General features: G+C 40.5%; 53 protein-coding genes, 3 pseudogenes and 1 riboswitch (2 of these 57 cut by a window edge). Of the genes and pseudogenes, 41 read left to right on the top strand and 15 right to left on the bottom strand.

Annotation, left to right across the window (positions count from 1 at the left end):
- From O3633_RS04170 to tig, 3 genes are all read left to right on the top strand, one after another.
- On the top strand, window positions 1–612 hold the 3' portion of the coding sequence (locus O3633_RS04170) for an envelope stress sensor histidine kinase LiaS (RefSeq protein WP_371620486.1). Its footprint begins 378 nt before the window's first position; only the last 612 of its 990 coding nucleotides appear in the window; its start codon lies off the left edge, out of view; it ends in the stop codon at window positions 610–612.
- An 18-nt stretch (window positions 613–630) separates the two neighbouring features.
- The gene (locus O3633_RS04165; protein WP_049531079.1) at window positions 631–1263 is read left to right on the top strand and encodes a response regulator transcription factor; all 633 of its coding nucleotides are present in this window, start codon (window positions 631–633) and stop codon (window positions 1261–1263) included.
- A 231-nt stretch (window positions 1264–1494) separates the two neighbouring features.
- Complete coding sequence (gene tig, locus O3633_RS04160) at window positions 1495–2778, top strand: trigger factor (protein ID WP_371620485.1); 1284 nt, start codon at window positions 1495–1497, stop codon at window positions 2776–2778.
- A gap of 47 nt (window positions 2779–2825) precedes the next feature.
- Here the strand turns inward: tig and recD2 are convergent, their stop codons facing one another.
- The 3 genes from recD2 to rnhC form a co-directional block, all read right to left on the bottom strand.
- A complete protein-coding gene (gene recD2, locus O3633_RS04155) occupies window positions 2826–5192 on the bottom strand; it encodes an SF1B family DNA helicase RecD2 (protein ID WP_371620484.1) in 2367 nt (788 codons plus the stop codon).
- 100 nt (window positions 5193–5292) lie between these two features.
- A complete protein-coding gene (lepB, locus tag O3633_RS04150) occupies window positions 5293–5907 on the bottom strand; it encodes a signal peptidase I (RefSeq protein WP_371620483.1) in 615 nt (204 codons plus the stop codon).
- A 3-nt stretch (window positions 5908–5910) separates the two neighbouring features.
- Complete coding sequence (gene rnhC / locus O3633_RS04145) at window positions 5911–6792, bottom strand: ribonuclease HIII (protein ID WP_371620482.1); 882 nt, start codon at window positions 6790–6792, stop codon at window positions 5911–5913.
- Between the two features lie 86 nt (window positions 6793–6878).
- Here rnhC and O3633_RS04140 point away from each other — a divergent pair, with 86 nt between their 5' ends.
- The 8 genes and pseudogenes from O3633_RS04140 to O3633_RS04105 all read left to right on the top strand — a co-directional run bounded on the left by O3633_RS04140 (window position 6879) and on the right by O3633_RS04105 (window position 16400).
- Window positions 6879–7181, top strand: a complete 303-nt coding sequence (locus tag O3633_RS04140) for a cell division protein ZapA (RefSeq protein ID WP_049503020.1) — start codon at window positions 6879–6881, stop codon at window positions 7179–7181.
- Window positions 7178–7726 carry a CvpA family protein gene (locus O3633_RS04135; protein ID WP_371620481.1) on the top strand — a complete coding sequence of 183 codons (549 nt, stop codon included), beginning with the start codon at window positions 7178–7180 and terminating at the stop codon, window positions 7724–7726. The genes O3633_RS04140 and O3633_RS04135 overlap by 4 nt, the downstream gene beginning before the upstream one ends.
- A gap of 262 nt (window positions 7727–7988) precedes the next feature.
- Window positions 7989–10325 (top strand): endonuclease MutS2, encoded by a 2337-nt coding sequence (locus O3633_RS04130; protein WP_371620480.1) that lies wholly within the window; start codon window positions 7989–7991, stop codon window positions 10323–10325.
- A gap of 145 nt (window positions 10326–10470) precedes the next feature.
- Window positions 10471–10559, top strand: a riboswitch (glycine riboswitch).
- A 90-nt stretch (window positions 10560–10649) separates the two neighbouring features.
- Complete coding sequence (locus tag O3633_RS04125) at window positions 10650–11972, top strand: alanine/glycine:cation symporter family protein (RefSeq protein ID WP_371620479.1); 1323 nt, start codon at window positions 10650–10652, stop codon at window positions 11970–11972.
- A gap of 393 nt (window positions 11973–12365) precedes the next feature.
- Complete coding sequence (locus O3633_RS04120; RefSeq protein ID WP_371620478.1) at window positions 12366–13544, top strand: ryptide export MFS transporter; 1179 nt, start codon at window positions 12366–12368, stop codon at window positions 13542–13544.
- 225 nt (window positions 13545–13769) lie between these two features.
- The gene (locus O3633_RS04115; RefSeq protein ID WP_371620477.1) at window positions 13770–14318 is read left to right on the top strand and encodes a carboxymuconolactone decarboxylase family protein; all 549 of its coding nucleotides are present in this window, start codon (window positions 13770–13772) and stop codon (window positions 14316–14318) included.
- Window positions 14311–15395 (top strand): annotated as a pseudogene (locus O3633_RS04110) (acyl-CoA dehydrogenase family protein). The gene O3633_RS04115 and the pseudogene O3633_RS04110 overlap by 8 nt, the downstream one beginning before the upstream one ends.
- Before the next feature lie 108 nt (window positions 15396–15503).
- Window positions 15504–16400 carry a TDT family transporter gene (locus O3633_RS04105; protein ID WP_371620476.1) on the top strand — a complete coding sequence of 299 codons (897 nt, stop codon included), beginning with the start codon at window positions 15504–15506 and terminating at the stop codon, window positions 16398–16400.
- Between the two features lie 84 nt (window positions 16401–16484).
- On the opposite strand, the pseudogene O3633_RS04100 reads toward O3633_RS04105, so the two are convergent.
- The 5 genes and pseudogenes from O3633_RS04100 to O3633_RS04080 form a co-directional block, all read right to left on the bottom strand.
- Window positions 16485–17020 (bottom strand): annotated as a pseudogene (locus O3633_RS04100) (DUF3278 domain-containing protein).
- Window positions 17021–17032: 12 nt separating this feature from the next.
- Window positions 17033–17374, bottom strand: a complete 342-nt coding sequence (locus O3633_RS04095; protein ID WP_371620475.1) for a hypothetical protein — start codon at window positions 17372–17374, stop codon at window positions 17033–17035.
- Between the two features lie 10 nt (window positions 17375–17384).
- A complete protein-coding gene (locus O3633_RS04090) occupies window positions 17385–17927 on the bottom strand; it encodes a DUF3278 domain-containing protein (protein ID WP_371620474.1) in 543 nt (180 codons plus the stop codon).
- Between the two features lie 10 nt (window positions 17928–17937).
- The gene (locus O3633_RS04085; protein ID WP_371620473.1) at window positions 17938–18480 is read right to left on the bottom strand and encodes a DUF3278 domain-containing protein; all 543 of its coding nucleotides are present in this window, start codon (window positions 18478–18480) and stop codon (window positions 17938–17940) included.
- A gap of 14 nt (window positions 18481–18494) precedes the next feature.
- Window positions 18495–18689 (bottom strand): helix-turn-helix transcriptional regulator, encoded by a 195-nt coding sequence (locus O3633_RS04080; protein WP_006152985.1) that lies wholly within the window; start codon window positions 18687–18689, stop codon window positions 18495–18497.
- 218 nt (window positions 18690–18907) lie between these two features.
- Here O3633_RS04080 and O3633_RS04075 point away from each other — a divergent pair, with 218 nt between their 5' ends.
- Complete coding sequence (locus O3633_RS04075) at window positions 18908–19741, top strand: metallophosphoesterase family protein (protein WP_371620472.1); 834 nt, start codon at window positions 18908–18910, stop codon at window positions 19739–19741.
- A gap of 63 nt (window positions 19742–19804) precedes the next feature.
- On the opposite strand, the pseudogene O3633_RS04070 reads toward O3633_RS04075, so the two are convergent.
- Window positions 19805–20023, bottom strand: a pseudogene (locus O3633_RS04070) (amino acid ABC transporter substrate-binding protein); the annotation flags it as partial.
- A gap of 143 nt (window positions 20024–20166) precedes the next feature.
- Here O3633_RS04070 and O3633_RS04065 point away from each other — a divergent pair.
- The 6 genes from O3633_RS04065 to brnQ all read left to right on the top strand — a co-directional run bounded on the left by O3633_RS04065 (window position 20167) and on the right by brnQ (window position 25288).
- Window positions 20167–20667, top strand: coding sequence for a hypothetical protein (locus O3633_RS04065; protein ID WP_371620471.1), 501 nt, complete (start codon window positions 20167–20169; stop codon window positions 20665–20667).
- Window positions 20668–20862: 195 nt separating this feature from the next.
- Window positions 20863–21468: a nitroreductase family protein gene (locus O3633_RS04060; RefSeq protein ID WP_371620470.1), complete on the top strand. Its 606-nt coding sequence runs from the start codon at window positions 20863–20865 to the stop codon at window positions 21466–21468.
- A gap of 9 nt (window positions 21469–21477) precedes the next feature.
- Complete coding sequence (gene pepV / locus O3633_RS04055) at window positions 21478–22878, top strand: dipeptidase PepV (RefSeq protein WP_371620469.1); 1401 nt, start codon at window positions 21478–21480, stop codon at window positions 22876–22878.
- Window positions 22879–22928: 50 nt separating this feature from the next.
- A complete protein-coding gene (locus tag O3633_RS04050) occupies window positions 22929–23519 on the top strand; it encodes a uracil-DNA glycosylase family protein (RefSeq protein ID WP_371620468.1) in 591 nt (196 codons plus the stop codon).
- On the top strand, window positions 23516–23797 hold the full coding sequence (locus O3633_RS04045) for a rhodanese-like domain-containing protein (RefSeq protein WP_371620467.1): 282 nt from the start codon (window positions 23516–23518) through the stop codon (window positions 23795–23797). The genes O3633_RS04050 and O3633_RS04045 overlap by 4 nt, the downstream gene beginning before the upstream one ends.
- A 165-nt stretch (window positions 23798–23962) precedes the next feature.
- A complete protein-coding gene (gene brnQ / locus O3633_RS04040; RefSeq protein WP_371620466.1) occupies window positions 23963–25288 on the top strand; it encodes a branched-chain amino acid transport system II carrier protein in 1326 nt (441 codons plus the stop codon).
- A gap of 47 nt (window positions 25289–25335) precedes the next feature.
- Here the strand turns inward: brnQ and O3633_RS04035 are convergent, their stop codons facing one another.
- Window positions 25336–25872, bottom strand: a complete 537-nt coding sequence (locus tag O3633_RS04035; protein WP_371620465.1) for a DUF1307 domain-containing protein — start codon at window positions 25870–25872, stop codon at window positions 25336–25338.
- Between the two features lie 133 nt (window positions 25873–26005).
- On the opposite strand from O3633_RS04035, the gene O3633_RS04030 reads away from it, so the two are divergent.
- The 13 genes from O3633_RS04030 (at window position 26006) to O3633_RS03970 (ending at window position 41230) form a co-directional block, all read left to right on the top strand.
- On the top strand, window positions 26006–27043 hold the full coding sequence (locus tag O3633_RS04030; protein WP_371620464.1) for a M42 family metallopeptidase: 1038 nt from the start codon (window positions 26006–26008) through the stop codon (window positions 27041–27043).
- Between the two features lies 1 nt (window position 27044).
- The gene (locus O3633_RS04025; RefSeq protein ID WP_371620463.1) at window positions 27045–27506 is read left to right on the top strand and encodes an HIT family protein; all 462 of its coding nucleotides are present in this window, start codon (window positions 27045–27047) and stop codon (window positions 27504–27506) included.
- 11 nt (window positions 27507–27517) lie between these two features.
- Window positions 27518–28234 carry an LD-carboxypeptidase LdcB/DacB gene (ldcB, locus tag O3633_RS04020; protein WP_320693166.1) on the top strand — a complete coding sequence of 239 codons (717 nt, stop codon included), beginning with the start codon at window positions 27518–27520 and terminating at the stop codon, window positions 28232–28234.
- A 277-nt stretch (window positions 28235–28511) separates the two neighbouring features.
- The gene (gene pheS / locus O3633_RS04015) at window positions 28512–29558 is read left to right on the top strand and encodes a phenylalanine--tRNA ligase subunit alpha (protein WP_371620462.1); all 1047 of its coding nucleotides are present in this window, start codon (window positions 28512–28514) and stop codon (window positions 29556–29558) included.
- Complete coding sequence (locus tag O3633_RS04010) at window positions 29558–30067, top strand: GNAT family N-acetyltransferase (RefSeq protein ID WP_371620461.1); 510 nt, start codon at window positions 29558–29560, stop codon at window positions 30065–30067. Before pheS ends, O3633_RS04010 begins: the two co-directional genes overlap by 1 nt.
- 76 nt (window positions 30068–30143) lie before the next feature.
- On the top strand, window positions 30144–32549 hold the full coding sequence (gene pheT, locus O3633_RS04005; protein WP_371620460.1) for a phenylalanine--tRNA ligase subunit beta: 2406 nt from the start codon (window positions 30144–30146) through the stop codon (window positions 32547–32549).
- Window positions 32550–32744: 195 nt separating this feature from the next.
- On the top strand, window positions 32745–33638 hold the full coding sequence (locus O3633_RS04000) for an ABC transporter ATP-binding protein (protein WP_371620459.1): 894 nt from the start codon (window positions 32745–32747) through the stop codon (window positions 33636–33638).
- On the top strand, window positions 33635–34834 hold the full coding sequence (locus tag O3633_RS03995) for an ABC transporter permease (RefSeq protein ID WP_371620458.1): 1200 nt from the start codon (window positions 33635–33637) through the stop codon (window positions 34832–34834). The genes O3633_RS04000 and O3633_RS03995 overlap by 4 nt, the downstream gene beginning before the upstream one ends.
- 292 nt (window positions 34835–35126) lie before the next feature.
- The gene (gene rpoE, locus O3633_RS03990; RefSeq protein ID WP_000418422.1) at window positions 35127–35702 is read left to right on the top strand and encodes a DNA-directed RNA polymerase subunit delta; all 576 of its coding nucleotides are present in this window, start codon (window positions 35127–35129) and stop codon (window positions 35700–35702) included.
- Between the two features lie 317 nt (window positions 35703–36019).
- Window positions 36020–37627, top strand: a complete 1608-nt coding sequence (pyrG, locus tag O3633_RS03985) for a CTP synthase (RefSeq protein ID WP_371620457.1) — start codon at window positions 36020–36022, stop codon at window positions 37625–37627.
- A 118-nt stretch (window positions 37628–37745) separates the two neighbouring features.
- On the top strand, window positions 37746–38933 hold the full coding sequence (locus O3633_RS03980; RefSeq protein ID WP_371620456.1) for a cell wall-binding repeat-containing protein: 1188 nt from the start codon (window positions 37746–37748) through the stop codon (window positions 38931–38933).
- A gap of 103 nt (window positions 38934–39036) precedes the next feature.
- Window positions 39037–39990 carry a class I SAM-dependent methyltransferase gene (locus O3633_RS03975; RefSeq protein WP_371620455.1) on the top strand — a complete coding sequence of 318 codons (954 nt, stop codon included), beginning with the start codon at window positions 39037–39039 and terminating at the stop codon, window positions 39988–39990.
- A gap of 49 nt (window positions 39991–40039) precedes the next feature.
- Window positions 40040–41230 (top strand): acetate kinase, encoded by a 1191-nt coding sequence (locus O3633_RS03970; RefSeq protein ID WP_000167795.1) that lies wholly within the window; start codon window positions 40040–40042, stop codon window positions 41228–41230.
- A gap of 55 nt (window positions 41231–41285) precedes the next feature.
- Here the strand turns inward: O3633_RS03970 and birA are convergent, their stop codons facing one another.
- Window positions 41286–42221 (bottom strand): bifunctional biotin--[acetyl-CoA-carboxylase] ligase/biotin operon repressor BirA, encoded by a 936-nt coding sequence (birA, locus tag O3633_RS03965; RefSeq protein ID WP_371620454.1) that lies wholly within the window; start codon window positions 42219–42221, stop codon window positions 41286–41288.
- Window positions 42222–42431: 210 nt separating this feature from the next.
- Here birA and O3633_RS03960 point away from each other — a divergent pair, with 210 nt between their 5' ends.
- Window positions 42432–43622: an O-antigen ligase family protein gene (locus O3633_RS03960; RefSeq protein WP_371620453.1), complete on the top strand. Its 1191-nt coding sequence runs from the start codon at window positions 42432–42434 to the stop codon at window positions 43620–43622.
- Between the two features lie 50 nt (window positions 43623–43672).
- Here the strand turns inward: O3633_RS03960 and O3633_RS03955 are convergent, their stop codons facing one another.
- Window positions 43673–44221 (bottom strand): NAD(P)H-dependent oxidoreductase, encoded by a 549-nt coding sequence (locus tag O3633_RS03955; RefSeq protein ID WP_371620452.1) that lies wholly within the window; start codon window positions 44219–44221, stop codon window positions 43673–43675.
- A 261-nt stretch (window positions 44222–44482) separates the two neighbouring features.
- On the opposite strand from O3633_RS03955, the gene O3633_RS03950 reads away from it, so the two are divergent.
- The 5 genes from O3633_RS03950 to O3633_RS03930 all read left to right on the top strand — a co-directional run bounded on the left by O3633_RS03950 (window position 44483) and on the right by O3633_RS03930 (window position 49899).
- A complete protein-coding gene (locus tag O3633_RS03950) occupies window positions 44483–44971 on the top strand; it encodes a cell wall elongation regulator TseB-like domain-containing protein (protein WP_371620451.1) in 489 nt (162 codons plus the stop codon).
- Window positions 44968–46146 (top strand): pyridoxal phosphate-dependent aminotransferase, encoded by a 1179-nt coding sequence (locus O3633_RS03945; RefSeq protein WP_371620450.1) that lies wholly within the window; start codon window positions 44968–44970, stop codon window positions 46144–46146. Before O3633_RS03950 ends, O3633_RS03945 begins: the two co-directional genes overlap by 4 nt.
- Window positions 46147–46296: 150 nt before the next feature.
- The gene (gene asnS / locus O3633_RS03940) at window positions 46297–47640 is read left to right on the top strand and encodes an asparagine--tRNA ligase (RefSeq protein ID WP_154858817.1); all 1344 of its coding nucleotides are present in this window, start codon (window positions 46297–46299) and stop codon (window positions 47638–47640) included.
- Between the two features lie 224 nt (window positions 47641–47864).
- Window positions 47865–49064, top strand: a complete 1200-nt coding sequence (locus tag O3633_RS03935) for an MFS transporter (protein WP_371620449.1) — start codon at window positions 47865–47867, stop codon at window positions 49062–49064.
- A 67-nt stretch (window positions 49065–49131) separates the two neighbouring features.
- Window positions 49132–49899: an epoxyqueuosine reductase QueH gene (locus tag O3633_RS03930; RefSeq protein WP_000567559.1), complete on the top strand. Its 768-nt coding sequence runs from the start codon at window positions 49132–49134 to the stop codon at window positions 49897–49899.
- Window positions 49900–49978: 79 nt separating this feature from the next.
- Here O3633_RS03930 and ntdP read toward each other — a convergent pair whose 3' ends face one another.
- The 3 genes from ntdP to O3633_RS03915 all read right to left on the bottom strand — a co-directional run bounded on the left by ntdP (window position 49979) and on the right by O3633_RS03915 (window position 52160).
- Window positions 49979–50512: a nucleoside tri-diphosphate phosphatase gene (ntdP, locus tag O3633_RS03925; protein ID WP_049530236.1), complete on the bottom strand. Its 534-nt coding sequence runs from the start codon at window positions 50510–50512 to the stop codon at window positions 49979–49981.
- 88 nt (window positions 50513–50600) lie between these two features.
- On the bottom strand, window positions 50601–51377 hold the full coding sequence (gene recX, locus O3633_RS03920; protein WP_049530235.1) for a recombination regulator RecX: 777 nt from the start codon (window positions 51375–51377) through the stop codon (window positions 50601–50603).
- Between the two features lie 9 nt (window positions 51378–51386).
- Window positions 51387–52160 carry an aminoglycoside 3'-phosphotransferase gene (locus O3633_RS03915; protein WP_371620448.1) on the bottom strand — a complete coding sequence of 258 codons (774 nt, stop codon included), beginning with the start codon at window positions 52158–52160 and terminating at the stop codon, window positions 51387–51389.
- A 55-nt stretch (window positions 52161–52215) separates the two neighbouring features.
- Here O3633_RS03915 and rlmD point away from each other — a divergent pair, with 55 nt between their 5' ends.
- The 4 genes from rlmD to O3633_RS03895 all read left to right on the top strand — a co-directional run.
- Entirely contained in the window at window positions 52216–53583 is a 1368-nt protein-coding gene (gene rlmD / locus O3633_RS03910; protein ID WP_371620447.1) for a 23S rRNA (uracil(1939)-C(5))-methyltransferase RlmD, read from the top strand.
- Between the two features lie 117 nt (window positions 53584–53700).
- Window positions 53701–54459, top strand: coding sequence for a triose-phosphate isomerase (gene tpiA, locus O3633_RS03905; RefSeq protein WP_049530231.1), 759 nt, complete (start codon window positions 53701–53703; stop codon window positions 54457–54459).
- Window positions 54460–54689: 230 nt separating this feature from the next.
- Window positions 54690–56423: an ABC transporter ATP-binding protein gene (locus O3633_RS03900; RefSeq protein WP_049530230.1), complete on the top strand. Its 1734-nt coding sequence runs from the start codon at window positions 54690–54692 to the stop codon at window positions 56421–56423.
- A gap of 13 nt (window positions 56424–56436) precedes the next feature.
- Window positions 56437–57671, top strand: the 5' portion of a protein-coding gene (locus tag O3633_RS03895) for an ABC transporter ATP-binding protein (protein WP_371620446.1). Its footprint extends 547 nt past the window's final position; 1235 of the gene's 1782 nt are visible here — the first part of the coding sequence; the start codon lies at window positions 56437–56439; its stop codon lies off the right edge, out of view.

The raw sequence follows: 57671 nt of genomic DNA, 5'->3' as shown, positions 1-57671 counted from the left end.
GAAATTGTTGAAAAGGAGCGCAAGCGAATCGCGCGTGACTTGCATGATACAGTTAGCCAAGAAATTTTTGCTGCCCATATGATTTTATCGGGACTCAGTCAACAAGCTTCCAAATTAGACAGAGAGAAGATGCAAACACAACTCCAAAGTGTGACTGCCATTTTAGAGACAGCTCAAAGAGACTTGCGCATTCTTCTTTTGCATTTACGACCAATTGAACTGGAACAAAAAAGCTTGGTGGAGGGTATTCAGCTACTCCTCAAAGAGCTAGAAGAAAAAAGTGAATTGAAGGTAAGCTATAAATATCAGGTAACTGCACTCCCTAAAAAGATTGAAGAACATATTTTTCGGATTGTACAAGAATTGATTAGTAATACACTTCGTCATGCCCAAGCTTCATGTCTAGATGTTTACCTTTATCAAACGGAAACAGGCTTGCAATTAAAGGTAGTAGACAATGGTCGCGGTTTTCAGCTAGATGATGTTGATGAACTAAGCTATGGTCTACGCAATGTCAAAGAACGAGTGGAAGATATGGCTGGGACAGTACAATTGATGACGGCTCCTAAGCAGGGTTTGGCAGTGGATATCCGCATTCCCTTGCTTGAGTGACTAACAAAAGGAAATGAAATGAAACTATTATTAGTAGATGACCACCAAATGGTGCGTCTGGGTTTAAAAAGTTATTTTGAATTACAAGATGATGTAGAGGTTGTAGGAGAAGCAACCAATGGTGCGGAAGGAATTTCTATGGCCTTGGAGCTTCGTCCAGATGTGATTGTCATGGATATTGTCATGCCTGAAGTCAATGGGATTGATGCAACACTAGCTATTCTCAAAGAATGGCCAGAAGCTAAAATATTAATCGTGACCTCTTACCTAGACAATGAAAAAATCATGCCGGTCTTGAATGCTGGAGCTAGAGGTTATATGCTCAAGACGTCCAGTGCAGATGAATTGTTACACGCTGTTCGTAAGGTGGCGGTTGGAGAGCTAGCCATTGAACAAGAGGTAAGTAAGAAGGTAGAATATAACCGCAATCATATTGAATTACATGAAGATCTGACAGCTCGTGAACGAGATGTCCTTCAACTGATCGCTAAGGGCTATGAAAATCAGCGCATTGCTGATGAGCTTTTTATCTCTCTCAAGACAGTCAAGACCCACGTATCCAATATTTTAGCAAAGCTTCAGGTTAGTGACCGCACCCAGGCAGCAGTATATGCCTTTCAGCATCACTTAGTAGGGCATGAGGACTTCTAGATGAATCTTTTGGAGTGAAATCATAATTCTCTGTTCCAAAGGTAATTTTTTCTTTGAAATTAGTTTTTAATACTTTTTCTTGGTAAATTGGATACATTTAGCCATAAAACAGTGATTTAGAATTAGCAAGTATCTCAAGCAGTACTGAAAACTTGGTTCTGACTTGAAAAAAGTTACTAGTATATGATATAATAGACTGTATTTAAAAAAATTTTAAGGAGAAATGACAGAATGTCTGTATCATTTGAAAACAAAGAAACAAACCGTGGTGTCTTGACTTTCACTATCTCTCAAGACCAAATCAAACCAGAATTGGATCGTGTATTTAACTCAGTAAAGAAATCTCTTAACGTTCCTGGTTTCCGTAAAGGTCATCTTCCACGTCCTATCTTCGACCAAAAATTCGGTGAAGAGTCACTTTACCAAGACGTTATGAACGCTCTTTTGCCAAACGCTTATGAAGCAGCTGTAAAAGAAGCTGGTCTTGAAGTAGTTGCACAACCAAAAATTGACGTAACTTCAATGGAAAAAGGTCAAGACTGGGTTGTCACTGCTGAAGTTGTTACAAAACCAGAAGTTAAATTGGGTGACTACAAAAACCTTGAAGTATCAGTTGATGTAGAAAAAGAAGTAACAGATGCTGACGTTGAAGAGCGTATCGAACGCGAACGCAACAACTTGGCTGAATTGGTTATCAAAGAAGCTGCTGCTGAAAACGGTGATACTGTTGTTATTGACTTTGTTGGTTCTATCGACGGTGTTGAATTTGACGGCGGAAAAGGTGAAAACTTCTCACTTGGACTTGGTTCAGGTCAATTCATCCCTGGTTTCGAAGACCAATTGGTAGGTCACTCAGCTGGTGAAACTGTTGATGTTATCGTAACATTCCCAGAAGACTACCAAGCAGAAGACCTTGCAGGTAAAGAAGCTAAATTCGTAACAACTATTCACGAAGTAAAAGCTAAAGAAGTTCCAGCTCTTGACGATGAACTTGCAAAAGACATCGACGAAGAAGTTGAAACTCTTGACGAATTGAAAGAAAAATACCGTAAAGAATTGGCTGCTGCTAAAGAAGAAGCATACAAAGATGCCGTTGAAGGTGCAGCAATCGATAAAGCTGTAGAAAACGCTGAAATCGTTGATCTTCCAGAAGAAATGATCCACGAAGAAGTTCACCGTTCAGTAAATGAATTCCTTGGCAACTTGCAACGTCAAGGTATCAACCCTGATATGTACTTCCAAATCACTGGAACTACTCAAGAAGACCTTCACAAACAACACGAAGCAGAAGCTGAGTCACGTACGAAGACTAACCTTGTTATCGAAGCTGTTGCGAAAGCTGAAGGATTTGACGCTACTGAAGAAGAAATCCAAAAAGAAATCGAGCAATTGGCTGCAGACTACAACATGGAAGTTGCTCAAGTACAAAGCTTGCTTTCAGCTGAAATGTTGAAACACGATATCGCAGTGAAAAAAGCTGTTGAATTGATCACAAGCACTGCAACAGTAAAATAATCTTTACAAGATAAAAGCCCACCGGATTCGGTGGGTTTTCTTATACTTTATTTTCCGAAAATCTCCTGCAGGTCTTCTTCAGTAATCCCAATCATGGCTGGAATATTAGACCAGTTGTCTTCGGTTAGAATGTAGGATTGTTCAGTATCTGTAACTGGTGTAGCTTCAGTAGCTGATTTACTAGTTCCATCAGTTGATTCTATTAAGTCAGCGAAACGTTCAATTAGATAGGTCTTACGAGCCGTTCCGATGTGCTGAGTTGCATAGTCAAAGGACTGTAATTCACCTAGTAAAATGAGCTTACTTTTAGCACGAGTGATGGCAGTGTAGATGAGATTACGCTCTAACATGCGCTTGCTTGCACTGGTGATAGGCAGGATAACAACAGGAAACTCGCTACCCTGAGACTTATGGATACTCATGGCATAGGCTAGGCGAATCTTGTACCATTCATTTCGAGGATAGGAGACCTCATTGCCGTCAAAATCAATCATAATTTCATCTTGCTTAGATTCAGTGTATTTTCCTGGAATCAAGTCTGTGATATAACCTAAGTCTCCGTTAAAGACATTGACCTCTGCATCGTTGACTAGGTGAATGACCTTATCACCTGTTCGATAGTGACACTGAGGTGCTTCAAAGCTAAGCAGGTCTTTTTGTGGAGGATTGAGGAGGTCTTGCATGAGCTGGTTGATGGCATCAATACCAGCAGTTCCACGGTACATAGGGGCAAGAACCTGAATATCGCGAGCAGGGATACCACTTCTGATAGCAGCACCTAGGATTTTTTCAATGCTAGCAGGGATATGGTTACTAGCGATTTCAAAGTAGGAGCGATCTGCTTTTTTCTGGGTAAAATCTGCAGGCAATATTCCCTGACGAATCTGACTTGCAAGAGTGACGATGGTCGATTCTTCACTCTGACGGTAGATTCGTTCCAAACGTGTTTGAGGGATGGTTGGTATCTGAAGTAAATCTGCTAGGACTTGACCAGGACTGACAGAAGGTAACTGGTCACTATCTCCAACGATGAGGATTTTACTGGTAGAGGAGATATTGGAGAAGAGCTGGTTGGCTAACCAAGTATCTACCATAGAAAACTCGTCAACAATGATAAAGTCAGCATCCAGATGATCTTCAAGATGGCTGGTGTCGTCGTCTCCAGTCATACCTAGGTGGCGGTGAATGGTAGCACTAGGTAGACCTGTTAGCTCATTCATGCGACGAGCCGCGCGACCAGTTGGAGCAGCTAGGAGAATGGGCAGATTGCTCTTTTTTTTGAGATCCAGTCCTTCTAAGAGAGCATAGACAGCGATAATGCCGTTGATAACAGTAGTCTTACCTGTACCAGGTCCACCTGTAAGGATAAAGACCTTGTTCTGGATAGCAGCGCAGATGGCCTGTTTTTGAATACTATCATACTCAATCCCCAGTTCTTCCTCAACAGTTGCGATATGTTCTTGAATGGTTTCTAGATCCTGTTTTTTACTCTGCCCTTTTTCGAGGATTCTGATGAGATGGCTGCGAATCCCTTCTTCTGCAAAAAAGAGGCTATTATCAAAGATTTTGGTGTCAATCTGCTGGACTTTATCTTCTTCAATCAGATAAGTAAGTTCTTGAGCAACTTGACTTGGATCTAGTTCGACTGGACGGGAGGATTCTAGAAGGTTGAGGGTTTGCTCCAACAAGTCTCTAGCTTCCATATAGGTATCTCCCGTTTCCATGCAACCTTGAAAGAGACTATGGACGAGACCAGCACGGAAGCGTTCGGGAGCCTGACTCTCAATCCCCAATTCTTGGGCCAATTGGTCAGCGATGGTAAATCCCAAGCCCTTGATATCCTCGACCAGTTGATAGGGATAATTCTCGACAATCTCTAGCGTTTCTTCCTTGTAAAAGTCTTGAATCTGAAAGGCCAGTTTATTTGGGATGCCGTAATTAGCCAGTTTGGCTAAGACCATCTCTGTTCCGTAATTAAGACTAAGAGTTGAGATGAAGGCTTCACGATTTTTAGCAGAGAGTCCAGAGATTGATTGGAGTTTGTCTGGATTTTCTAAGATTTTGTCAATAGTATTCTCCCCGTAGATATCCACAATTTTCTGGGCTGTTTTGAGTCCAATTCCCTTAAAATGGCTGCTGGAGAAATACTTGACCAAGCCCTTACTAGTCGGCTTGGCTCTCTCATAGCGAGTCATTTGTAGCTGTTCCCCATACTTGGAGTGTTGGACAATTTGTCCCCAAAAGGTGTATTCCTCTCCTTCAATGATATCAGCCATAGTACCTGTGACAATGATTTCATAATCATCAAAGTCTTCAGCATTGGTATCCTCAATATCTAGGAGTAAAATACGGAAAAAATTGCTGACATTTTCAAAAATGATGCGTTCAATGGTGCCTGAAAAATAAACTTCCATAAAATTCCTTACAATAGTGTCTGAGAAAATTTATCCCAGATTTAGTCAAAATAGAATGAGAAGAGGCTGAGATGGATAATTCTCGGCCTCTTCCTAGTTTTTAAAATGTTCCGATACGCTTGAGTGGCCAGAAGCGGAATTTGGCTTCTCCGGTGATATCTTTTGCCTTAAAGGTACCAACATGTCGACTGTCGCTAGATACCAGACGGTCATCACCTAGTAGGAGGTATTCACCCTCTGGTACAGTGAAGGTAAAGCTAGTGTTGTAATTAACATCTAGGGTAAAGGCCTGAGCCTTTTGAGCTAAAGTTCTAAAGTATTCTCCCTTTTTACCATCCCAACCAGTTCCAGTATAGGTGCTTTGGAGTTTATCTTCCTTGAAACGCTTTAGGTATTCTGCTAAATAGGGCTCATCAGTTTCTTGACCATTAATATAGAGTCTATCGTTGTCATAACGGATGGTATCTCCTGGCATACCGATAACCCGCTTAACGATATCCTTGTTCCCATCGTCTTCATGAGCAACCACAATATCAAAACGATTGATTGGGAGATGTTTAACCACAAAGAGGATTTCTCCATCTGCCAGGGTAGGATCCATAGAATGTCCTTCTACGCGGACATTGCTCCAGAGAAAGAGACGGCTAAGACCTACTAGTGTGATAAGTAGGAAGATAACTCCCCACTCTTTTAAAAACGATTTTAAATATTTCATAATTTACCTTTCTAGCATTTTTTTTGCTTTTTCAGTATTTTTAAAGTGTAGTTTGGCGCAAAAGTTGAGTCCCTGCATACCATAAGCACGAAGGATTTGGCTAGCTACCTTATCAGAAGCTGTTCCAGCCCCGCTTGGAAGTTGATAACCAAGTTCTCTACCCAGATTTTCGAGATTTTCTAGAAAGAGATCACGCGCAATGATAGAACTTACTGCGACAGCCAAGTACTTACCTTCAGCTTTTTCCTCTAGGCTGACTGGATTAGAAAAATGATTGGCTTCATTTTTTAAGTACTTCTTATAGTTTTGAGCACTAGTAAAAGCATCGATCACAATCTTTTCTGGCTGGACTCCCTTTTGGAGGAGGAGAAAAATCGCTTGATTGTGCAGGGCTACCTTGACGGAAACGGCATTGTAGCGCTCCCCAATGACTTCATTATACTTACTTGGAGAAAGAAGCAGCGCTTGGTGCTGGATTCTCTCCTTAAGCAGGGGGGCAAGCTGACGAATCTTTTGGTCTGTCAGAGTCTTAGAATCCCCTACACCTAATTTTCGTAGGAAGTCATGTTGGTCAGGAGTCACGAAGGATGCTACTACAGCCAGACCACCGAAATAGGAACCATTCCCAACCTCGTCTGTCCCAATCAAGGGGAAATTTTGTCCGCTAGTTCCTTGACTGACCTGATAACCAAAAAAACTGGCATAGTTTTCAGCCATTTCTCCCTGAAGCAAGACTTTTCCAGAAGTGTAGATGGAAACACTTGCCTGTGGAAGCTTGAAAAAGTAGCGAATATATGGGTTTTTACTTGGAGCGAGCTTTTTTTCATGCTTTTGAACAAAGGCTTGGATTTCCTTTTCGCTCGGAGTTAATGTAATACTTGCCATAACTCTTATTGTACCATAAAAGCCGTAGAATTGGTAAAAACTGACAAACTAAGTGAAATTTGGTATAATATCGTGAGGTGAATTTTATGGCAAATTTAAATCGATACAAGTTTACATTCGGAAAAAAAACATTGACCTTAACAACTGAGCATGACAACCTCTTTATGGAGGAAATTGCCAAGGTCGCAACAGAAAAATATGAAGCAATTAAAGAGCAGATGCCTGGGGCGGATGATGAGACAATCGCTATTTTATTAGCAGTCAATAGCTTGTCAACTCAACTCAGTCGTGAGATTGAATTTGATGATAAGGAACAAGAATTAGACGCCCTCCGTCATCAAGTTGTAGCGACTAAACAAGAACAGAGCAAGATTGAGGATTCCCTATGATTTCCGTCCTTCTCTTATTGGTTCTTGCATGGAGCTTTTATATCGGTTATCGTAGAGGTTTGGTTTTACAGATTTACTATTTTGTAGCAACTGTGATTTCAGCTCTTCTTGCAGGAAATTTTTATCAATCTTTAGGGAAACAATTTGATTTGTTGATCCCATATGCAAGTCCACAGGAAGGGCAGGGAACCTTCTTTTTCCCATCCAATCAACTTTTCCAACTGGACAAGGTCTTTTATGCAGGGATTGGTTATCTCTTAGCCTTTACGGTGTTTTACTGCTTCGGTCGATTGCTGGGTCTCTTTCTTAATCTTCTACCGACTAAAAAGCTAGCGGGTCAATATTTCCGTATAGGTGCAGGAGTTTTATCAGTGGCTGTGACCTTATTTGTCCTCCAGATGATACTGACTATTCTTGCAACTGTTCCTTTACAAATTGTTCAAAATTCACTTGAAAACAGTTTTGTAGCTAAACATATTATCCAGAGTGTCCCCATCACTAGTCATGTGATTAAACAACTCTGGGTAACCAAAATAATCGGATAAAAAGGGCGGGAACTATTCCTAGCCTTTTGTTTACAATTTCATACTCTTCGGAAATCTCTTCAAACCACGTCAGCTTCGCCTTGGATTATATATGTGACTGACTTCGTCAGTCTTATCTACAACCTCAAAGCAGTGCTTTGAGCAACCTACGGGTCGCTTCCTAGTTTGCTCTCTGATTTTCATTGAGTATCAATAGTTTAGGAGCCTTTTTGAAAAGAGTGAGATTTTTAAAAATTGTTCGCTCATTACGAAGGAAAAGAAAATGAATAAAAAAATACTAGAAACATTAGAATTTAATAAGGTCAAGGCTTTATTCGAGCCTCATCTTTTGACCGAGCAAGGACTAGAGCAGTTAAAAGAACTTGCTCCGACTGATAAAGGAGACAAGATTAAGCAAGCTTTTGCAGAGATGAAGGAAATGCAAGAACTCTTTGTCGAGCATCCTCATTTCAGCATTTCGGCAACAAAAGATATTGCAGCTACCTGCAAACGTTTGGAAATGGGTGCTGATCTCAACATCGAGGAATTTCTCCTTCTCAAACGTGTCATCTTTGCCAGTCGTGAATTGCAGAATTTTTATGACAATCTTGAAAATGTACGTTTAGATCACCTAGCTAACTGGTTTGAGAAACTTCATGATTTTCCACATTTACAGGGAAATCTACAAGCCATCAACGAAGCTGGATTTATTGAGAACTTTGCTAGTGAGGATTTGGCACGAATCCGTCGAAAAATCCATGATAGTGAAAGTCAAGTCCGTGATGTCCTGCAAGACCTTCTCAAACAAAAAGCTCAGATGCTGACAGAAGGTATCATCGCAAGTAGAAATGGTCGCCAAGTTCTTCCAGTTAAGAATACCTATCGTAATAAGATTGCTGGTGTAGTACATGATATTTCTGCCAGTGGGAACACTGTTTATATCGAACCACGTGAAGTAGTTAAGCTAAGTGAGGAAATTGCTAGTCTTCGTGCAGATGAACGCTATGAGATGATGCGTATCCTTCAAGAAATCTCTGAACGAGTAAGACCGCATGCGGCTGAAATCGCCAATGATGCCTGGATTATTGGACGTTTGGATTTGATTCGCGCCAAGGTGCGTTTTATCCAAGAGACCGGAGCAGTGGTCCCTCAAGTCTCTGAGGAACAGGAAATTCAACTCCTCCATGTTCGCCATCCTTTGGTTAAGAATGCTGTCGCAAATGATGTGCACTTTGGGAAAGATTTGACAGCTATTGTTATCACGGGTCCTAATACAGGTGGTAAGACCATTATGCTCAAGACCTTAGGTTTGACCCAGTTGATGGCCCAGTCTGGTCTACCAATTTTAGCTGATAAGGGTAGTCGTGTAGGGATTTTCGAGGAGATTTTCGCAGATATCGGGGACGAGCAGTCCATTGAGCAAAGTCTCTCAACCTTCTCTAGTCACATGACCAATATCGTTGATATTCTGGGTAAGGTCAACCAAAACTCCCTCTTGCTACTAGATGAGCTTGGAGCAGGAACAGATCCTCAAGAAGGAGCAGCCCTTGCTATGTCTATCTTAGAAGACTTGCGTCTGCGTCAGGTCAAGACTATGGCAACCACTCACTATCCTGAACTCAAGGCCTACGGGATTGAAACGGCCTATGTTCAAAATGCTAGTATGGAGTTTGATACAGCTAGCCTGCGTCCAACCTATCGCTTTATGCAGGGAGTTCCAGGTCGAAGCAATGCCTTTGAAATTGCCAAACGTCTAGGCTTGTCAGATGTCATCGTAGGTGATGCCAGCAAGCAGATTAATCAAGATAATGATGTCAATCGCATCATTGAGCAATTGGAAGAGCAGACACTTGAAAGCCGCAAACGACTTGAGAATATTCGCCAAGTTGAGCAAGAAAACCTCAAGATGAACCGCGCGCTAAAAAAACTCTACAATGAGCTAAATCGTGAGAAGGAAACTGAACTCAATAAGGCGCGTGAGCAAGCTGCTGAGATTGTTTACTTAGCACTAGCTGAGAGTGATGATATACTTAAAAATCTTCACAGTAAATCTCAACTAAAACCACATGAAATTATTGAAGCCAAGGCTAAGCTCAAAAAATTAGCCCCTGAAAAAGTTGACCTTTCTAAAAACAAGGTTCTTCAGAAGGCCAAGAAAAAACGAGCTCCAAAAGTTGGGGATGATATCATCGTTTTAAGCTATGGTCAACGTGGTACCTTGACCAATCAGCTCAAGGATGGTCGTTGGGAAGCCCAAGTTGGCTTAATCAAGATTATGCTTGAGGAGAAAGAGTTTGATTTAGTTCAGGCTCAGCAAGAAGCGCCAGTCAAGAAGAAACAAGTTAACGTCGTTAAACGTGCAGCAGGAAAAGGTCCACAAGCTCGACTAGACCTTCGTGGCAAACGCTACGAGGAGGCTATGGAAGCCTTGGATGCCTTTATCGACCAAGCCCTGCTCAACAATATGGCCCAAGTTGACATCATCCATGGTATCGGTACAGGAGTCATCCGTGAAGGGGTGACTAAGTACCTACAAAGAAATAAACAAGTCAAGAGCTTTGGCTATGCACCACAAAATGCAGGCGGATCTGGCGCAACCATTGTAACCTTTAAGGGATAAAACGAAAGAATGAAAATTATAATAAAATTTTCTGAAAATAATTGACAAGAGCTAAATTTTCTTGTAAAATAAGAAAAAATTAAATACAACACCGAATGAAGTTTAATAGAAGTGGAGAATCAGTTGATGCTCCATGACTGTAAATGGACGGAACTCTGGAGAGACCGTAAAGGCACCGAAGGGGCAAGGCAGGCAACTGCTCAAACTCTCAGGTAAAAGGACAGAGCAATGATAGAGCGCTTTTTGGCATTTATCGATGCATTCCAGAGTACATGTTTCCAACATGTGCTCTTTCTTTTGGAGTTGAATAGATAGGAGAATGGTATGTTAAATTTGCTAAAAGAGCTGGATGCTCTGGTATGGGGCCCACCCCTTTTGATTTTATTGGTTGGTACAGGGATTTACTTGACTCTTCGTTTAGGGCTTTTACAGATCCTGCGTCTCCCTAAGGCCTTCCAGCTTATTTTTGCCAAAGACAAGGGACATGGGGATGTTTCGAGCTTTGCTGCCTTGTGTACAGCCCTCGCAGCAACTGTTGGTACAGGAAATATTATCGGGGTGGCAACAGCTATCAAGGTTGGTGGACCAGGTGCTCTTTTTTGGATGTGGGTGGCTGCTTTCTTTGGAATGGCAACCAAGTATGCAGAAGGACTACTTGCTATTAAATATCGAACCAAGGATGACCATGGTGCGGTAGCAGGAGGACCGATGCATTATATCCTTCTAGGGATGGGCGAAAAATGGCGCCCTCTTGCAATCTTCTTTGCTGTAGCTGGGGTACTAGTTGCACTTTTAGGGATTGGTACTTTTACCCAGGTGAATTCCATTACAGAATCCGTGCAAAATACGGCTAGTATTGATCCGACAATTACTGCACTTGTTTTATCTATTTTCGTAGGGATCGCAGTCTTTGGTGGGCTCAAGTCCATTTCAAAGGTGTCAACTACAGTTGTTCCTTTTATGGCTATTGTCTATATCTTGGGAACCTTGACAGTCATTTTCTTTAATATTGATAAAGTACCGGCAACACTTTCACTGGTACTTACATCAGCTTTTAGTCCCATAGCTGCAGTGGGAGGATTTGCAGGAGCTAGTGTTCGGATGGCTATTCAAAATGGTGTGGCGCGTGGTGTCTTCTCAAACGAGTCTGGATTGGGTTCAGCTCCCATTGCGGCTGCGGCAGCTAAGACCAATGAACCGGTGGAGCAAGGTTTGATTTCCATGACAGGAACCTTTATTGATACCTTGATCATCTGTACCTTGACTGGTTTGACAATCTTAGTGACTGGGGTTTGGAATGGTAATTTAGATGGTGTTGCTCTCACTCAGTCAGCTTTTTCTACAGTATTTTCTTTCTTTGGACCTGCTCTTTTAACGGTCTTCTTGGTACTCTTTGCCTTTACTACGATTTTGGGATGGAACTATTACGGAGAGCGTTGTTTTGAATTTCTCTTTGGCGTTCGCTTTATCTGGCTTTATCGTGTGGTCTTTGTACTCATGGTCTTGCTGGGAGGATTTATCGAGCTGGATATGGTCTGGGTCATTGCGGATATTGTTAATGCCCTCATGGCTCTGCCAAACTTGATTGCACTCTTAGCCTTATCACCAGTCGTTATCGCTGAGACTAAGAAGTATTTTGGTAAATAATGTAAGATTGATATTACCATTTATAGATAAGACTAGTATCTGTTTGTGAGATGCTAGTTTTTTCACTACTAGGGCTAGTCTTTTATTTTATACTCAATGAAAATCAAAGAGCAAACTAGGAAACTAGCCGCAGGTTGCTCAAAGCACTGCTTTGAGGTTGTAGATAAGACTGACGAAGTCAGTAACATATATACGGCAAGGCGACGTTGACGCGGTTTGAAGAGATTTTCGAAGAGTATTATGTCATAAGATGAATGAAATTCAAGAGTACTTCTTTTATGATATTCTTTATTTGCACTTTTATTTATTGTATAATAGTCAACATAAATCTGTTTTTGTTCTGAAATGTCTTTTTTCATCTATGTGCGAAAGAGAAATAAACTGGAGGTGTTTATGTCAAAAGATATTCGAAAATTAGTGATTTCACAGGGACTAGCGAATCTAGCAGATGTCTTTTTTAGAGTCATTGTGATTGCAAATGTGTTTGTCTTATCTGGTTCGGTCATTTCAACCTCCCTAGTACCAATTCTGATAGGTCTATCCTCCTTTTTAGCTAGTTTCTTAGTCCCGTTAGTAACAAAGAGATTAGCTTTAAATCGTGTTCTTTTCTTGACTCAATTTGGTAAGACGATTCTGCTAGCGATTTTGGTTTTTCTATTCAAGCAATCTGAAACTATTTCCCTCCCTCTTTTATATGCTATTGTTACCTTAATCTCCGTTTTGGATGGTTTTGCAGCACCTGTTTCCTATGCGATTGTTCCACGCTATGCGAGAGATTTAGCTAAAGCGAATGCAGCCATTTCTATGAGTGGCGAAAGTGTACAGCTAGTTGGTTGGGGCTTAGGAGGCTTCTTATTTGCGAGTCTGGGAATGAATCCTAGCCTGCTCATTGTGTTAGCCTTGTTTACAATTTCGACGATTTTGATGTTTGGTTTGCCACTAGTCGAAAAAGAAGAGTTGTCCTCTGAAACAAGTCTTGAGACTTTAACAAAAGGTTGGCGATTGGTGGCTAAAGAATCAAGATTAGGCTTTATTGTCCAAGCCAATCTTTTAGAAATTTTAGCTAATGCTATCTGGGTATCTTCTGTTTTACTTGTTTTTGTGACTGAGATTTTACATCGGTCAGAAAGCTATTGGGGCTACGTCAATACATCCTATTCCTTGGGGATTATCTTGGGAGGAGCTATTATCTTCCGTTTAGCAGAGAAAGTTGTTACCTATAAATATCAAACTATGACCTTTTCTTTGTTATCGACAGCACTAGTAACTCTGTTGATAGTGTTATTTCCAAATCCACCTGCTTTTCTATTCCTATCTCTAGTAATTGGTTTCCTATCTCAGATTAAGGAAGTTCCTGAGAGTGTATTATTACAGGAATCGGTTGATGAGAAGGAACTTGTGAATGTTTACTCCGTTATTGAAGTTGTCTCTACATTGGCCTTTTCTGCTTCTGTTTTTCTAATGAGTTTTATCACAGAATATTTTGGAGTATTTACTGGCTTTGGCTTAGCTATCTTCTGCTTGCTGGTAGAATCTATCTTAGTTTTAAGAAACAAGCATCAGATAAATTAACAGTTATGATCATACATCTGGTGTGATTTTTTTGTTTTCATAAAAATTTTTTATCAGTGCAATTTAAAATATATATTATGCAAGGTATAGATTCTGTGTTAGACTTATTGTCAACGAAAAGCTAATGAGTCATCAATCAAGGCAAGGATTTGTTCAATAGGCTGATGAGATTTCGTAAGATTTTCGCAGAAACCATTCAATTACAAAACGAAAAGAGGTCCCCTTATGACAACATTTACTATCCACACAGTAGAATCAGCACCAGCAGAAGTGAAAGAAGTTCTTGAAACGGTACAAAAGGATAACAATGGCTATATCCCAAATCTTATCGGTCTTTTGGCCAATGCCCCTACAGCCCTAGAAGCTTACCGAACTGTTGGAGCTATTAACCGTCGCAATAGTCTAACACCTGTAGAGCGCGAAGTGGTGCAAATCACTGCAGCCGTAACTAATGGTTGCGCCTTCTGCGTCGCTGGCCATACAGCCTTTTCTATCAAGCAAATCCAGATGAATGATGACCTACTTCAAGCCCTTCGCAATCGTACTCCAATCGAAAGCGATCCTAAGCTGGATACCCTAGCTAAGTTTACCTTGGCAGTTATCAATACCAAAGGGCGCGTAGGAGATGAAGCACTTGGAGAATTCCTTGAAGCTGGCTACACGCAAGAAAATGCCTTGGATGTTGTTCTCGGTGTCAGTCTAGCAAGTCTTTGTAACTATGCCAACAATCTAGCTAACACACCGATTAATCCAGAATTACAACCTTATGAATAAGAGGAGGGCAGAGTATGGGATTTTTTCAGAAGAATTTTTAATCTGGTTAGACAAGCACGCCGATGAAATTGACAAAAAATCAAGTCAAGCTGGAGAAGAGCTGATTGAGAAAATTGCTGCAGAAGGTGCTTTTCGTGTAGGAGTACCAAAAGTTCTTGGAGGGCTAGGTGGTAATGACCAAGATGTTATCGATCTCCTTGCTGAACTCGCTCAACATTCCTTAACAGCTTCCTTTATCTCATGGGGGCAACGAACTTTAATAGATAATATTCTACATACTGATAATACTTATTTCAAAGAAGTTTACTTGGAAAAACTCTTATCAGGAGAATATGCAGGTGCTACGGCCTTGTCTAATGCTGTTAAGTATCTATTGACTTAGAGGAACTAAATGTTCGTATCCTTGAAGAAAATGGGAATTATTACCTAAAAGGACGACTTCCTTGGGTAACCAATGCTCGTAGGGATCGCTTCCTCACTATTTTTGTAGCAGGATTTGCAGATGATCCGAGTACAAGTTATGTAGTAGCCGTACCATCGGACGCAGAAAACTTTAGTCGTTCCGAAGATTTGGAATTTGTCTCTCTCCAAGGAGGGAATACAGCAGCCCTGACTTTTAACAAGGTCCCTTTAAAGGAAGAGTGGATTCTATCCAAGGACGCTCATCAATTTTTAGCGCAAAATCGTCCAGCCTTTTTAGGCTACCAATTTGGCCTAGCCTTTGGTTTGGCTGAACGTTCACTCTCAGAAGTCGAAAAAGAATTGGGGAAACGAGGTGTCTTGAAGGAAGAATGGCAGCATCAGGTCGACCAGTTAGATGATATTCGACATTCTCTCTATCAGGGATTATCTGAAGAGTCCTATTTCGTTAGAAATCCGCGTGAGCTATTCCAGTTACGAATTGATATTGTTGATGTTGTTGCCCAAAGTCTCTTATTAGAACTACAAGCTGGTGGCGGTAGAGGATACTTTAGTAAATCGACATCCGGTTTCATACGTCGTTGGAATGAAGGTGCCTTTTTACCAATTGTTTCTCCTAGTGCTGTGCAATTGCGACATATTCTAGCGACAAACTAACAATAAAGAAAATAAAAACGAGGTTTATCTTTTTAAACTTCGTTTTTTAATACTTCATTTAAGCGCTTTTATGCTATACTGATAATAACATGACTATTGGAGGTTCACATGAAAAAACTCCCCTTGGCCTTTTCAGGGTGCTTATTGGGATTGGCTGGAGCAGGCAATCTCATATTGGATACTGTTCCACTATTATCGCACGTCTTTAGTTTGTCAGGCTTAATTTTATGGTTTTATTTTTTATACAGTCATCTTAGTGATTGGCAAGAAAGCCAGCAAGAACTTAAGAAAGCTCCTCTATTATCGGGAATGGCGACCTTTCCCATGGCAGGGATGATTTTATCAACCTACTTACTGCGAATCTTACCTACGAGTATGAGTATCATAGCTCAAGCTCTTTGGTGGTTTGCCTTTCTACTGGATGTAGGGTTAATCATCTACTTCACTAAAAATTATGTACAGACTAAACCAAGAACGAACGCAACGCCAAGTTGGACAGTTCTCTATGTGGGGATTGCAGTAGCAAGCTTGACCTACCCAGTGGTGGGTATAGTCGAGATTGCCTATGGCGCTTGGATTTTTGGCTTTACCTTGACCCTTTACCTTTATCCTCTGATTTATCAAGATTTGAAAAGTAATCCATTGCCACGGGCTATACTGGGGCAAGAAGGAATTTATTGTGCTCCCTTTTCTCTACTGTTGGCAGCACTCGTTCGAATCGGAGGTTCAGGACTTCATGGCTGGATTTTGCTAGTCATGATCCTTGCTTCACAAACTTTCTTTTTCTTTGTCCTCAGTCGTTTGCCAAGGATTTTAAAACAGGGATTTCAACCAGCTTTTTCAGCCCTAACCTTCCCAACTATCATCACAGCAACTTCATTGAAAATGGCCCAAGGCATTCTGCAGTTTCCAGTCCTTAACCTCCTCGTTTGGCTGGAAACTATCATTTGTTTAACAATCCTTGTCTATGTATTAGTAGAATATATGAGGTATTTAAGGAACTAAAAAATCCCCTAGCACTGAGAAGTGTTAGGGGATGTTCTTTCTGTTAGGTTGATAGCTATTATAACCAACAAATCAAGCAGTTTCTTACTTCTCCTTGTGCAACGATAGAAAACTGTAGACCATAGTCCCAAAGATTGCTCCAATACTAAGACCAAAGACAAGTAAGGGGACCATTATCTCTGTTTGGATGATTTTTTCCAAGAAAATTGATAGAGGTATCTGCTGAACGAAGAGTTTATGAAAGAGTAGCAGGGCAAATAAGCCAATCTCAATACTTATAAATACCAACCAACTACGAACTTTTATTTGGTGTTTGCTGTAGGTTTTGTAGATGATTTCTGATTTGTCATCCTTTTCAAGATGAAGCTCTTGGACAGCTCTTTGAGCTTTTATACTCATGAACCAAATGAGTCTAAAATAGATGTAGGGCATAGCCATTCGAACTATCTCTATAAAGCGCCCAAACAACAGATAGAACAGGAAGAGAAGGAAGAGTAAAAGATTTGGACCATGGAACGGGCGCAAGCCTTATAGATGACCTCTTGACGGCATTCATCAAAGGGTCCTTGGATATGAAAGAAATTTCGAACTAAGCGAGTTGTTAAGTCTTCTTTTTTCATGGTAGGGACCTCTTAATAACATTGTTTTTGATTAACTTCTTTAAAGAGTTGATAGAGAGTATAGAAGTAGACTAGACTAAAAACGATACAGATGGTTAGAAATAGTAGATATCTCCAATCCATAGAATTCGTTATCAGCTGTGGGAGAGATACGAGGATAAAGCAGAGAGATGCGTTTAAGAGGCGTCTTTTTTTTGATTTGATTTTCTGAAATCTTTGTCCTTTGTTCAAGACAGGAAGGGCTAAGAGGAAGATGATCAGAAAAGGACGCGTAATTTGGCCATAAACTAGGAAAACTGTCATAAAGATACTGATCAAAATATGGCTGAGAATTAAAGTTACTAGTGATTTCATAAGCTTTCTCCTAATCGTCGTCTTGATCTTCCTTGGCTTTTTGAATCCGAAGTGTTACTACAATATGCACTGTTAATCCGAAAAAGAAAGCTGCAACGATGGTCGACAAGATACTTCTGGTATTCAGAAGAGAGGTAAGATAGCTCTTGCTATCATCCATTAGGATATCGAGAAGTGGCATTCCAAACAACATGACTATTCCATAGACCAGACCAGCTTTAAGACCAGGATTACGTAACTGTTTCTTTTCCTTCTGGCTCAACATATCAGGATCGATAGCAGTAATACCTGTTTTTTTAGTTTGACTAGTGACATAGATAGCACAAACCATGGAAATTAGAAAGATAATGATTGGATATCCAAAAGCGACTACTTTTGGATATTTATAAGCAAGGATAAAGGGAATGAAATTGCCTAAAGTCATGAGGTAAAAGAGAACCATAAAGACTTTATTCCCGATGTGGTCAGCCTCGCGTCGTTTGTGTTCATCAAGTGGCCCTGAAACGCCATAGATACGTTTGATCAGTTTTTCATTGAGGGATTCTTTTTTCATAAGCTTTCTCCTAATCTTTATCCTGCTCTTTTTTAACTCTTGCAATGCGACGGGAGATGAGGAACTGTATGCTCGCTCCGAAGAAGATAGAACCGAAAATGCTTGCTAAACCATTTCTTATAGTGAGAAGAGAATGGAAATAGTCCTGACCTTCACCAGTAAGTATATGGAGAAGAGGGGTTATAAAAAACATCCATAGCCCAAAGAATAAACCAGCTTTAAGACCAGGGTAGTGTAGTTGCTTATTTTCTTTCTCACTCAACATATCTGGTTCAATAGTTGTAATCCCTGTTTTTTGCATTTGGTAGGTGACATAGCCAGCAGCGATGAGGGCAATCACTAAAATCAGAGGAGGATAGACTAGAGCCACTAGTTGAGGATATTTATAGGCTAGAACGAGTGGAATAACATTGCCGAAAATCATCAGATAAAAGAGAATCATAAAGACTTTATTTCCAATGCGGTCAGCCTCACGTCGTTTGTATTCGTCAAGCGGATCAGAAATTCCGTAAGTGCGTTTGATCAGTTTTTCCGTGAAGGTTTCTTTTTTCATTTTTCTTCTCCTTTTTAAAAATCATCCTCCCAAAAGAGACTGTTGAGATCAGTTTGGAGGCTGCGGGCGAGATTGAGACAGAGTTCCAGGGTGGGATTGTACTTGTCGTTTTCAATCATGTTGATAGTTTGCCTCGAGACGCCGATATCCTTGGCAAGTTCGAGTTGGGACTTGCCCAGTTCCTTGCGGAATTCTTTCACACGATTCATGCTTCCTCCTTTTTAGATTGTGTCACATATATTTGACTATAGTATATTCTTTTGAAAATAAAATATCAACTATTTTTGACATATTTTTAAAAGAATGTTGATGAGAATATTGTCAAGTGAGAATCTTCTAGCGATTTTATGCTATAATGAAGAAAAGTACAGAATTATAAGAGTGAATTGGATAGACTGAAAGCTATCCACTAAAGAAAGAGCAGAAAATGAACCATAAGATTGCAATTTTATCAGACATTCATGGCAACACGACAGCCTTGGCTGGAGTGCTTGAAGACGCTAAAAATTTGGGGGCGACTGAATATTGGCTTCTGGGAGATATTTTTCTTCCTGGGCCGGGAGCAAATGACTTGGTGGCTCTTTTGAAAGACCTTCCCATTACAGCATCCGTTCGAGGAAACTGGGATGATTGTGTGTTAGAGGCTTTAGATGGGCAATATGGTTTAGAGGATCCCGAAGAAATTCAGTTTCTCAGGATGACTCAGTATCTGATGGAGCGCATAAACTCCGAGCATATTGATTGGTTGAGAAAGCTACCTATGATAGCCAAGAAAGAAGTCGAAGGCTTGCGCTTCTCACTTTCTCATAATTTGCCTGAGAAAAATTATGGTGGTGATTTGCTGGTTGAAAATAATACCGAAAAATTTGACCAGTTGCTTGATGAGACTACTGATGTAGCCGTCTATGGTCATGTTCACAAGCAGTTGCTTCGTTATGGTAGCCAAGGTCAACAAATCATCAATCCAGGTTCGATTGGTATGCCTTATTTTAACTGGAAAGGGCTGAAAAATCACCGTGCCCAGTATGCCTTACTTGAGATTGAAAATGGTGAATTGGTCAATATCCAATTTCGTAAGGTTGCCTATGACTATGAAGCAGAGTTAGAATCAGCCAAGGAAAAAGGCCTTCCTTTTATCGAAATGTACGAAGAACTACGTCGAGAAGGCAACTATCGGGGACACAATCTAGAACTCTTAGCTAGTCTAATTGAAAAGCATGGATATGTAGAGGATGTCAAGGATTATTTTGATTTTTTGTAAAAGGTGCTTTAACGAACAGATACTAAATAAACGATTGGACTAGCCAATCGTTTTTAATATATCTTATTGTAATTGAGATTGATCTGGTAGGTAAGAACCACCGAGGTAAGTCTTGCTGAGTTTTTCAAGGGTTCCATCTTGGTAGAGTTCTTTGAGAACCTTGTCAAATTGTTCTTTAAATTCTTTTTGGTCGCTTGCAAAGATAATTTAGCTGTTTGGATTATCATTGCTTTCCAAGTCAACTACATTCAAGTTTAAACAACGGTCTTGGATAATTTTTTGAAAATATTCGATAAATTTATTAAAGATTTTATAAATAGTGAACTCAATGAGCTTTTTAGCTTCAATAATTCGGTAAATGTTTGACAATGAAATTATTTTATTTTAAAATACAGGTATCATAAAACTATTTAAAGGAGATAGTCATGAAAAAACTTCTTACTGCGGGCCTTGTGCTCTTATCAGTTGCAACTTTAGCAGCTTGTGGAAATAAATCTTCTGATTCTGCAAGTAAAGCTTCAAGCTCGACTGAACAAACATCAGCTTCATCAAAAACAGATAACTCAAAGACAAACACATCTGAAGTTACTCTTCTAACAGATGAAGAAATTGACAACGCTAAAACAATTGGAGATATGAAAACTCTTTTTGGTAAGTTGATTGACGGCTATAAGAAATATGTTGAAGAAATCGGTGACAAAGTTCCTGAGGCTCAAAAAGATGCTTATAAACAACAAGTAGAGCCTGCCCTTAACTCACTAGAGACTTCAAGAAAAGCGTTTAATGATGGCTTGTCAAGCACAGGTTCTGACGATACAGAAATGCCTGCAGAAGCACGTACTGTCTTTCTCCAACAGTTGAAGACTGCACGTGATGGCATGAAACAAGCGATTGAATCTGCAAGTAAAATTGTATCAGCGCAATAATATGAGTAAAGTAGGCGACTAATCGTCTACTTTTTCTTGTGCAGAAAGTTTTTATTATGGCTTACAACTAAATCGAAAAGCTTGTAATTCCTGATTAAGAGTTGGGATAAAGATCTCTACATTATGAAAAAACTCTGCAAGCTCTTTCAAAATATGGTAAAATGGAAGCAGTAGAAATAGAAAAGGAAATCAATTATGAAATTTCTTGAGTTAAATAAAAAACGTCATGCGACTAAGCATTTTATTGATAAACCGGTTGATCCCAAGGATGTTCGAACAGCTATCGAAATCGCAACCTTGGCACCGAGTGCTCACAACAGTCAGCCTTGGAAGTTTGTTGTGGTTCGTGAGAAAAATGCTGAATTAGCAAAATTGGCTTACGGTTCAAACTTTGAGCAAGTAGCATCTGCCCCTGTAACCATTGCCTTGTTTACAGACACTGACCTAGCTAAACGAGCTCGCAAGATTGCCCGTGTTGGTGGAGCAAAGAACTTCTCAGAAGAACAACTTCAGTACTTTATGAAAAATCTTCCAGCAGAGTTTGCGCGTTACAATGAACAACAAGTCAGTGACTACTTGGCTCTTAATGCTGGGCTTGTAGCTATGAACTTGGTCCTTGCTTTGACTGACCAGGGAATTGGTTCAAACATTATCCTTGGTTTTGACAAATCAAAAGTCAATGAAGTCTTGGAAATCGAAGAACGTTTCCGTCCAGAACTTTTGATCACAGTGGGATATACAGATGAGAAGTTGGAACCAAGTTACCGCTTGCCAGTAGATGAAATTATCGAAAAAAGATAGGAAGAAAAAATGACAGTTATTGATTTTACAGCAGAAGTAGAAAAACGTAAAGAAGACCTCTTGGCTGACTTGTTTAGCCTTTTGGAAATCAACTCAGAACGTGATGACAGCAAGGCAGATGCTGAGCATCCATTTGGACCTGGGCCAGTAAAAGCCTTGGAAAAATTCCTTGAAATCGCAGACCGTGATGGCTACCCAACAAAAAATGTCGACAATTATGCAGGACATTTTGAGTTTGGTGAAGGAGAAGAAGTTCTCGGAATCTTTGCCCACATGGACGTAGTACCAGCTGGTAGCGGTTGGGACACTGCCCCTTACACTCCAACTATCAAAGATGGTCGTCTTTATGCGCGTGGTGCTTCTGACGATAAGGGACCAACTACAGCTTGTTACTATGGTTTGAAAATCATCAAAGAATTGGGACTTCCAACTTCTAAGAAAGTTCGTTTCATCGTGGGAACAGACGAAGAATCAGGTTGGGCAGATATGGACTACTACTTTGAGCATGTAGGACTTGCAAAACCAGACTTTGGTTTCTCTCCAGATGCTGAATTCCCTATCATCAATGGTGAAAAAGGAAACATCACTGAATACCTTCACTTTGCCGGTGAAAATGCAGGTGTTGCTCGTCTTCACAGCTTCACAGGTGGTTTGCGTGAAAACATGGTTCCTGAATCAGCAACAGCAGTCGTTTCAGGTGACTTAGCTGATTTGCAAGGGAAACTAGACGCTTTCGTGGCAGAGCACAAACTCAGAGGAGAAATCCAAGAAGAGAACGGTCAGTACAAGGTGACAGTAATTGGTAAATCAGCTCATGGTGCCATGCCTGCTTCAGGTGTCAATGGTGCGACTTACCTTGCCCTCTTCCTTAGCCAATTTGCTTTTGAAGGACCTGCAAAAGACTATCTTGACATTGCTGGTAAGATTCTTTTGAACGACCACGAAGGGAAGAACTTGAAAGTAGCTCATGTGGATGAAAAGATGGGTGCCCTTTCTATGAATGCGGGTGTTTTCCGCTTCGACGAATCAAGTGCTGACAATACCATTGCCCTCAACTTCCGTTATCCAAAAGGAACAAGCCCAGAGCAAATCAAGTCAGTTCTTGAAAACTTGCCAGTTGATTCTGTCAGCCTTTCTGAGCATGAACATACTCCTCATTATGTTCCAATGGAAGATCCTCTTGTGAAAACTTTGCTCGATGTTTATGAAAAACAAACAGGTCTTAAAGGTCACGAACAAGTTATCGGTGGTGGAACATTTGGTCGTCTCTTAGAGCGTGGTGTAGCCTACGGTGCTATGTTCCCAGATTCTATCGATACTATGCACCAAGCCAATGAATTTATCGCCTTGGATGATCTCTTCCGTGCAGCAGCTATCTACGCTGAAGCTATTTACGAATTGATCAAATAATGCTATAGAAGTCTGAGATTGTATGCTTAGACTTCTTTTTGGAGGAGAAAATGTCTCAAATTGAAAGAATCAAGCAAGCTATCATAGAGGATCCGCAGAATGCCAGCTATACTGAGCAAGGCATCGAGCCACTCTTTGCAGCACCAAAAACAGCTCGTATCAATATCATTGGGCAGGCGCCAGGTCTCAAAACCCAGGAAGCAGGGCTATACTGGAAGGATAAAAGTGGGGACCGCTTGCGAGAATGGTTGGGTGTGGATGAAGACACCTTTTATAACTCAGGTTACTTTGCAGTCATGCCCATGGATTTCTACTTTCCAGGTCATGGGAAATCGGGTGACCTGCCACCTCGTCCAGGTTTTGCAGAAAAATGGCATCCAAAACTCTTGAAGGAGTTACCAGATATTCAATTAACACTCTTGATTGGGCAGTATGCCCAAGCCTACTATCTACATGAGAAAGTTAGTGGTAAGGTGACAGACCGTGTGCATCGGTTCAAGGATTATTTGCCTGATTATTTCCCTCTGGTGCATCCTTCACCCCGTAATCAAATCTGGATGAAAAAAAATCCTTGGTTTGAGGCAGAAGTGGTGCCTGATTTGAAAGATAGAATACAAAAAATTCTCGGAGAAGAAAAATGAACGAAATTACTTTTAACAATTTTTACCAGCTTTATCAGAAAGAGGCGCTTTCTGTATTGGATGTGAGAGAAGTAGAGGAATTTGAGACTCTTCATTTAGAAGGCGCTCGTAATTTACCTCTCAGCCAATTAGCTGATACTTATAAACAACTAGATAAGGATAATCTTTACTACGTGATTTGTAAATCTGGAATGCGTTCAGCACGCGCCTGCCAATTTTTAGCAGAACAAGGCTATGAGGTTGTCAATGTCCAAGGTGGCATGGATGCCTTTGAATAAGAAAAATTTCCTTCGAAACCTTTAAAAAATGGGAAGGCTTCGAAGGATTTTTTTGCATTAAAATTCGGAAAATTGAAAACATTTCAGAATGATTTCCTGACAGCCTTTTCTAGCCTTTAATCATGTTATACTAAGAAAGTATTTTATTTTTAATAAGGAGAGTTTATGGCTAAAAAAGGTGCTTTAACGGGATTACTCCTGTTTGGAATATTTTTTGGAGCAGGTAACTTGATTTTCCCTCCAACTCTAGGCGTACAGTCTGGAGAAAACTTCCTCCCTGCCATTGCAGGATTTGTATTTTCAGGTGTTGGGATTGCTGTCTTAACTTTAATCATTGGAACCCTCAATCCGAAGGGTTATATCTATGAGATTTCTAAGAAAATTTCTCCATGGTTTGCGACGATTTATCTTGCAGTTTTGTACTTGTCGATTGGCCCATTCTTTGCCATCCCTCGTACAGCAACGACATCGTTTGAGGTAGGTATTAGTCCACTCTTGGATCAAGCAGATAAAGGTTTAGGTTTGATTGTCTTCACCATTCTCTACTTTGTAGCTGCCTACCTAATCTCGCTGAATCCTTCAAAAATCTTGGATCGGATTGGTCGTGTTTTGACACCAGTTTTTGCCATCTTAATTGTTATTCTGGTTATCCTTGGAGCTTTCAAGTATGGTGGGAACGCACCACAAGCGGCTTCAGGAGCTTATCAAGCTTCCGCCTTTGGAGCTGGTTTCTTAGAAGGATACAATACACTTGACGCGCTTGCTTCGGTTGCCTTTAGTGTTATTGCAGTACAAACCTTGAAACAACTTGGTTTTTCAAACAAGAAAGAGTACATTTCAACCATCTGGGTAGTTGGAATTGTTGTAGCACTCGGATTTAGTGCTCTCTATATTGGATTAGGTTTCTTGGGCAATCATTTCCTAGTAACAGAAGAAGCAATGAAGAGCGGAACTCCTGGAGTTTATATCTTGTCTCAAGCGACTCAAGAAATCTTTGGTTCTACTGCTCAGCTTTTCCTTGCGGCTATGGTAACCGTTACTTGCTTTACAACGACTGTAGGCTTGATTGTATCAACTGCTGAGTTCTTTAACGGACGTTTCCCACAAATCAGCTACAAGGTTTATGCGACTGTCTTTACCTTGATTGGTTTTGCCATTGCAAATCTTGGTTTGAGTGCTATTATTAAGTACTCTGTACCAGTTCTCGTTATTTTGTACCCAATTACGATTGCCATTGTCATGATTGTGATTGTGAACAAGTTTGTTGCTCTTTCTAAACCAGGAATGCAATTAACTGTTGGTATTGTCACAGCCATTGCTATTGCAAGTGTTTTAGGATCTACTTTTAAAGTTGAGGTCCTTGCAAATATCGTGAACGCTCTACCATTTGCGGAGGCTTCTCTGCCATGGTTGGTACCAGCTATTATCGGAATTCTACTTTCTCTTGTTCTTCCAAATAAACAAGAAAGTGAAGCTTTTGAAATGGAATAGAAAAAAACTTGGCATCGGCCAAGTTTTTTCTATTTAGTCTTAGTTGCTTAGTTTTTTTCTGTATAACCAAGGTCTGTTAACATTTTTTTAGAGGCTTTAAAACTTACGTTTTTTCCAACGCCTGAGTATTCTTCTGGTAAAGCTTTTCTAAGTTCGTCAATGCTTGCAACTGAAAGATCGATTTCAAGATCTTGAACGACTTTACCATCTTTAACTTCGATTGAGAAAGTTACCCCTTTAAGTCCCTTATAGCCTTTGTAGGTTTCTTCAAGAACACTTTTTACAGCATCTGCAGTATTATTGAGGACTTCAGGATCAGCGACATTATGAGCAGTTTGTTTGACAACATTATCACCGTCAACTGTATATGTTAAGGTTGACACGACACCAGGCTGAGAATCGTTCACAAAGGTAGCAGTTTTTAATTCTGATTTCTTTTCAGTAGTGCTAGATTCAGAAGTTTTTACCTCAGTTGTTTCTGGTGTAGAAGAGCTAGAAGAAGTAGTTGAAGATTGTTTTGAACATCCCAACAAGAATACCAAAGGCAAGGCTAAGAAAAGTGCCGTTTTGAAATATTTGTTCATTTTGTATTCCTTTCATCATAAAACTTTACTTAATTTTACCATAGATTAATTTTAAAATCAAAGTATTTAAGTTTTTCTTTTTTGCACATACTAAGATGGGAAAAGTGATATAATGGTAACGAGAGGTGAAAAAATGAATCAAACTGTAGAATATATCAAAGAACTAACTGCTATTGCATCGCCAACAGGTTTTACGCGTGAAATTACGAATTATCTAGTTGAGACGCTTGAAAAACTAGGCTATCAACCAGTCCGCACGGCTAAGGGTGGAGTGAACGTTACCATTAAAGGGAAAAATGACGAGCAACAACGCTATGTGACTGCTCATGTGGATACTCTGGGAGCTATCGTCCGTGCTGTTAAACCAGACGGTCGTCTCAAGATGGACCGTATCGGTGGCTATCCTTGGAACATGATTGAAGGCGAAAACTGTACAGTCCATGTGGCTAGCACAGGAAAAACCGTTTCAGGTACGATTTTGATCCACCAAACTTCTTGTCACGTTTACAAAGATGCTGGAACTGCGGAACGTACACAGGACAATATGGAAGTTCGTTTGGATGAAAAAGTGACCAACGAAAAAGAAACACGCGCACTCGGTATCGAAGTTGGAGACTTTATCAGTTTTGACCCACGAACTGTCGTGACTGAGACAGGCTTTATCAAGTCTCGTCATTTGGATGACAAGGTCAGCGCAGCTATTCTCCTTAATCTCCTCAAAGTCTACAAAGAAGAAGGGATTGAACTTCCTGTCACTACGCATTTTGCCTTTTCAGTTTTTGAAGAAGTGGGACATGGTGCTAACTCAAGTATCCCTAGTCAAGTTGTTGAGTACCTAGCAGTAGACATGGGAGCAATGGGAGATGATCAGCAGACAGACGAGTACACAGTCTCTATCTGTGTCAAGGATGCTTCAGGTCCTTATCACTATGAATTCCGTCAACATTTGGTTGCTTTAGCAAAAGAGCAAGACATTCCATTTAAACTAGATATCTATCCATTTTACGGTTCGGATGCTTCTGCGGCCATGTCAGCTGGAGCAGAAGTCAAGCACGCTCTTCTAGGAGCGGGTATTGAGTCTAGTCACTCATACGAGCGTACCCATGTTGATTCTGTCGTAGCAACTGAACGTATGGTCGATGCCTATCTCAAGAGTGAGTTGGTGGACTAGGATGTGCCTCATTTGTCAACGAATTGAACTCATCAAGTCTGGTGACAATCCCTACTTTGTCAAGGAATTAGAAACAGGCTATGTTGTCATCGGAGACCACCAGTATTTTGAAGGTTACACTCTATTCTTAGCCAAGGAACATGTCACAGAACTACACCAACTAGATCCAAGCGTAAAACTTCGCTTTCTAGAGGAAATGAGTCTGGTTCAGGAAGCTGTTTCTAAGGCTTTTTCTGCCGAAAAGATGAATGTAGAGTTGTTAGGAAATGGAGATGCACATGCCCACTGGCATATTTTTCCAAGACGAGAGGGTGATATGAAGGGACACGGTCTTAATGGTCGTGGTCCAGTTTGGTGGGTTCCATGGGAAGAAATGATTGCTGAAGAATATCAAGTTAAGGGAAGTAAATTAGAAGACTTGATTGCAAGATTATCTGAGACTTTAAACCAGATGATTAAATGAAAGGATAACAGATGAAAAAAAGATACCTTATCTTATCAGGATTATTAGCCTTGACATTGGCGGCATGTTCGCAAGAAAAAACAGCAACTACAGAGGCCAAGTCTTCTACAGAACAAAAGACTGTACAAGAAGGAACCGCGGGAAGTAAGTCTCAAGAAGCTAGTCAAAAGAAAGCAGAAGTGGTCAACAAAGGAGATCACTACAGCATTCAAGGAAAGTATGATGAGATTGTTGTCGCTAATAAGCATTATCCTATGTCAAAAGATTACAATCCTGGAGAAAATCCTACCGCAAAGGCAGAACTGTTAAAACTCATTGCAGCTATGCAGCAAGCAGGTTTCCCAATTAGTGATCACTATAGTGGCTTTAGAAGTTATGAAACTCAAACTCAGCTTTATCAAAACTATGTAAATAAAGATGGAAAGGCTGAAGCTGACCGCTATTCGGCAAGACCTGGTTATAGTGAACACCAAACTGGTCTGGCTTTTGACCTGATCGAAACAAATGGAGACCTAGTCACTGAAGAAAAGGCAGCCCAATGGCTTTTGGACCATGCAGCAGACTATGGCTTTGTCGTTCGTTATCTAAAAGGTAAGGAAAAGGAAACGGGTTATATGGCTGAGGAATGGCACCTTCGCTATGTTGGCAAAGAAGCCAAAGAAATCGCAGCTAGTGGTCTCAGTTTAGAAGAGTACTATGGCTTTGAAGGTGGAGACTATGTTGATTAGTCGCAAAACATCTTGCAAGATTACTTAAATTTTGATAAAATGAATAATAATTAAATAGGAATCTGCAAGACTAGTATCTCAGGGGAAGTATATCAGGGAGGAGAGCCGTGACTGAAAGCTCTCTATATGAAAGCTGGGTGAATTCACTTGCCTATAGATTCAGAAATAAAGGTCTGACTTGTCAGATAAAAACGGATGGTACCGCGTGTCAACGCTCCGAGTGGAGTTTTTGGCATGTGGTTTTCTTTTTATCTTACGAGAGACTGATGGAGGAATTATGTCAACTATTGAAGAACAATTAAAAGCGCTTCGTGAAGAAACGCTAGCTAGCTTAAAGCAGATTTCTGCTGAAAATGAAAAAGAGATGCAAGATTTGCGTGTCTCTGTCCTTGGTAAAAAAGGTTCATTGACTGAAATCCTTAAAGGGATGAAAGACGTTTCTGCAGAAATGCGTCCTGTTATCGGGAAACACGTCAATGAAGCTCGCGATGTCTTAACTGCTGCCTTTGAAGAAATAGCTAAGCTCTTGGAAGAAAAGAAAGTGGAAGCGCAACTAGCTAGTGAGAGCATTGATGTTACACTTCCAGGTCGCCCAGTTGCGACAGGTCACCGTCACGTTCTGACTCAAACTAGTGAAGAAATCGAAGATATCTTCATCGGGATGGGTTACCAAGTCGTGGATGGATTTGAAGTTGAAAAAGACTACTACAACTTTGAACGTATGAATCTTCCAAAAGACCACCCTGCCCGTGATATGCAGGACACTTTCTATATCACAGAAGAAATCTTGCTCCGTACTCACACGTCTCCAGTTCAGGCGCGTGCGATGGATGCCCATGATTTTTCTAAAGGTCCTTTGAAGATGATCTCACCAGGACGTGTATTCCGTCGTGATACAGACGATGCAACCCACAGTCACCAATTCCACCAAATTGAAGGTTTGGTTGTTGGGAAGAACATCTCTATGGCGGATCTTCAAGGAACCCTCCAGTTGATTGTACAAAAAATGTTTGGTGAAGAGCGTCAAATTCGTTTACGCCCATCTTATTTCCCATTCACTGAGCCATCTGTTGAGGTGGATGTTTCATGCTTCAAGTGTGGAGGAGCCGGCTGTAACGTATGTAAGAAAACTGGTTGGATCGAGATTATGGGTGCCGGTATGGTTCACCCACGTGTCCTTGAGATGAGTGGTATCGATGCGACTGTTTACTCTGGATTTGCCTTTGGTCTTGGACAAGAGCGTGTAGCTATGCTTCGCTACGGAATCAACGATATCCGTGGATTCTACCAAGGGGATGTCCGCTTCTCAGAACAGTTTAAATAATGATTAGAAAAGTGGAAATAGCAGATGTTGAGGTGTTGGCAAAAATTGCCAAACAAACCTTTCGTGAAACATTTGCTCATGATAATACGGAAGAGCAGTTACAGGAATACTTTGAAGAGGCTTATAATCTGAGAGTTTTGTCAACTGAGTTGGAAAATCCTGAATCCGAAACCTATTTCATTATGCATGAAGAGGAGATAGCTGGTTTTCTCAAAGTCAACTGGGGAAATGCTCAAACTGAGAGAGAATTAGAGAACGCTTTTGAAATTCAACGCCTCTATGTGCTGCAAACATACCAAGGATTTGGACTTGGTAAGCAACTATTTGAATTCGCTTTGGAACTTGCCGAAAAAAATGGTTTTTCCTGGGCTTGGCTAGGTGTTTGGGAGCATAATACAAAAGCTCAAGCATTTTATAATCGATATGGTTTTGAAAAATTTAGCCAACATCGTTTTATGGTTGGGCAGAAGGTAGATACGGATTGGTTACTGAAAAAGAAATTAAGGTAAGAAGATGATTCTTCTTATGAAATGATAGGAAAGGAAAAAAACTAGAGTGGCAACTGTCATTCTGGGAAACTAAATTATGTTAGTATCATACAAATGGTTAAAAGAATTGGTGGACATTGATGTGTCCTCACAAGAGTTGGCTGAAAAAATGTCAACTACAGGGATCGAAGTAGAAGGTGTGGAATCACCAGCTGCTGGTCTCTCAAAAATTGTCGTCGGAGAAGTCTTGTCTTGCGAAGATGTGCCAGAAACACACTTGCATGTCTGCCAAGTCAATGTGGGTGAAGAAGAAGCCCGTCAAATCGTCTGTGGAGCACCAAATGTGCGTGCAGGCATCAAAGTTATGGTGGCTCTTCCAGGTGCTCGCATTGCTGATAACTACAAGATTAAAAAAGGGAAAATCCGTGGTTTAGAATCTCTCGGAATGATCTGTTCACTTGGTGAATTAGGGATTTCTGACTCAGTTGTACCAAAGGAATTTGCAGATGGAATCCAAATCTTGCCTGAAACTGCTGTTCCAGGTGAGGAAGTCTTCTCCTATCTAGACTTGGATGATGAAATCATCGAACTTTCTATCACGCCAAACCGTGCAGATGCTCTTTCTATGCGTGGGGTAGCGCACGAAGTAGCCGCTATCTATGACAAGGCAATCAACTTCAAAGAATTTACTTTAACAGAAACAGACCAAGCTGCAGCAGATGCTCTTTCTGTCAGCATTGACACAGACAAGGCCCCTTACTATGCCGCTCGTATCCTGGACAATGTGACCATCGCACCAAGTCCACAATGGTTGCAAAATCTCCTTATGAATGAAGGCATCCGTCCCATCAATAACGTGGTGGACGTGACCAACTATATCCTTCTTTACTTTGGTCAACCAATGCATGCCTTTGACTTGGATACCTTTGATGGAACTGATATCCATGTACGTGAAGCACGTGCTGGTGAGAAATTAGTGACCTTGGATGGGGAAGAGCGTGACTTGGAAACAACTGACTTAGTGATCACTGTTGCTGATAAACCAGTAGCCCTTGCAGGTGTCATGGGTGGTCAGGCTACAGAAATCTCTGAAAAGTCTAGTCGTGTGGTTCTTGAAGCTGCTGTTTTCAATGGCAAATCTATCCGCAAGACAAGTGGTCGCCTCAACCTTCGTTCTGAATCATCTTCTCGCTTTGAAAAAGGCATCAATGTGGCAACTGTTAACGAAGCTCTTGATGCGGCAGCTAGCATGATTGCAGAGCTTGCAGGTGCAACCGTGCGGAAGGGCATCGTTTCAGCAGGGCAGCTTGATACTTCAGATGTAGAAGTTTCTTCTACTCTTTCAGACGTTAACCGTGTCCTTGGTACTGAGCTTTCCTACGCGGATGTAGAGGATGTCTTCCGTCGTCTTGGATTTGGCCTTTCTGGAAATGCAGATAGCTTTGCAGTTAGCGTCCCCCGTCGTCGTTGGGATATCACTATCGAAGCAGACCTCTTTGAAGAAATCGCTCGTATCTATGGTTATGACCGCTTGCCAACTAGTCTTCCAAAAGATGATGGAACAGCTGGTGAATTGACTGCGACACAAAAATTGCGCCGTCAAGTTCGTACCATTGCAGAAGGAGCAGGCTTAACTGAAATCATCACCTATGCTCTAACAACTCCTGAAAAAGCAGTCGAGTTTACGATTCAGCCAAGTCATTTGACAGAATTGATGTGGCCAATGACTGTGGACCGTTCTGTTCTCCGTCAAAATATGGTTTCAGGCATTTTGGATACAGTTGCCTACAACGTAGCGCGTAAGAACAAAGACTTGGCTCTTTATGAGATTGGAAAAGTCTTTGAACAAACAGGTAATCCAAAAGAAGACTTGCCAAACGAAATCAACAGCTTTGCTTTTGCATTGACTGGTTTAGTCGCTGAAAAAGACTTCCAGACTCCAGCTGTTCCAGTTGACTTCTTCTATGCTAAGGGAATTTTAGAAGCCCTCTTTGCTCGCTTGGGTCTTGAAGTGACCTATACAGCAACGCAAGAGATCAAGAGTCTTCACCCAGGACGTACAGCCTTGATCTCACTTGGTGATCAAGTTCTTGGATTCCTCGGTCAAGTGCACCCTGTGACGGCTAAGGCTTACGATATTCCAGAGACTTATGTAGCTGAGCTTAACCTTTCAGCTATTGAGGCAGCCCTTCAACCAGCAGCAGCCTTTGTGGAAATTACTAAATTCCCAGCAGTCAGCCGTGATATCGCCCTTCTCCTCAAAACAGAAGTGACTCACCAAGAGGTGGTTGATGCCATTCAAGCTGCAGGCGTGAAACGTTTGACAGACATCAAACTCTTTGACGTCTTCTCCGGTGAAAAACTGGGTATCGGAATGAAGTCCATGGCCTACAGCTTGACCTTCCAAAATCCAGAAGATAGCTTGACAGACGAAGAAGTCGCACGCTACATGGAAAAAATTCAAGCTTCTCTCGAAGAAAAAGTGAATGCAGAAGTGCGTTAACAGTCTAACATCCATCCCTAGGGATGGATTTTTTTGTCTTTGTAAATGCCGAATATTGGAAAAAAAATGAAGTTGTATTTTATTCGTTTTGATATAAAAAATACCTAGTAAATTCTACTAATAAAAATGTACATAAATCCTTGTAATAACTAAAAAAAGGAGTATAATGAGGGTAAGATTAGTAGGAGGTGGATTATGTTAGAAGTCCGCAATCTTGAAAAAAGTTTTGGTCCCAAACAAGTCTTGTTTGGCGTTGATTTTCAAGCTCAGCCTGGAAGAATTTTAGGTCTAGTTGGAAAAAATGGAGCTGGGAAAACAACCATTTTCCACAGTATTTTGAAATTTTTAGATTATCAGGGAGAAATTCAGTTTGATGGCCAGGAAATTCGTCAGGAAACCTATGCTCAGATTGGCTATCTACCCGAAGAACGTAGTCTCATGCCTAAGTTGACAGTTCTAGAGCAGGTTCGTTACCTAGCGATGTTAAAAGGAATGGATGCAAAAGAAGTCAAAGAAAAACTCCCTCAATGGATGGAGAAACTGGAAGTTAAGGGGAAATTGACAGACAAGATTAAGAGTCTCTCAAAAGGGAATCAACAGAAGATTCAGCTGATTATTACTTTAATGCATGAACCAGATCTGATCATTCTAGATGAACCTTTTAGTGGTCTGGATCCAGTCAATACCGAATTGCTCAAGCAGGTTATCCTCAAAGAAAAAGAACGTGGTGCAACCATTATCTTTTCAGACCACGTCATGACCAATGTCGAAGAGCTATGTGATGATATCCTTATGATTCGTGATGGGCGTGTCGTCTTGCATGGACCAGTCCAAGATGTTCGTAATCAATACGGCAAAACGCGACTCTTTGTTGCAAGTGAAAGGAGCCAGGAAGACTTGGAAAAACTCCCACATGTCACACATGCTAGCTTGACCAAGCAGGGGATTTGGAAGCTCATCCTAGATGATGAAAATGCTGGACAGGAGCTTTTTGCTATCTTGACTCAAGGACACTATATCGCGACCTTTGACCAACAAGCTCCGACAATTGATGAAATCTTTAAACTAGAATCAGGGGTGGAAGTATGAGAAATATGTTGGTTGTAATCAAAGAAACTTATCTACGTCATGTCAAATCCTGGAGTTTCTTCTTTATGGTAATCTCGCCTTTTATCTTTATCGGCTTATCTGGCGGAATTGGCTATCTCCAAGGTTCCTCTCTGGCTCAGAATAATAAGGTGGCAATAGTTAGTTCGATGCCTGCTGTAACAGAGAGTCTTAAATCAACCAATGGCATTAATTTTGACTATAAGGATGAAGCAAGCGCCCAAGAAGCCATCAAGGATGAAAAAATAAAAGGTTATTTGACCATTGTCCAAGAAGATAGTGTCCTCAAGGCAGTCTATCACGGTGAAACCTCACTTGAAAGTGGTATAAAGTTAGCTGTGACAACTAAGTTGAATGAGCTCCAATACCAACTCAATCGTTCGGAGGCACATTTATCTCAGGAACAGGAACAGCACTTGGCACAAACGATTCAATTCTCAGAGCAGATTGATGAATCTAAGGAAAGTAAAAAGATGGTCCAAACTTTTGCGGCTGCAGGACTAGGCTTCTTCCTCTATATGATCTTGATCACTTATGCCAGTGTCACTGCTCAAGAGGTAGCCAGTGAAAAAGGGACGAAAATTATGGAAGTGGTCTTCTCAAGTATTCGTGCTAGCCACTACTTTTACGCGCGCATGATTGCCTTACTTCTTGTCATTTTGACTCATATTGGTATTTATGTTGTAGGCGGACTTGGAGCTATCTTATTCTTTAAGGATATGCCTTTCTTGGCTAATTCAGGTATTCTAAGCCACTTGGGAGAAGCTTTTTCGGTCAATACCTTGTTGTTTGTCTTGGTCAGTCTCTTTATGTATGTGGTCTTGGCAGCCTTCTTAGGTTCTATGGTTTCTCGCCCTGAAGATGCAGGAAAGGCCTTATCTCCGTTGATGATTTTGATAATAGCTGGTTTTGTTGGCGTTACTGCCCTAGGCGCTGCAGGAGATAATTTGATTTTGAAAATCGGTTCTTATATTCCTTTCATCTCGACCTTCTTTATGCCTTTCAGAGCTATTAATGGTTATGCAAATAGCATCGAGGCTTGGATTTCTCTTGCGATAACAGTTGTATTTGCCGTAACTGCAACCGCCTTTATCGGACGTATGTATGCTAGCCTAGTCCTCCAAACGGATGATTTAGGCATCTGGAAAACCTTTAAACGAGCTTTAAGTTATAAATAAAGTATCGGACCTGTGAGTGTATCTCCCAGGTCTTTTATACTCTTCGAAAATCTCTTCAAACCACGTCAGCGTCGCCTTTCCTTACCTTACCTTACTCAAGTACAGCCTGTGGCTAGCTTCCTAGTTTGCTCTTTGATTTTCATTGAGTATTGATTAGCTGAAATATTTCACATTTATTTCTCCTAAACCTTTGACTATTAGGCAAAATTATCGTACAATAAAGAGTACATGATAAAATGAGATCAGAGTTTATTCACTCTGACGTTAGTAGTAAAAAATGAGGAGAAACGCTTTGGAATTAGAAGTATTTGCTGGGCAAGAAAAAAGTGAACTATCTATGATTGAGGTGGCTCGTGCCATCTTGGAACTCCGTGGTCGTGATCACGAAATGCATTTTAGTGATTTGGTTAATGAAATCCAAAACTATCTCGGTACCTCTAATAGCGATATTCGTGAAGCTTTGCCTTTGTTCTATACAGAGTTGAACTTTGACGGTAGCTTTATCTCACTTGGAGATAACAAATGGGGCCTTCGTTCATGGTATGGAGTGGATGAAATCGATGAGGAAATCATTGCTCTTGAAGAAAGTGATGATGAAGAAGTAGCACCTAAGGCTAAGAAAAAACGTGTCAACGCCTTTATGGATGGTGATGCAGATGCTATTGATTACAGTGCAGATGATCCAGAGGATGAAGACGCCTACGAAGAAGATCCAGCTCTTTCTTATGATGATGAAAATCCAGATGATGAGAAGAATGAAGTGGAAGCCTACGATGCTGAAATCAATGAAATCGCCCCAGATGATTTAGATGAAGAAGTCGATCTTAATGAAGAAGACGACGAAGACTCTGAAGAAGAGGAAGAATAAAAATAAAAAGGAGTTGGAGCTGGAATCGGTCTATCAAGTCTCGATTTCCTAGTCCAGCTTTTTTGTATTGGTCTGAATTAGTTTTGTAAGCTGGAATGTGCCAAGTCAACGATTTGTTCTATTTGACAAATGGTTCATTTTGAGGTAATATATTGTTCGGGCACCTCTTTTAGAGGTCGGAGCTCCCTAGTTATTAGGGAGCTATTTTTGTTTTTCCAGGAAGCTTTTCTTCTTGGGGTGTAGTTATTGATGAAGGTCTTGTTTTCTCAATCCCCTGTTAGTGAACAAGACCTTGAACATTTTAGAAAGAGGAATCTATGTCTACGAAATATATTTTTGTCACTGGTGGTGTGGTGTCGTCTATTGGAAAAGGGATCGTTGCAGCGAGTCTTGGACGTCTTTTAAAAAACCGTGGTTTGAAGGTGACCATTCAAAAATTTGACCCTTATATCAATATCGACCCAGGAACCATGAGCCCTTACCAGCACGGGGAAGTCTTTGTAACTGATGATGGGGCTGAGACAGATTTGGACTTGGGTCATTATGAACGTTTTATCGATATCAACCTCAACAAATACTCAAACGTGACAACTGGTAAAATCTACAGCGAAGTTCTTCGTAAGGAACGCCGTGGAGAGTATTTGGGTGCAACTGTCCAAGTTATTCCTCATATTACAGATGCTTTGAAAGAAAAAATCAAGCGTGCTGCTCTTACGACTGACTCTGACGTTATTATTACAGAGGTTGGTGGAACAGTCGGCGATATTGAGTCCCTTCCATTCTTAGAGGCGCTTCGTCAGATGAAGTCTGATGTCGGAGCAGAAAATGTCATGTATATCCATACGACCTTGCTTCCTTACCTCAAGGCAGCTGGTGAAATGAAAACCAAACCAACTCAACACTCTGTCAAAGAATTGCGTGGTCTGGGAATCCAGCCAAATATGTTGGTCATTCGTACAGAAAAACCAGCAGGACAAGGGATTAAAAATAAATTAGCCCAGTTCTGTGATGTGGCGCCAGAAGCAGTTATTGAGTCCTTGGATGTGGATCATCTTTACCAAATCCCACTTAATTTGCAAGCACAAGGCATGGATCAAATCGTCTGTGACCATTTGAAAATTGATGCACCTGCAGCAGATATGACAGAGTGGTCAGCTATGGTTGACAAGGTCATGAATCTCAAAAAACAAGTCAAGATTGCCCTTGTTGGGAAGTATGTCGAGTTGCAAGATGCCTACATTTCTGTCGTAGAGGCCTTGAAACACTCTGGTTATGCCAATGATGCAGAAGTCAAGATTGATTGGGTCAATGCTAACGATGTGACAGCTGACAATGTGGCAGAACTTCTATCTGACGCTGACGGAATCATCGTTCCAGGTGGTTTTGGCCAACGTGGAACTGAGGGTAAGATTCAAGCGATTCGCTATGCTCGAGAAAATGATGTACCAATGTTGGGAGTCTGCTTGGGAATGCAATTGACTTGTATCGAGTTTGCCCGTAATGTCTTAGGTCTTGAAGGAGCTAATTCAGCAGAGCTAAATCCTGATACCAAATACCCTATCATCGATATCATGCGTGATCAGATTGATGTTGAGGACATGGGTGGTACCCTTCGTTTGGGACTTTACCCTTCTAAGTTAAAACGTGGTTCTAAGGCAGCGGCAGCTTATCATAACAAAGAGGTGGTGCAACGCCGTCACCGTCACCGTTATGAGTTTAACAATGCTTTTCGTGAACAGTTTGAAGGAGCAGGTTTTGTCTTTTCAGGAGTGTCACCAGATAATCGTTTGGTAGAAATTGTGGAAATTCCAGAAAATAAATTCTTTGTGGCTTGTCAGTACCATCCAGAGCTATCAAGCCGTCCAAACCGCCCAGAAGAACTCTATACTGCTTTTGTAACAGCAGCGGTTGAAAATAGTAAATAGTCATGATTAAACCTTTGAGAGTCATCTCAGAGGTTTTTCCTATATAAATTTAGGATATCTCTTGCAAAAAAATAACATAGTGATATAATTAACATGGATAAAAACAGGAGGAAATCTCATGAAAAAAATCACACTATTTAGTTTGTCTTTAGCAGGTTTAGCTTTACTAGCTTTTCCTCATTCAGGAAAGGCGTTCGAGCTTGAAGAAGAATGGGTCATTAAGGGTGGTGTTCAATATCAAGATGGCAAAATTCTCCGATTTAATAATGGCCATGAAGTAGATATCAAAGTCTTGGATTTACCCAAAAACGAAAAAATTGAATGGAAAGTTACTTTAAATGGTCAAGATCAGACTGTCAATTTTCTAGGTCAAGAAAAAGACAAGTCTATGGTCGGTACAGAGGGGCGTTACCTGAATTTCTACGTACCTTATGGCTACAGAGGAGATATCAAAGTAGAAGCCAAGAGTGGAAATGAAGTAAAGACCTGGTCCACTAAAGTGGTAGATGACGTATATAATGGTGGAAAGAGTGGCTACTACCATATTAAAGAATCAAATGATCAATACACCTACCTTGATACTAAATGGGATTATCAAACCAAGACCTACACAGCTACCTTACCAGAAATTGTCAATGGTCAAAAAGTCTATGCTTGGGAAGACTATGACAATGGTGAGTTAAAACTTACAAAACCAGAATCTATCAGTCATTACTACAAGGGTGGGGGATCTTTCCAAGAACTTTATCCAATTGTAAAAGCAGAAAGCTGGTTAAAATCAAAACACAACTGGTATTATCAAAAACAAGGCCAACTAGTTAAAGATGCTTGGATTAAGGATCAGGGAAGCTGGTATTTTATGGATGATAAAGGGGTTATGTTTAATCAAACATGGCTTCATCAAGGTGGTAGCTGGTATGCCTTTAAATCATCAGGAGCTATGATTTCAGCTGATTGGTTATATGATAACGGCTCTTGGTATTACCTAAAAGACTCAGGTTCAATGGCGACAGGCTGGCTTAAAGATGGTGGTACTTGGTATTATCTAAAAGACTCAGGTTCAATGGCAACAGGCTGGCTTAAAGATGGTGGTACTTGGTATTATCTAAAAGACTCAGGTTCAATGGCAACAGGCTGGATCAAAGATAACGGCTCTTGGTATTACCTAAAAGATTCTGGTGCAATGGCAACAGGTTGGATCAAAGATAATGGTAAGTGGTACTATCTGGCTTCATCTGGTAATATGCTTAGCAATACACGCACACCAGATGGTTATTATGTAGATGCCAGTGGCGTTTGGAAATAATCATGAAACAGAGAAAATCTATTAGGGAGGTAGATTTTCTTTTTTTCATTTTCACAATTATGAAAATCTGGAAAAAGGACATTATTTTTGGTAAGATAAGGGTATGGATTTTGAAAAAATTGAACAAGCATATACCTATTTACTAGAAAATGTCCAAATCATTCAAAATGATTTGACGACAAATTTTTACGATGCCTTAATTGAGCAAAATGGAATCTATCTGGATGGTCAGACGAATCTGGAAGATGTCAAGAAAAACAATCAAGCTTTAAAACGATTGGCTCTTCGAAAAGAAGAGTGGTTACGAACCTACCAATTCTTATTAATGAAGGCAGCGCAAACGGAACCTCTTCAGGCCAACCACCAGTTTACACCAGATGCGATTGGTCACTTGATGATTTTTTTGATGGAGCAATTGTGGCCTGCTAAAGATCTAAGTCTACTAGAATTGGGCTCTGGGATGGGAATTCTGGGGGCTAGCTTTTTAACGTCCATGAACAAAAAGGTAGATTACCTAGGGATTGAGATAGACGACCTCTTGATTGATCTGGCGGCGAGTATGGCTGAAGTTATGGATCTTCAAATGGGCTTTGTCCAAGGAGATGCAGTACGTCCACAAGTATTAAAAGAAAGTGATTTTATTGTGAGCGACCTCCCGATTGGTTACTACCCAGACGATCAGATTGCCTCACGTTATCAAGTGGCAGCAAAGGATGAACATACTTATGCTCATCATCTATTAATGGAGCAATCTCTCAAGTATCTTAAGACGGGAGGCTATGCTATTTTCCTTGCTCCAACAGATCTTTTGACGAGTCCCCAGAGTGACCTCTTGAAACCCTGGCTGACTGGTCAGGCTCAACTAGTAGCTATCGTAGCTTTACCAGAGGATCTCTTCGCTCAAGGAGCCCAGTCTAAGACCATTTTTGTTGTACAAAAGAAAGTGGTAGAAGGTTTTGAGCCATTCGTTTATCCACTTGCTAGTCTTCGAGATCCTGAAATTTTGTTGGAATTTAAGGAAAATTTTCAAAATTGGTGTCAAGAACATGAAATCTAGTATAAATTTTGATATAATAGTTGAAAACGCTTAAAAAAGGGGAAACATTATGACAAAAACCATTGCAATTAACGCTGGAAGCTCAAGTTTGAAATGGCAACTCTATCAAATGCCAGAAGAAAAAGTATTAGCAAAAGGGTTGATTGAGCGAATTGGATTGAAAGATTCTATTTCTACAGTTAAATTTGATGGTCGTTCAGAACAACAAGTCCTTGACATTGACAACCATACTTTGGCAGTTAAGATTTTGCTTGATGACTTGATTCGTTTTGATATTATTAAATCTTATGATGAAATTACTGGTGTTGGACACCGTGTTGTTGCAGGTGGAGAATACTTCAAAGAGTCTACAGTCGTTGAAGGCGATGTAATTGAAAAAGTTGAAGAGTTAGGTCTCCTTGCTCCATTGCACAACCCTGCAAATGCTGCGGGTATTCGTGCCTTCAAAGAATTGTTGCCAGATATCACGAGTGTCGTTGTTTTTGATACTTCCTTCCATACAAGTATGCCAGAGAAAGCTTATCGCTATCCTCTACCAACAAAATATTACACAGAAAACAAGGTTCGTAAGTACGGAGCCCATGGAACTAGCCATCAGTATGTTGCTCAAGAAGCAGCGAAGGTTTTGGGACGTCCACTTGAAGAGTTGAAGTTAATCACCTGTCACATCGGTAATGGTGCTTCTATTACAGCTGTTAAGGGTGGGAAATCTGTTGATACCTCAATGGGATTCACTCCACTTGGTGGTGTAATGATGGGAACTCGTACAGGGGATATTGACCCAGCCATCATTCCTTATTTAATGCAATATACAGAGGACTTTAACAAGCCTGAGGACATCAGTCGTATTCTCAATCGTGAGTCAGGATTGATGGGTGTTTCTGGTAAATCTAGTGACATGCGTGATGTAATTGCTGCTATGGAGGCAGGGGATCATGATGCTACTTTGGCTTATGAAATGTATGTTGATCGTATCCAAAAGCACATCGGACAATATTTGGCTGTCCTAAACGGAGCAGATGCTATTATTTTCACAGCGGGTATAGGTGAAAATTCTGTTCATGTACGTGATGCTGTCATTTCAGGGATTTCTTGGTTCGGTTGTGATGTAGATCCAGAGAAAAATGTCTTTGGTGCGACTGGAGATATTTCGACAGATGCAGCAAGTGTACGTGTACTGGTAATTCCAACAGACGAGGAATTAGTCATTGCACGTGACGTTGAACGTTTGAAAAAATAACAGATCAAAAAATCGACCTTCAATAAGAAAGGTCGATTTTTTTGATCTAGGAGAACTACCATTTAGTCAGTGAAACTTCGCCACTATTGAGCCAAATCTTTTCACCAGTGGTTAATTCTATCTGCAGTTGTCCTTGGTCAGAGATGTCACAGGCTTTCCCTGTGATTATTTCTTGATCCTTCTTGAAGGAAATCTCTTTTCCTAAAACGATTGAGCGCTTTTTATAGAGATAGAGGAGTTCATCGGCTTCTGTTTCGTAGAAACATTTCCAGATTTCAGCAATCAATTCATTGCGAGTAATGGGAGTATGTTGAGAAAATAAGCTTCCAGCTTTAGTTTGTAGATTCTTGGGAAAATCAGCGATAGAAAAGTTGATCCCGACCCCAATGATAACATCTGTAACGAGTCCAGTTTCGACAGAGGTAATGGCTTCTGTTAGAATACCAGCAATTTTTTTCTGGTTCAGATAAATGTCATTGACCCACTTGATATCCACATCAATCAAACTAAGATTTTTGATAGCCTTGTAGATAGCCCCGGCTGTTAGAAGTGTATAGGCGGGAAGCTTCTGGTAAGGGAGATTGGGTTGTAGGTGAAGGGACATGTAAATTCCCCCCTTATCTGGAGAATAATAGGGACGTTGAAAACGACCGCGTCCCATAGTTTGGCTAGTGGAAAGGTAGAGTTTATCCCCTTTAGCACCAGCTTCCATAGCTTCTTTAGCATCGGTTTGGGTAGATTTTGTTGAGGGTTTAAACTGGACAGTAATGGGACTATTCGCTTCGATTTCCTGAGGTAAGATAAGGTCTCCGTCCAGAAGTTTATACCCACGATTTTTGATACTGTCAATCTCCAGTCCCTCTTGCTGGAGACGTTGGATAGCTTTCCATACTGAAGTTCGAGATAGATTTAATCTCTCAGCTATTTTTTCTCCGCTTAGATAATCAGTCTCAGTAACTAGTATTTTATAGACTTCTTGGTAGGATTTCATGCTAGACCCTTTCTGGAATAATTAGATTTATTGTACCATATTTTTAAAAAAGGGATAGCGATTTTCAAGTAATCTTAGCTAACTATAAAATTTTACCCAGTTTTAGTTAGAAGTATAGAGGCAAAGAGGTTTTCAAATCTCTTGAAAAATGGTAAAATGTTTTAATAGCTTATTTATCTGAATGTGAGATTCAGAAGGAAAGGATCTGTTGTGAAATCAATAGGTGTCATTGAAAAGTTAAAAAGTTTATCGAAACAAGAAGGACTTCTTTTAGGAGTTATTTTGAGTATTTTTCTTCCTTTTTATCTTTTTGTTATTATTTTTATCTCTTATTTGCTTTGGTTAGTATATACCGGGGAGATGAAGGGAATCTTGAAACGTTTGTCTCAACACCCTGTCTTGCTCTTTTTTATTGCCTATAGCACTGCAATTTCTCTTCTAGCACAAAATGTGATGGGAGTAGTTTCTTCGGTGGCCATGTTTCTGTTTGCCATCTTCTTTTACTATTATCAATCTCAATTGACTCCTAAATTTTTTAGGTTGACGCTTGAAGTAGTTTTAGCCTCGAGTGTCTTGGCAGCAGCCTTTGCAGCCTTGGAACATTTCCAAATTGTAAAGAAATTTGATTATACCTTCCTCTCACCACGAATGCAAGTTTGGCATCAAAACCGAGCGGAGGTTGCCTTCTTTAATCCCAATTACTATGGAATTATCTGTTGTTTCTGTATCATGATTGGTTTTTATCTGATTAGCACAACTAAGTTAAGGTGGTTACGAATCTTTTCTATGATTGCCATCTTTGCTAATTTATTCGGTTTAAACTTTACGCAGAATCGTACAGCTTTTCCAGCCATCATCTTTGGAGCCATCATTTACCTCTTCACGACCATTAAAAACTGGCGTGCCTTCTGGCTTAGTATTGGAGTTTTTGGTGTTGGTTTAGCCTTTCTATTTTCGAGTGATTTAGGTGTTCGAATGGGAACCTTAGATTCATCTATGGAAGAACGTGTTTCTATCTGGAATGCTGGAATGGCCTTGTTTAAACAAAATCCCTTCTGGGGGGAAGGCCCACTAACCTATATGCATTCTTATCCCCGTATTGGAGCACCTTATCATGAACATGCTCATAGTATTTATATAGATACGATTTTGAGTTATGGAGTTGTTGGTACAGTTCTCTTGGGAATTGCTTCTGCCACTCCGGTACGAATGTTGATTGATATGAGTCAAGTACCTAGTAAGCGTCCTATCCTTGGACTTTATCTCTCTTTCTTGACAGTAGTAGCTGTGCACGGAATTTTTGATTTGGCTCTCTTTTGGATTCAATCATCTTTTATTTTCCTGTTAGTGATGTGTAGTTTACCACTAAAACATAGTATGATTGATGAATTAGTTGATTAAGAAAAAGATAGTAGAAATTAACATTTTCTACTATCTTTTTTTCAATTCAATTATTGAATAGCTTGAACCAAGTCTTCAGCTTGTTGTTTTAGTGAAGTAGCAACACTGTCTTCAAGGACTAGTTTACCATCTACCCAAGCAGAATCATTGATACGAGCTGCAGTGAATTCACCTACAACTTGTGTACGGATGAATGGCAAGAGGTCTTTGTAGATTGCAAAGAGTTGTTCATGACCTGCATTTGCTACTGAAGACACAGTAACGATTTTATCTTGAAGAGCAGATGCTCCACGAGTGTCAGACAAGTCAATTGCGCGTGAAAGCCAGTCAAGCAAGTTTTTCACTGTTCCAGGAATTGAGAAGTTGTAGACTGGAGAGAATATCCAGATAGCATCAGCAGCCAGAACAGCTTCACGAGCTGCTGCTACAGCTGGAAGAGTTGGAACTTCAAGTTCTTGGTTAAAAAGTGGGATTGCTGAGTAGTCAAGGTAGCTAATCTCAGCTTTTCCTACAAGAGCTTTTTCGGCTTTTAGCGCCATTTGGTGGTTGAAAGAACCTTCACGAAGTGAACCAATGATAAATAATACTTTTTTAGACATAGGGAGTCTCCTTTATATTTTAATCAGAGCTTTCTCTGTTGTTATAAACAATGTTACAACAAAATGAAATCATTTGCAAGAAATTTGCCCAGAAAATAAAAATCGATGATAGTCAAGATTATTTTTAGGAGTAGAGATTAGGAAAAGTCTGTTAAATCAGTGATTCAAGCGTCATATATTCCTGTCATAAGAGAAGTTCCGAGACAAATCCTTCTCCTTTATTCACTTGTAATTCACTTGGATAGATGGTAAAATAGACGAGTGAAAATGAGACAGAAAAAAGAAAAAAATTCCTTATTATTTCAGTACGGTATTGGTATGACCCTGCTGGCACTAGTTGTGACTTCTTCCTTTCTCTATTTGGTGTGGCTTAGCATGAAGCCTTATCAGGCAGCGAAGGTAGAAGGGGAAAAGCTTGCCAAGCAGTATGCGAATCTAGAAACGGTCAGTCAGGTTGATTTCTTCAATGGTTTAGAGAGCTATTATAGTGTCCTTGGCCAAGACAAGAATCAAAAGCCAGTAGCTGTTTTAATTGAGAAAAATAGTCAAAAAATCTATGTGTATCAACTAGAAAGTGGCACTTCACAAGAAAAAGCAGAAGCAGTTGTCATAGAAAAAGGAGCAACTGAGATTGACGCGATTACCTTTGGGCGGTATGCTGATAAACCCGTCTGGGAAATCAAGTCTGGTGGAGACTACTATCTAGTGGATTTTGAATCTGGTGCCCTAATCGAAAAGGAGAAACTATGAAATTATCTAAACGTGTCTTAGAAATGGAAGAAAGTGTCACTCTGGCTAGTGATGCAAGAGCAAAGAAGTTAAAGGCTGAAGGAAAAGACGTTCTTTTCTTGACTTTAGGTCAGCCTGATTTTCATACTCCTGAAAATATTCAAGATGCTGCTGTTGAGGCTATTCGAGATGGACGTGCTTCTTTCTATACGGTAGCTTCAGGTTTGCCTGAATTAAAAGCAGCGGTCAATACCTATTTTGAACGCTATTATGGTTATTCTGTAGCGGCTAATGAAGTCACTTTTGCTACGGGTGCCAAGTTCTCCCTTTATACTTTCTTTATGGCTGTGATTAATCCTGGAGATGAGGTTATCATTCCAACACCTTACTGGGTTAGCTATGGGGATCAAGTGAAAATGGCTGAAGGTATTCCAGTATTTGTCCAAGCCAAGGAAGACAATCACTTTAAAGTAACCGTGGAGCAATTAGAAGCAGCTCGCACAGATAAGACCAAGGTCCTGGTTCTGAACTCACCATCTAATCCTACCGGTATGATATACTCTCGTGAGGAATTATTAGCCATTGGAAACTGGGCAGTTGAGCATGATATTCTGATTCTAGCAGATGATATTTATGGACGTTTGGTCTATAACGGTAACGAATTTATTCCAATCTCTAGTCTGTCAGAAGCCATTCGCAAGCAAACAATCGTCATCAATGGTGTATCTAAAGCTTATGCCATGACAGGTTGGCGGGTGGGTTATGCAGTAGGTGATCCAGAAATCATTGCTGCTATGAGTAAATTGACTGGTCAAACGACTTCTAACCTGACTGCTGTATCTCAATACGCAACAATCGAGGCTTTAACTGGTCCACAAGACTCTGTAGAAACCATGCGTCAGGCTTTTGAGGAACGTTTAAACACCATCTATCCACTCTTGTGTCAAGTCCCTGGCTTTGAAGTAGTCAAACCTCAAGGAGCTTTCTATCTCTTCCCAAATGTCAAAAAGGCCATGGAGATGAAAGGATATAGCGATGTAACTGAGTTTACGACAGCTATTCTTGAGGAAGTTGGTCTGGCCTTGATTACGGGAGCAGGCTTTGGTGCGCCAGAGAATGTCCGTCTCAGCTATGCGACAGACTTGGAAACTCTTAAAGAAGCTATTCGTCGTTTGCACCAATTTATGGAAAAATAAAAATAAGATCTTCGTCGTCTTGACGGAGATTTTTTTTGGATAAAACCTGAGATTTTTCTCTGATAGAATCTAGCTATCAGGCATTATTTGTGGTACAATAGTGGGTAATAATGTCTTTAGACAAGTTAAACAAAAAAAGGAAGATAAAACATGACAAAACGTGTAACAATTATCGAAGTAAAAGACTACGTTGGTCAAGAAGTGACTATCGGTGCTTGGGTTGCCAACAAATCAGGAAAAGGGAAAATTGCCTTCTTACAATTACGTGACGGAACAGCCTTTTTCCAAGGTGTGGCTTTTAAACCAAACTTTATCGAAAAATTTGGAGAAGAAGTAGGTCTTGAAAAATTTGACACCATCAAACGTCTAAGTCAAGAAACATCTGTTTTCGTGACAGGGATTGTTAAAGAAGACGAGCGTTCTAAATTTGGTTACGAGTTGGATATTACAGACATCGAAGTGATCGGTGAATCTCAAGATTACCCAATCACTCCAAAAGAACATGGAACAGACTTCTTGATGGACAACCGTCACTTGTGGCTTCGTTCACGCAAACAAGTAGCTGTCATGCAAATCCGTAATGCTATCATCTATGCAACTTATGAGTTCTTTGATAAAAATGGCTTCATGAAGTTTGATAGCCCAATCCTTTCAGGAAATGCTGCAGAAGATTCAACTGAACTGTTTGAAACTGACTACTTCGGAACACCAGCCTACTTGAGTCAATCTGGTCAGCTTTACCTTGAAGCTGGTGCTATGGCCCTTGGTCGTGTCTTCGACTTTGGTCCAGTATTTCGTGCTGAAAAATCAAAAACTCGCCGTCACTTGACTGAATTCTGGATGATGGATGCAGAGTATTCATACTTGACACATGATGAGTCACTTGACTTGCAAGAAGCTTATGTTAAAGCTTTGCTTCAAGGTGTTCTTGACCGTGCTCCACAAGCCTTGGAAACATTGGAACGTGACACTGAGCTTTTGAAACGCTACATTGCAGAGCCATTCAAACGCATCACTTACGATCAAGCCATTGATCTCTTGCAAGAGCATGAAAATGATGAAGATGCAGACTACGAACATCTCGAGCATGGTGATGACTTTGGTTCACCACACGAAACATGGATTTCAAACCACTTTGGTGTACCAACCTTCGTGATTAACTACCCAGCAGACATCAAGGCCTTCTATATGAAACCAGTTCCTGGTAATCCAGAACGTGTACTTTGTGCAGACCTACTCGCACCAGAAGGCTACGGAGAAATCATCGGTGGTTCAATGCGTGAGGAAGACTACGATGCCCTTGTTGCGAAGATGGAATCACTTGGTATGGATCGTACAGAGTATGAATTCTATCTTGACCTTCGTAAATACGGTACAGTACCACACGGTGGATTTGGTATCGGTATCGAGCGTATGGTAACTTTTGCAGCTGGAACTAAACACATCCGTGAAGCCATTCCATTCCCACGTATGTTGCACCGTATCAAACCTTAATAACCATAAAAACGCCGTCTGGCGTTTTTATACTCTTCGAAAATCAAATTCAAACTACGTCAGCTTCACCTTGCCGTACTCAAGTACAGCCTGCGGCTAGCTTCCTAGTTTGCTCTTTGATTTTCATTGAGTATTACTTTAAATGAAAGAGGTGGAGAAAATGTAGGCAACTCTAAGTAAGTCTTTTAGAAACAATCATATTACATATTGAAAGAGAGAAAACAATGTTTAAAAGAACTTACAAACGCAATATTCCACTCCTAGCAGGTCTGGAATTCACTTCTTATTTTGGGATTACCAGTTTTTGGATTTTATTTTTCATCCAAAATGGTCTATCCTTGCTTCAAATCGGCCTATTAGAGAGTATCTTTCATGGGACAAGTCTCTTGTGTGAAATCCCATCTGGTATGTTGGCTGATCGATTTAGTTACAAGACCAATCTCTATTTGGCTCGCTTGGCCAGTATTGTGTCCTCTATCTTGATTTTGTTTGGTCAGGGGAATTTTTGGATTTATGGGCTTGCTATGATGGTCAACGCTTGGTCTTACAATTTTGACTCGGGGACCAGTACCGCTTTCTTATATGATTCAGCAGTAGAAGCTGGTCAAAAGGACCGATATCTTCAGATTTCTAGCTTTTTATCTGGTGTGGCAGAAGTCACCCGAACCCTAGGTACAGTTGCAGCAGGCTTCTTTATTCACGGAGCACTTGCCTGGACCTATCTGATTGCTATAGGATTTTCATTTCTTTCTATCATTTTGATTTACTTTATGAAAGAACCAATGGCTAAGAGAGAGAAAAATGAAGTCTTAACCTTTAAAATGATTGTCCAGCAAGTTCGTAAAGAATGGCAGGAAAAACCAGTACTCTTTTACTGGATGCTGATTTATCAGCTAGCAGGGACACTCATGTGTATGTTTTACTTTTATTATCAGCAGAAAATAAGTGACTTAGCAGGATGGCAGGTTTCACTGGTTATGCTTATTGGTAGTGTGTTAAATCTTATAGCTGTTTATGTAGCTAGTCAAATCGGTAAAAAATGGAATAGCAACCAAGTTTTTCCTATGCTTGTTGCACTGACAGGCCTAGCAATGCTATTGGTGTTTTCTGGAACTCCCTTTGCCTTTCTTCTCGTATATCTTTTAACCGATACACTCTATGCAGTTTATCAGCCAATCTATTTCAATGATTTACAAGGTTATTTACCTTCCAGTGTAAGAGCAACTATGCTTAGTATCAATTCCATGCTCTTTAGTCTTTCCATGATTGTCATATTTCCACTGACAGGCTGGATGATTGATCGTTGGGGTCTTGTAGCGGTCTTTTTAGTTCTAGGTCTTATCTTGCTTTTAACCTACCCTATCCTAATAATCGGTCTAAAAAGGATGGGCAAGGTATTGGACAAGGACTTAAAAACTGAGTAAAGCACGAAAACCTAATTGCCCAAAGGATCATCCTGTGGTACAATAGCAAGAGGAAAAGGAGAAGAGTATGATCGATGTAGAAGAAATTCTAAGTAAGATGAATCCCAATCAAAAGATCAACTATGACCGTGTCATGCAAAAGATGGTTCAAGTTTGGGAAAAAAATGAAGAAAGACCAACCATTCTCATGCACGTCTGTTGTGCTCCTTGTAGCACCTATACTTTAGAGTATTTGACCAAGTATGCAGATGTAACTATTTATTTTGCTAATTCAAATATCCATCCTAAAGCTGAGTATCACAAGCGTGCCTATGTGACAAAAAAGTTTGTTAGTGATTTCAATGAACGAACTGGCAACAAGGTTCAATATCTAGAAGCCCCCTATGAACCCAACGAATACCGTCAGCTGGTCCGAGGTTTGGAAGAAGAACCTGAAGGTGGCGATCGTTGCAAGGTTTGTTTTGACTATCGCTTGGACAAGACAGCACAGGTGGCCATGGACTTAGGATTTGACTACTTTGGTTCAGCCCTGACTATCAGTCCTCACAAAAATTCACAAACCATCAATAGTATCGGGATTGATGTGCAGAAAATTTACACCACTCATTATCTTCCGAGCGACTTTAAGAAAAATCAAGGCTATAAACGTTCTGTAGAGATGTGTGAAGAGTATGACATCTATCGCCAATGCTACTGTGGCTGTGTCTATGCAGCTCAAGCACAGAATATTGACTTGGTACAGGTCAAAAAGGATGCAACCGCCTTTATGGTAGATAAGGATATCGAGAAAGACTATTCCCATATTAAATTTACTGTTACGAAATTAGATATTTAGACGAAAACCTGCCCAATGTGGCAGGTTTTTTGCTTATAAAAAAACGAGGTCAGGATTTTAATCCTGACCTCTGACAACTTTACCGATTCTTTAGTTCTACGTAGCGTTTGTACCAAATGTTGACATAGGCTTCTGAGAAAGGACCTCGCTCATTGTTAATCCAATCAACAAGAATCTTAACATGCTCTTTCAGAATATAGTCTAGATCAGAAGAATACTTCATTTTTCGCTTGTGTCGTTCATACTCCTCAACGTCCAAGAGGCGTTTCTCACCATCTGTAAAAACTTTAACATCCAAATCATAGTCAATGTATTTTAAAGCTTCTTCATCCAGATAGTAAGGACTTGCCATATTGCAGTAGTAGGAAATACCATTATCACGAATCATAGCGATAATATTAAACCAATATTTCTTGTGAAAGTAAACAATAGCCGGTTCTCTAGTCACCCAACGACGACCATCACTCTCGGTAACGAGTGTATGGTCATTGACGCCGATAATAGCGTTCTCTGTTGTTTTTAGTACCATGGTGTCTCGCCAAGTGCGGTGAAGACTCCCATCATGCTTATAACTTTGAATTGTAATAAAGTCGCCTTCTTTTGGAAGTCTCATAACTAACCAACTTTCTACAATTTATAAGTTTATCGTTTACTATTGTATCACATTTTTGTTTAAAGTTCTTAGTTTTTTTATGAAAAAATTAAAGATATTCTCTGAGAGCGCTGGCTATATCCGAAAAATCGTAGCCTTTTCGTGCTAAAACTTGGGTCAAACGCTGCTTGAGTTCGTATCCTTCATACTTCCGCGAATATTTTCGATATTGCTTATCCAACTCTTTAAAGATTAGCTCCTGAACGGTTTCCTCTTCTATCTGGTTATCCAGTTGGTCAAAGGCTGTTTTAGCTTCCGAGTAGGAAAACCCTTTGTTAGTAAGATTTTGGATTATCTTATCTTGTAGAGCGCGAGCAGGCAATTTACCCTGATATTTTTTCAGTAGTTTTTCGGCTGTACGCTCTGCGACTTCCGTCAGATCAAATTCTTGTAAAACTTCTTGGATGATAGACTTAGCAACCCCTTTTTGAGAAATCTTCTGCATCAGCATATAGCTTCCCTTATCTCCTGAAAGTTGATTGGAATTGATAATAGCGTAGGCATACTGACGATCATTGATCCAATTGTCGTCCTTTAGAGACTGAATGACTTGTTGAATGATTTTCTCATCAATTTCATGTTTGGCAAGATAATCTCTAACTTCTTTTTCAGTACGGGCCATGAAGGATAAGTGGTAGAGAGCTAGATTTTTACTGTAGGAAAATTGCGCAAAGGATTTAATCTCAGTTAGTTCCTCAGCTGAAATCTCTTTCCCTTTTGTTAACATAAAGCGAACAATGGTATCCTCTGTAATATAGCAGGTTTGGTCGATATCAAGTTCGAGCAGATAGAGTCTTTTTTTCTTTTCCAGTTTTGTGATTTTCATATTTTCCTCTTACCCAAATGCTTCAAAGGCGGCAACGAGTCGAAGTTTGTTGCTATCAACTAGCTCTCTCCCGTAACAGTCGAGAAATAGTTCAGCATATTTGGGGTCTTTTAAGTTGTAATTGAGGGACCAAATTGCCCAAAAGAGATCGATATGCCGATCACTGAAATCAGCCAAACCAAGATCAATAAAGCAAGAGAAATGGCTAGCATCTTTGAGAATAAAGTTTGGTAGACAGGCATCCCCGTGAATAAAGGCATCTGTTTCTAAAAGGTCCCCTTGTTCTTGGATGAGTTGGAAGGCCTCTTCGCGACTGTTAATCTGGAATTGGGGTAGGAGCGCCTTGGCATAGAACTCCCCTTTTTCATAGTTTTTAAAGGCTCTGTCTTTATAGGATTTTAAATGATTTTCTGATGGAAAATTTTGTGGGTTTAAGCTGTGAAGCTTTTTAAGAGCCTCTGCCATTGTTCGGCAGATTTTTTCTGGCTGATCTAAAAAAGCGAGAGCATTACGACCAATAGCCTCTTTAGTCAGGAGGTAGTCTTTATCTTTAGATAGATATTCGATAACCGGAGTTCCCAGTCCTTTGGTTTCAAACCACCTTGCAATGCTAGCTTCTCGCTCTAATCTTCCCTTTTGATCTATTTTTAAATAGTAACCTGAGTCAAGATAAAGGACCCTTGCGCCTGAATGAGAAGAGCTGTCAGAAAGGCTTGCCCCCTCTATATAAGTTCGTAATTGCTCAGGAAAAATCAATGAGGAAAAAGATATCTTTGTATTCATGCTTTTATTGTAACATATTCTTAACCATTGAGAAACTACGTGGTATAATAGACTTATGAATCTAAAAGTCAAACAAAAAATTCCATTAAAAATTAAGCGCATGGGGATTAACGGGGAAGGTATCGGTTTTTTCCAGAAAACCCTTGTTTTTGTTCCTGGTGCCCTCAAGGGTGAAGATATCTATTGTCAGGTGACTTCTGTTAAGCGTAACTTTGTTGAGGCTAAACTCCTTGAGGTCAATAAAAAATCTAAGTTTCGAGTGGTTCCAGACTGTACCATTTATAATGAGTGTGGAGGCTGTCAAATCATGCACCTGCATTACGACAAGCAGCTGGAGTTTAAGACGGATCTCCTCCATCAAGCTCTGAAAAAGTTTGCCCCTGCTGGCTATGAAAACTATGAAATCAGACCAACCATTGGTATGCAGGAACCCAAGTATTATCGAGCTAAACTACAATTCCAAACGCGAAAGTTTAAGGGCCAGGTCAAGGCAGGATTATATGCTCAAAATTCCCATTATTTGGTTGAGCTAAAAGACTGTCTGGTTCAAGACAAGGAGACGCAAATTATTGCCAATCGCATTGCTGAACTCTTGACCTACCATCAAATTCCGATTACAGATGAACGGAAAATTCTTGGAGTTCGAACCATCATGGTTCGTCGAGCACGGAAAACTGGGCAAGTTCAGATTATCATTGTGACCAATCGTCAATTAAATCTGACTCAATTTGTGAAAGATTTAGTCAAGGATTATCCTGAAGTAGTGACTGTCGCAGTCAATACCAATACTGCAAAAACCAGTGAGATTTATGGAGACAAGACCGAGATTATTTGGGGTCAAGATAGTATAGGCGAAGGTGTTCTAGACTATGAATTTTCTCTTTCACCAAGAGCTTTTTACCAACTCAATCCTGAACAGACAGAAATTCTCTATAGTGAAGCCGTTAAGGCCTTAGATGTAAATGAGAATGACCATCTGATTGATGCCTATTGTGGTGTTGGGACCATTGGTTTTGCCTTTGCTAAGAAAGTCAAAAGCTTGAGAGGGATGGATATTATTCCAGAAGCTATTGAGGATGCCAAAGAAAATGCTAAGCGCATGGGTTATACCAATACTCACTATGAAGCAGGAACTGCAGAAGAAATCATCCCCCGCTGGTACAAGGAAGGCTATCGTGCAGATGCTTTGATTGTGGACCCGCCACGTACTGGTTTAGATGATAAGCTCTTGGATACCATTGTCAAATACGCTCCTGAAAAGATGGTCTATGTTTCCTGCAATGTATCTACCTTGGCGCGTGATTTAGTCCGTTTGGTAGAGATCTATGACCTGCATTATATCCAGTCCGTTGACATGTTTCCACACACGGCTAGAACAGAAGCAGTGGTCAAATTAACGAGGCGCAAGGTAGTTTCCAAATAGAAATGGCAACTGGAAAGTTTTTGAAAAGAAGACTTCTAGTTACAGAGTAAGATTTGCAAGCTATCTATAAATATGATAAAATAAGTAGAAAATAAAATGAAAAAAGAGGTATGTGAAATGTCACGTAAACCATTTATCGCTGGTAACTGGAAAATGAACAAAAACCCAGAAGAAGCAAAAGCATTTGTTGAAGCTGTAGCATCAAAACTTCCTTCATCAGACCTTGTTGAAGCAGGTATCGCAGCTCCTGCTCTTGACTTGACAACTGTTCTTGCTGCTGCTAAAGGTTCAAACCTTAAAGTTGCTGCTCAAAACTGCTACTTTGAAAATGCTGGTGCTTTCACTGGTGAAACTAGCCCACAAGTTTTGAAAGAAATCGGTACTGACTACGTTGTTATCGGTCACTCAGAACGTCGTGACTACTTCCACGAAACAGACGAAGACATCAACAAAAAAGCAAAAGCAATCTTTGCTAACGGCATGCTTCCAATCATCTGTTGTGGTGAATCACTTGAAACTTACGAAGCTGGTAAAGCAGCAGAATTCGTAGGTGCTCAAGTTTCAGCTGCTCTTGCTGGATTGACTGCAGAACAAGTAGCTTCATCAGTTATCGCTTATGAGCCAATCTGGGCTATCGGTACTGGTAAATCTGCTTCACAAGACGACGCACAAAAAATGTGTAAAGTTGTTCGTGACGTTGTAGCTGCTGACTTCGGTCAAGAAGTAGCTGACAAAGTACGTGTTCAATACGGTGGTTCAGTTAAACCTGAAAACGTTGCTTCATACATGGCTTGTCCAGACGTTGACGGAGCTCTTGTTGGGGGTGCATCACTTGACCCAGAAAGCTTCTTGGCATTGCTTGACTTTGTTAAATAATCTTCAAATATCTGAGACAGACAGTTCCCTCCCTCGAGGTTAAGACTGCCTGTCTTCTTTTTAGTAAAAAGGCGTGCGAAAGCACGCTCTTTTCTGCATTTTATACTCAATGAAAATCAAAGAGCAAACTAGGAAGCGAGCCGCAGGCTGTACTTGAGTACGGCAAGACGAAGCTGACGTGGTTTGAATTTGATTTTTGAAGAGTATTAGAAGAAAAAGAAAGGAGAATCATGCTGTATATTTGGTCTTATCTCAAACGCTATCCCAAGTGGCTAGTTTTAGACTTCCTCGGAGCTATTTTCTTTGTCATTGTCAATCTAGGTCTACCAACTGTTCTGGCTCGCATGATTGACCAAGGAATCAACCAAGGCGATAAGGATAAACTCTATTTTTGGGCTGTTATCATGTTGGTTATTATCGTCTTAGGAACATGTGGACGGATTGTGCTATCTTATGCGGCTAGTAAATTGACCACCAATATGGTCAAGGATATGCGAAATGATGTCTATGCTAAATTACAAGAGTATTCTCATCATGAGTATGAACAAATCGGAGTATCCTCATTAGTTACTCGTATTACGAGTGATGCCTTTGTCCTCATGCAGTTTGCAGAACAGACGCTTAAGTTGGGTGTCATCACTCCCATGATGATGCTGTCGAGTATTCTCATGATTTTCTTGACGAGTCCCTCACTGGCCTGGATTGTCGCTTTTTCCGTTCCTTTTCTAGCTGTAGTAGTCATTTATGTGGCGGTCAAAACGCGTCCTTTATCTGAAAAGCAACAGAAAACACTGGACAAGATTAACCAGTATGTCCGTGAAAATTTGATGGGGCTACGAGTGATTCGTGCCTTTGCTCGTGAAGACTTCCAAGAAAAACGTTTCGAAGAGAAAAATGCAATCTATGCGGATAATTCGAATCGCTTGTTCAAATTAACTGGTTTGACAGAACCACTTTTTGTGCAAATCATTATTGCCATGATTGTGGCTATCGTTTGGTTTGCTTTGGATCCTCTCAAGCAAGGAAGTTTGCAGATTGGGGATTTGGTAGCCTTCATCGAGTATAGTTTCCACGCCCTCTTGTCCTTCCTCTTCTTGTCAAACCTCTTTACCATGTATCCACGTACGGCTGTATCTAGTGAGCGTTTGAAGGAAATCATGGACATGCCCATTTCCATTGATCCAAATGAGGATGGAATTCAAGAAACAGAAACTCATGGATATCTAGAATTTGATAATGTGACCTTTGCCTATCCTGGGGAAACAGAAAGCCCTGTTTTGCATAATATTTCCTTCACTGCTAAACCGGGTGAAACCATTGCATTTATCGGTTCAACTGGGTCAGGTAAGTCTACTCTAGTTCAATTGATTCCTCGTTTCTACGATGTTACGCTAGGGAAAATCAAGGTCGATGGTGTTGATGTTCGGGATTACCGTCTCAAATCACTCCGTCAGAAGATTGGATTTATTCCACAAAAGGCCTTGCTTTTTACTGGGACTATCGCAGACAATCTCCGTTACGGGAAAGAGGATGCCAGTCATGAGGACTTGCACCAAGCAGCAGATGTGGCCCAAGCCAAAGACTTTATCGAAAGTCGAGAAGAAGGTTTTGCGACGCATCTGGCAGAAGGCGGAAGCAACCTATCAGGTGGTCAGAAACAACGTTTGTCGATAGCACGAGCAGTCATCAAGGGTCCAGATATCTATATCTTTGATGATTCTTTCTCAGCCTTGGACTACCGTACAGATGCTATTTTGCGCCGTCGTCTCAAGGAAGTGACACAAGATGCTACGGTATTGATTGTCGCGCAGCGTGTTGGAACTATCATGGATGCTGACCAGATTATCGTCCTTGATAAGGGTGAAATTGTTGGTCGTGGTCGTCATGAAGAATTGATGGAAACCAATGACATTTATCGAGAAATTGCTGAGTCGCAACTGAAAAATGCGTCTCTGACAGAATAATAGGAGGTAAAAGATGAAACAACAATCTAGTCTAGCTCGTCTATGGAGCTATTTGAAAGCCTACCGTTTTTCTGTTTTCTTTGCAGTCTTCTTGAAAATAGTCAGCGTCATTATGAGTGTTATCGAGCCATTCGTATTGGGGCTTGCTATCACTGAGTTAACCAGCAACCTCCTTGCCATGGCAAATGGTGTTGCAGGAGCAGGTATTAATACCCCTTATATCGCAATGATTCTGGTTATCTATCTCTTGCGTGGTCTTCTCTATGAGTTGGGGTCATATTATTCAAACTACTTTATGACCAATGCGGTGCAGTCCATGATACAGGATTTGAGAAATGAAATGAGCGTAAAAATCAATCGCATCCCTGTGTCCTACTTTGACAAGCACCAGTTTGGAGATTTGTTAGGTCGTTTTACCAGTGACGTTGAAACTGTTTCGAACGCTCTACAACAATCCTTCTTACAGATTGTCAATGCAGTCTTTACCATTCTTTTTGTTATGGGAATGGTCCTCTATCTAAATCTTCAGTTGGCCATCATTGTTATCTTGTCGATTCCAGTGACTTACTTTGGGGCTAAAACCATTCTAAATCGCTCCCAACCATACTTTAAACAGCAAGCAGCTATTCTGGGACAAATGAATGGTTTTGTACAGGAAAGCTTGACTGGTTTCAATGTTCTTAAACTTTTCGGACGTGAAGAGAAATCTCAAGAGAGATTTGAAAAGATTACGGATGAATTGCAACAGGTTGGATTCAAGGCAAGTTTTATTTCAGGTTTGATGATGCCTGCCCTTCATATCGTGTCTGATTTAACTTACTTAATTGTTGCAGTATTAGGTGGTTTGCAGGTTATTGCAGGACGCTTAACGATTGGTAATATGCAAGCTTTTGTTCAGTATGTGTGGCAGGTCAGTCAACCGATCCAAAATATTACTCAATTAGCGGGACAAATGCAAAGTGCTAAATCTTCGCTTGACCGAGTCTTTGAAGTTTTGGATGAACAGGAAGAAGTTCAAGCTGCTGAAGTGAAAGAACTAGCACCATTGACAGGTCAAGTTAGCTTCAAGAATGTCGATTTCCAATACGTGGAAAACAAACCATTGATTCGCAATTTCAACCTAGATGTCGAACCTGGTGAGATGGTAGCTATCGTTGGACCTACTGGAGCAGGGAAAACAACATTAATCAACCTTCTCATGCGTTTTTACGATGTGACAGCTGGTGCCATTTTAGTGGATGGTCAAGA

The organism is Streptococcus sp. 27098_8_22 (genome assembly GCF_041432415.1).
GTDB classification, from domain to species: domain Bacteria; phylum Bacillota; class Bacilli; order Lactobacillales; family Streptococcaceae; genus Streptococcus; species Streptococcus pseudopneumoniae_M.
This window is presented reverse-complemented; position numbering and strand designations above follow the sequence as displayed.

What these genes read in the sequence shown, in the direction of transcription:
- O3633_RS04140 (WP_049503020.1), top strand. Translation starts at nt 6,879, where the DNA reads ATGGCAAATTTAAATCGATACAAGTTTACATTCGGAAAAAAAACATTG.
- O3633_RS04165 (WP_049531079.1), top strand. Translation starts at nt 631, where the DNA reads ATGAAACTATTATTAGTAGATGACCACCAAATGGTGCGTCTGGGTTTA.
- O3633_RS04090 (WP_371620474.1), bottom strand. Translation starts at nt 17,927, where the DNA reads ATGAAAAAAGAATCCCTCAATGAAAAACTGATCAAACGTATCTATGGC.
- pheT (WP_371620460.1), top strand. Translation starts at nt 30,144, where the DNA reads ATGTTAGTATCATACAAATGGTTAAAAGAATTGGTGGACATTGATGTG.
- rlmD (WP_371620447.1), top strand. Translation starts at nt 52,216, where the DNA reads ATGAATCTAAAAGTCAAACAAAAAATTCCATTAAAAATTAAGCGCATG.
- O3633_RS03980 (WP_371620456.1), top strand. Translation starts at nt 37,746, where the DNA reads ATGAAAAAAATCACACTATTTAGTTTGTCTTTAGCAGGTTTAGCTTTA.
- O3633_RS04060 (WP_371620470.1), top strand. Translation starts at nt 20,863, where the DNA reads ATGAAATTTCTTGAGTTAAATAAAAAACGTCATGCGACTAAGCATTTT.
- O3633_RS03915 (WP_371620448.1), bottom strand. Translation starts at nt 52,160, where the DNA reads ATGAATACAAAGATATCTTTTTCCTCATTGATTTTTCCTGAGCAATTA.
- O3633_RS04065 (WP_371620471.1), top strand. Translation starts at nt 20,167, where the DNA reads ATGAAAAAACTTCTTACTGCGGGCCTTGTGCTCTTATCAGTTGCAACT.
- lepB (WP_371620483.1), bottom strand. Translation starts at nt 5,907, where the DNA reads ATGAAATATTTAAAATCGTTTTTAAAAGAGTGGGGAGTTATCTTCCTA.
- O3633_RS04120 (WP_371620478.1), top strand. Translation starts at nt 12,366, where the DNA reads ATGTCAAAAGATATTCGAAAATTAGTGATTTCACAGGGACTAGCGAAT.
- O3633_RS04045 (WP_371620467.1), top strand. Translation starts at nt 23,516, where the DNA reads ATGAACGAAATTACTTTTAACAATTTTTACCAGCTTTATCAGAAAGAG.
- O3633_RS03995 (WP_371620458.1), top strand. Translation starts at nt 33,635, where the DNA reads ATGAGAAATATGTTGGTTGTAATCAAAGAAACTTATCTACGTCATGTC.
- O3633_RS03955 (WP_371620452.1), bottom strand. Translation starts at nt 44,221, where the DNA reads ATGTCTAAAAAAGTATTATTTATCATTGGTTCACTTCGTGAAGGTTCT.
- O3633_RS03975 (WP_371620455.1), top strand. Translation starts at nt 39,037, where the DNA reads ATGGATTTTGAAAAAATTGAACAAGCATATACCTATTTACTAGAAAAT.
- O3633_RS04025 (WP_371620463.1), top strand. Translation starts at nt 27,045, where the DNA reads ATGTGCCTCATTTGTCAACGAATTGAACTCATCAAGTCTGGTGACAAT.
- pepV (WP_371620469.1), top strand. Translation starts at nt 21,478, where the DNA reads ATGACAGTTATTGATTTTACAGCAGAAGTAGAAAAACGTAAAGAAGAC.
- O3633_RS04130 (WP_371620480.1), top strand. Translation starts at nt 7,989, where the DNA reads ATGAATAAAAAAATACTAGAAACATTAGAATTTAATAAGGTCAAGGCT.
- ntdP (WP_049530236.1), bottom strand. Translation starts at nt 50,512, where the DNA reads ATGAGACTTCCAAAAGAAGGCGACTTTATTACAATTCAAAGTTATAAG.
- O3633_RS04085 (WP_371620473.1), bottom strand. Translation starts at nt 18,480, where the DNA reads ATGAAAAAAGAAACCTTCACGGAAAAACTGATCAAACGCACTTACGGA.
- ldcB (WP_320693166.1), top strand. Translation starts at nt 27,518, where the DNA reads ATGAAAAAAAGATACCTTATCTTATCAGGATTATTAGCCTTGACATTG.
- birA (WP_371620454.1), bottom strand. Translation starts at nt 42,221, where the DNA reads ATGAAATCCTACCAAGAAGTCTATAAAATACTAGTTACTGAGACTGAT.
- O3633_RS04050 (WP_371620468.1), top strand. Translation starts at nt 22,929, where the DNA reads ATGTCTCAAATTGAAAGAATCAAGCAAGCTATCATAGAGGATCCGCAG.
- O3633_RS03900 (WP_049530230.1), top strand. Translation starts at nt 54,690, where the DNA reads ATGCTGTATATTTGGTCTTATCTCAAACGCTATCCCAAGTGGCTAGTT.
- brnQ (WP_371620466.1), top strand. Translation starts at nt 23,963, where the DNA reads ATGGCTAAAAAAGGTGCTTTAACGGGATTACTCCTGTTTGGAATATTT.
- tig (WP_371620485.1), top strand. Translation starts at nt 1,495, where the DNA reads ATGTCTGTATCATTTGAAAACAAAGAAACAAACCGTGGTGTCTTGACT.
- recD2 (WP_371620484.1), bottom strand. Translation starts at nt 5,192, where the DNA reads ATGGAAGTTTATTTTTCAGGCACCATTGAACGCATCATTTTTGAAAAT.
- O3633_RS03935 (WP_371620449.1), top strand. Translation starts at nt 47,865, where the DNA reads ATGTTTAAAAGAACTTACAAACGCAATATTCCACTCCTAGCAGGTCTG.
- recX (WP_049530235.1), bottom strand. Translation starts at nt 51,377, where the DNA reads ATGAAAATCACAAAACTGGAAAAGAAAAAAAGACTCTATCTGCTCGAA.
- O3633_RS04135 (WP_371620481.1), top strand. Translation starts at nt 7,178, where the DNA reads ATGATTTCCGTCCTTCTCTTATTGGTTCTTGCATGGAGCTTTTATATC.
- O3633_RS03930 (WP_000567559.1), top strand. Translation starts at nt 49,132, where the DNA reads ATGATCGATGTAGAAGAAATTCTAAGTAAGATGAATCCCAATCAAAAG.
- O3633_RS04075 (WP_371620472.1), top strand. Translation starts at nt 18,908, where the DNA reads ATGAACCATAAGATTGCAATTTTATCAGACATTCATGGCAACACGACA.
- O3633_RS04010 (WP_371620461.1), top strand. Translation starts at nt 29,558, where the DNA reads ATGATTAGAAAAGTGGAAATAGCAGATGTTGAGGTGTTGGCAAAAATT.
- O3633_RS04080 (WP_006152985.1), bottom strand. Translation starts at nt 18,689, where the DNA reads ATGAATCGTGTGAAAGAATTCCGCAAGGAACTGGGCAAGTCCCAACTC.
- O3633_RS04125 (WP_371620479.1), top strand. Translation starts at nt 10,650, where the DNA reads ATGTTAAATTTGCTAAAAGAGCTGGATGCTCTGGTATGGGGCCCACCC.
- rnhC (WP_371620482.1), bottom strand. Translation starts at nt 6,792, where the DNA reads ATGGCAAGTATTACATTAACTCCGAGCGAAAAGGAAATCCAAGCCTTT.
- tpiA (WP_049530231.1), top strand. Translation starts at nt 53,701, where the DNA reads ATGTCACGTAAACCATTTATCGCTGGTAACTGGAAAATGAACAAAAAC.
- O3633_RS03945 (WP_371620450.1), top strand. Translation starts at nt 44,968, where the DNA reads ATGAAATTATCTAAACGTGTCTTAGAAATGGAAGAAAGTGTCACTCTG.
- pheS (WP_371620462.1), top strand. Translation starts at nt 28,512, where the DNA reads ATGTCAACTATTGAAGAACAATTAAAAGCGCTTCGTGAAGAAACGCTA.
- O3633_RS04000 (WP_371620459.1), top strand. Translation starts at nt 32,745, where the DNA reads ATGTTAGAAGTCCGCAATCTTGAAAAAAGTTTTGGTCCCAAACAAGTC.
- O3633_RS04035 (WP_371620465.1), bottom strand. Translation starts at nt 25,872, where the DNA reads ATGAACAAATATTTCAAAACGGCACTTTTCTTAGCCTTGCCTTTGGTA.
- O3633_RS04030 (WP_371620464.1), top strand. Translation starts at nt 26,006, where the DNA reads ATGAATCAAACTGTAGAATATATCAAAGAACTAACTGCTATTGCATCG.
- O3633_RS04115 (WP_371620477.1), top strand. Translation starts at nt 13,770, where the DNA reads ATGACAACATTTACTATCCACACAGTAGAATCAGCACCAGCAGAAGTG.
- asnS (WP_154858817.1), top strand. Translation starts at nt 46,297, where the DNA reads ATGACAAAACGTGTAACAATTATCGAAGTAAAAGACTACGTTGGTCAA.
- O3633_RS03970 (WP_000167795.1), top strand. Translation starts at nt 40,040, where the DNA reads ATGACAAAAACCATTGCAATTAACGCTGGAAGCTCAAGTTTGAAATGG.
- O3633_RS04095 (WP_371620475.1), bottom strand. Translation starts at nt 17,374, where the DNA reads ATGAAATCACTAGTAACTTTAATTCTCAGCCATATTTTGATCAGTATC.
- O3633_RS04105 (WP_371620476.1), top strand. Translation starts at nt 15,504, where the DNA reads ATGAAAAAACTCCCCTTGGCCTTTTCAGGGTGCTTATTGGGATTGGCT.
- pyrG (WP_371620457.1), top strand. Translation starts at nt 36,020, where the DNA reads ATGTCTACGAAATATATTTTTGTCACTGGTGGTGTGGTGTCGTCTATT.